50 protein-coding genes and 1 pseudogene (1 of these 51 cut by a window edge) are annotated in these 57671 nt (G+C 49.2%); 8 read left to right on the top strand and 43 right to left on the bottom strand.

Annotated elements, in window-relative coordinates; genetic code table 11:
* The 11 genes from ACX1C1_RS09835 to ACX1C1_RS09785 form a co-directional block, all read right to left on the bottom strand.
* Positions 1–504, bottom strand: partial view of a DEAD/DEAH box helicase gene (locus ACX1C1_RS09835; protein ID WP_458956901.1) — the 5' portion only. 993 nt of this gene lie to the left of the window's left edge; 504 of the gene's 1497 nt are visible here — the first part of the coding sequence; its start codon is at positions 502–504; its stop codon lies beyond the left edge, outside the window.
* A complete protein-coding gene (locus ACX1C1_RS09830; RefSeq protein WP_458956900.1) occupies positions 501–1448 on the bottom strand; it encodes a DEAD/DEAH box helicase family protein in 948 nt (315 codons plus the stop codon). The genes ACX1C1_RS09835 and ACX1C1_RS09830 overlap by 4 nt, the downstream gene beginning before the upstream one ends.
* Positions 1435–1758 (bottom strand): nucleoside triphosphate pyrophosphohydrolase, encoded by a 324-nt coding sequence (locus ACX1C1_RS09825; RefSeq protein WP_458956899.1) that lies wholly within the window; start codon positions 1756–1758, stop codon positions 1435–1437. Before ACX1C1_RS09825 ends, ACX1C1_RS09830 begins: the two co-directional genes overlap by 14 nt.
* A gap of 263 nt (positions 1759–2021) precedes the next feature.
* The gene (locus ACX1C1_RS09820; RefSeq protein ID WP_458956898.1) at positions 2022–2432 is read right to left on the bottom strand and encodes a hypothetical protein; all 411 of its coding nucleotides are present in this window, start codon (positions 2430–2432) and stop codon (positions 2022–2024) included.
* A gap of 50 nt (positions 2433–2482) precedes the next feature.
* The gene (locus ACX1C1_RS09815) at positions 2483–3214 is read right to left on the bottom strand and encodes a Fic family protein (protein WP_458956897.1); all 732 of its coding nucleotides are present in this window, start codon (positions 3212–3214) and stop codon (positions 2483–2485) included.
* 107 nt (positions 3215–3321) lie between these two features.
* Positions 3322–9459 (bottom strand): DUF3320 domain-containing protein, encoded by a 6138-nt coding sequence (locus ACX1C1_RS09810; protein ID WP_458956896.1) that lies wholly within the window; start codon positions 9457–9459, stop codon positions 3322–3324.
* 174 nt (positions 9460–9633) lie between these two features.
* On the bottom strand, positions 9634–10536 hold the full coding sequence (locus ACX1C1_RS09805) for a helix-turn-helix transcriptional regulator (RefSeq protein WP_458956895.1): 903 nt from the start codon (positions 10534–10536) through the stop codon (positions 9634–9636).
* Positions 10537–10607: 71 nt separating this feature from the next.
* A complete protein-coding gene (locus ACX1C1_RS09800; protein ID WP_458956894.1) occupies positions 10608–11759 on the bottom strand; it encodes an epoxide hydrolase family protein in 1152 nt (383 codons plus the stop codon).
* A 162-nt stretch (positions 11760–11921) separates the two neighbouring features.
* Positions 11922–12164, bottom strand: coding sequence for a cold-shock protein (locus ACX1C1_RS09795; protein WP_458956893.1), 243 nt, complete (start codon positions 12162–12164; stop codon positions 11922–11924).
* A 95-nt stretch (positions 12165–12259) separates the two neighbouring features.
* The gene (locus tag ACX1C1_RS09790) at positions 12260–12460 is read right to left on the bottom strand and encodes a cold-shock protein (protein WP_458956892.1); all 201 of its coding nucleotides are present in this window, start codon (positions 12458–12460) and stop codon (positions 12260–12262) included.
* A gap of 230 nt (positions 12461–12690) precedes the next feature.
* A complete protein-coding gene (locus ACX1C1_RS09785) occupies positions 12691–13983 on the bottom strand; it encodes a mechanosensitive ion channel family protein (protein WP_458956891.1) in 1293 nt (430 codons plus the stop codon).
* Between the two features lie 221 nt (positions 13984–14204).
* Between ACX1C1_RS09785 and ACX1C1_RS09780 the strand changes: the two genes are divergently transcribed.
* From ACX1C1_RS09780 to ACX1C1_RS09770, 3 genes are all read left to right on the top strand, one after another.
* A complete protein-coding gene (locus ACX1C1_RS09780; protein ID WP_458956890.1) occupies positions 14205–14408 on the top strand; it encodes a helix-turn-helix transcriptional regulator in 204 nt (67 codons plus the stop codon).
* A 2-nt stretch (positions 14409–14410) separates the two neighbouring features.
* A complete protein-coding gene (locus ACX1C1_RS09775; RefSeq protein WP_458956889.1) occupies positions 14411–14851 on the top strand; it encodes a hypothetical protein in 441 nt (146 codons plus the stop codon).
* Positions 14852–14936: 85 nt separating this feature from the next.
* A complete protein-coding gene (locus ACX1C1_RS09770; RefSeq protein ID WP_458956888.1) occupies positions 14937–16295 on the top strand; it encodes an SEC-C metal-binding domain-containing protein in 1359 nt (452 codons plus the stop codon).
* Positions 16296–16360: 65 nt separating this feature from the next.
* On the opposite strand, the gene ACX1C1_RS09765 is transcribed toward ACX1C1_RS09770, so the two are convergent.
* From ACX1C1_RS09765 to ACX1C1_RS09740, 6 genes are all read right to left on the bottom strand, one after another.
* Positions 16361–16723 carry a DUF423 domain-containing protein gene (locus ACX1C1_RS09765; RefSeq protein ID WP_458956887.1) on the bottom strand — a complete coding sequence of 121 codons (363 nt, stop codon included), beginning with the start codon at positions 16721–16723 and terminating at the stop codon, positions 16361–16363.
* A 239-nt stretch (positions 16724–16962) separates the two neighbouring features.
* Positions 16963–18531 carry an ABC transporter substrate-binding protein gene (locus ACX1C1_RS09760; RefSeq protein WP_458956886.1) on the bottom strand — a complete coding sequence of 523 codons (1569 nt, stop codon included), beginning with the start codon at positions 18529–18531 and terminating at the stop codon, positions 16963–16965.
* 63 nt (positions 18532–18594) lie between these two features.
* Positions 18595–19467, bottom strand: a complete 873-nt coding sequence (locus ACX1C1_RS09755; protein WP_458957646.1) for a carbohydrate ABC transporter permease — start codon at positions 19465–19467, stop codon at positions 18595–18597.
* 74 nt (positions 19468–19541) lie between these two features.
* Complete coding sequence (locus ACX1C1_RS09750) at positions 19542–20462, bottom strand: ABC transporter permease (RefSeq protein ID WP_458956885.1); 921 nt, start codon at positions 20460–20462, stop codon at positions 19542–19544.
* Positions 20463–20725: 263 nt separating this feature from the next.
* Positions 20726–22294: a response regulator gene (locus ACX1C1_RS09745; protein WP_458956884.1), complete on the bottom strand. Its 1569-nt coding sequence runs from the start codon at positions 22292–22294 to the stop codon at positions 20726–20728.
* The gene (locus ACX1C1_RS09740; protein ID WP_458956883.1) at positions 22287–24035 is read right to left on the bottom strand and encodes a sensor histidine kinase; all 1749 of its coding nucleotides are present in this window, start codon (positions 24033–24035) and stop codon (positions 22287–22289) included. Before ACX1C1_RS09740 ends, ACX1C1_RS09745 begins: the two co-directional genes overlap by 8 nt.
* A 403-nt stretch (positions 24036–24438) precedes the next feature.
* On the opposite strand from ACX1C1_RS09740, the gene ACX1C1_RS09735 reads away from it, so the two are divergent.
* Genes ACX1C1_RS09735 through cysK form a run of 4 tightly spaced genes read left to right on the top strand, consistent with a single transcriptional unit; the run spans position 24439 to position 27981 of the window.
* Positions 24439–25281, top strand: a complete 843-nt coding sequence (locus ACX1C1_RS09735; protein ID WP_458956882.1) for an ABC transporter ATP-binding protein — start codon at positions 24439–24441, stop codon at positions 25279–25281.
* Positions 25214–25981 (top strand): ABC transporter permease, encoded by a 768-nt coding sequence (locus tag ACX1C1_RS09730; RefSeq protein WP_458956881.1) that lies wholly within the window; start codon positions 25214–25216, stop codon positions 25979–25981. Before ACX1C1_RS09735 ends, ACX1C1_RS09730 begins: the two co-directional genes overlap by 68 nt.
* 26 nt (positions 25982–26007) lie before the next feature.
* The gene (locus ACX1C1_RS09725; protein ID WP_458956880.1) at positions 26008–27042 is read left to right on the top strand and encodes an ABC transporter substrate-binding protein; all 1035 of its coding nucleotides are present in this window, start codon (positions 26008–26010) and stop codon (positions 27040–27042) included.
* Positions 27043–27057: 15 nt separating this feature from the next.
* Positions 27058–27981: a cysteine synthase A gene (gene cysK / locus ACX1C1_RS09720; protein WP_458956879.1), complete on the top strand. Its 924-nt coding sequence runs from the start codon at positions 27058–27060 to the stop codon at positions 27979–27981.
* Between the two features lie 112 nt (positions 27982–28093).
* Here the strand turns inward: cysK and rbsK are convergent, their stop codons facing one another.
* From rbsK to ACX1C1_RS09600, 24 genes are all read right to left on the bottom strand, one after another.
* Positions 28094–29020: a ribokinase gene (gene rbsK / locus ACX1C1_RS09715; protein ID WP_458956878.1), complete on the bottom strand. Its 927-nt coding sequence runs from the start codon at positions 29018–29020 to the stop codon at positions 28094–28096.
* A 30-nt stretch (positions 29021–29050) separates the two neighbouring features.
* Positions 29051–31156 carry an ADP-ribosylglycohydrolase family protein gene (locus ACX1C1_RS09710; RefSeq protein ID WP_458956877.1) on the bottom strand — a complete coding sequence of 702 codons (2106 nt, stop codon included), beginning with the start codon at positions 31154–31156 and terminating at the stop codon, positions 29051–29053.
* Positions 31157–31184: 28 nt separating this feature from the next.
* Positions 31185–32336: an ADP-ribosylglycohydrolase family protein gene (locus tag ACX1C1_RS09705; protein WP_458956876.1), complete on the bottom strand. Its 1152-nt coding sequence runs from the start codon at positions 32334–32336 to the stop codon at positions 31185–31187.
* 22 nt (positions 32337–32358) lie between these two features.
* Entirely contained in the window at positions 32359–33852 is a 1494-nt protein-coding gene (locus ACX1C1_RS09700) for an extracellular solute-binding protein (protein ID WP_458956875.1), read from the bottom strand.
* Between the two features lie 48 nt (positions 33853–33900).
* Positions 33901–34776, bottom strand: a complete 876-nt coding sequence (locus ACX1C1_RS09695; RefSeq protein WP_458956874.1) for a carbohydrate ABC transporter permease — start codon at positions 34774–34776, stop codon at positions 33901–33903.
* A gap of 15 nt (positions 34777–34791) precedes the next feature.
* The gene (locus ACX1C1_RS09690) at positions 34792–35685 is read right to left on the bottom strand and encodes an ABC transporter permease (RefSeq protein WP_458956873.1); all 894 of its coding nucleotides are present in this window, start codon (positions 35683–35685) and stop codon (positions 34792–34794) included.
* A 1-nt stretch (position 35686) separates the two neighbouring features.
* Complete coding sequence (locus ACX1C1_RS09685; protein ID WP_458956872.1) at positions 35687–36013, bottom strand: DUF4387 domain-containing protein; 327 nt, start codon at positions 36011–36013, stop codon at positions 35687–35689.
* A 35-nt stretch (positions 36014–36048) separates the two neighbouring features.
* On the bottom strand, positions 36049–37398 hold the full coding sequence (locus tag ACX1C1_RS09680; RefSeq protein WP_458956871.1) for an acyclic terpene utilization AtuA family protein: 1350 nt from the start codon (positions 37396–37398) through the stop codon (positions 36049–36051).
* A gap of 91 nt (positions 37399–37489) precedes the next feature.
* Positions 37490–38188, bottom strand: coding sequence for a FadR/GntR family transcriptional regulator (locus tag ACX1C1_RS09675; protein WP_458956870.1), 699 nt, complete (start codon positions 38186–38188; stop codon positions 37490–37492).
* 344 nt (positions 38189–38532) lie between these two features.
* A complete protein-coding gene (locus ACX1C1_RS09670; protein ID WP_458956869.1) occupies positions 38533–39960 on the bottom strand; it encodes a sulfatase-like hydrolase/transferase in 1428 nt (475 codons plus the stop codon).
* 58 nt (positions 39961–40018) lie between these two features.
* Complete coding sequence (locus tag ACX1C1_RS09665; protein WP_458957645.1) at positions 40019–42589, bottom strand: glycoside hydrolase family 2 protein; 2571 nt, start codon at positions 42587–42589, stop codon at positions 40019–40021.
* Between the two features lie 69 nt (positions 42590–42658).
* Positions 42659–44920: a helix-turn-helix domain-containing protein gene (locus tag ACX1C1_RS09660; RefSeq protein WP_458956868.1), complete on the bottom strand. Its 2262-nt coding sequence runs from the start codon at positions 44918–44920 to the stop codon at positions 42659–42661.
* A 227-nt stretch (positions 44921–45147) separates the two neighbouring features.
* Positions 45148–46656, bottom strand: coding sequence for an extracellular solute-binding protein (locus ACX1C1_RS09655; RefSeq protein WP_458956867.1), 1509 nt, complete (start codon positions 46654–46656; stop codon positions 45148–45150).
* 27 nt (positions 46657–46683) lie between these two features.
* Complete coding sequence (locus tag ACX1C1_RS09650; RefSeq protein ID WP_458956866.1) at positions 46684–47559, bottom strand: carbohydrate ABC transporter permease; 876 nt, start codon at positions 47557–47559, stop codon at positions 46684–46686.
* Between the two features lie 21 nt (positions 47560–47580).
* Positions 47581–48273: an ABC transporter permease gene (locus ACX1C1_RS09645; RefSeq protein ID WP_458956865.1), complete on the bottom strand. Its 693-nt coding sequence runs from the start codon at positions 48271–48273 to the stop codon at positions 47581–47583.
* Positions 48274–49187: 914 nt separating this feature from the next.
* Positions 49188–49643 (bottom strand): IS1096 element passenger TnpR family protein, encoded by a 456-nt coding sequence (locus ACX1C1_RS09640; RefSeq protein ID WP_458956864.1) that lies wholly within the window; start codon positions 49641–49643, stop codon positions 49188–49190.
* 6 nt (positions 49644–49649) lie between these two features.
* On the bottom strand, positions 49650–49769 hold the full coding sequence (locus ACX1C1_RS09635; protein ID WP_458956863.1) for an SEC-C metal-binding domain-containing protein: 120 nt from the start codon (positions 49767–49769) through the stop codon (positions 49650–49652).
* A gap of 125 nt (positions 49770–49894) precedes the next feature.
* Complete coding sequence (locus ACX1C1_RS09630; RefSeq protein WP_458956862.1) at positions 49895–50245, bottom strand: hypothetical protein; 351 nt, start codon at positions 50243–50245, stop codon at positions 49895–49897.
* Between the two features lie 25 nt (positions 50246–50270).
* Entirely contained in the window at positions 50271–51656 is a 1386-nt protein-coding gene (locus ACX1C1_RS09625; protein WP_458956861.1) for a YecA family protein, read from the bottom strand.
* Between the two features lie 61 nt (positions 51657–51717).
* Complete coding sequence (locus tag ACX1C1_RS09620) at positions 51718–52476, bottom strand: RQC-minor-1 family DNA-binding protein (protein WP_458956860.1); 759 nt, start codon at positions 52474–52476, stop codon at positions 51718–51720.
* 36 nt (positions 52477–52512) lie between these two features.
* On the bottom strand, positions 52513–52785 hold the full coding sequence (locus ACX1C1_RS09615) for a hypothetical protein (protein ID WP_458956859.1): 273 nt from the start codon (positions 52783–52785) through the stop codon (positions 52513–52515).
* A gap of 50 nt (positions 52786–52835) precedes the next feature.
* Complete coding sequence (locus ACX1C1_RS09610) at positions 52836–53009, bottom strand: hypothetical protein (RefSeq protein ID WP_458956858.1); 174 nt, start codon at positions 53007–53009, stop codon at positions 52836–52838.
* Between the two features lie 332 nt (positions 53010–53341).
* Positions 53342–53734: a type II toxin-antitoxin system death-on-curing family toxin gene (locus tag ACX1C1_RS09605; protein WP_458956857.1), complete on the bottom strand. Its 393-nt coding sequence runs from the start codon at positions 53732–53734 to the stop codon at positions 53342–53344.
* A 1-nt stretch (position 53735) separates the two neighbouring features.
* On the bottom strand, positions 53736–54029 hold the full coding sequence (locus ACX1C1_RS09600; RefSeq protein WP_458956856.1) for an AbrB/MazE/SpoVT family DNA-binding domain-containing protein: 294 nt from the start codon (positions 54027–54029) through the stop codon (positions 53736–53738).
* Positions 54030–54281: 252 nt separating this feature from the next.
* Between ACX1C1_RS09600 and ACX1C1_RS09595 the strand changes: the two genes are divergently transcribed.
* On the top strand, positions 54282–55196 hold the full coding sequence (locus ACX1C1_RS09595) for a hypothetical protein (RefSeq protein WP_458956855.1): 915 nt from the start codon (positions 54282–54284) through the stop codon (positions 55194–55196).
* 351 nt (positions 55197–55547) lie between these two features.
* Here the strand turns inward: ACX1C1_RS09595 and ACX1C1_RS09590 are convergent.
* Together ACX1C1_RS09590 and ACX1C1_RS09585 are read right to left on the bottom strand one after the other, a co-directional pair.
* Positions 55548–55985: pseudogene (locus tag ACX1C1_RS09590) on the bottom strand (DUF6884 domain-containing protein); the annotation flags it as partial.
* 652 nt (positions 55986–56637) lie between these two features.
* Complete coding sequence (locus ACX1C1_RS09585) at positions 56638–57372, bottom strand: NERD domain-containing protein (RefSeq protein WP_458956854.1); 735 nt, start codon at positions 57370–57372, stop codon at positions 56638–56640.
* Positions 57373–57671 lie beyond the last annotated feature (299 nt).

The raw sequence follows: 57671 nt of genomic DNA, 5'->3' as shown, positions 1-57671 counted from the left end.
CTTAATCCCTACTGTGCCGGAATTTAGACTTACAACCGATACGCCGCGTTCTTCAAAAAAGTCGGCCAGATAGTCGGATTGTCGAATCGACGAACAAAAGGCGATCGTCCGCGTAATCTTGTGTTCCAACCACGCTTCGTATATTCGGGATGCCATGGAATCTCGAAGCTGCGCCGACGCCAATTGCTCTTCGTCATAATGAGTACCCAACCACCGCATCTGCGAGTAGTCTGTCTCGTCATACACGCCGAAGTATCGGAACGGGGAAAGCCAACCTCTCCTGATCGCCTCCAGAAAATGAATACGATACGCTACGTTGCCGTCGCATAACGCATAAACATCCTTGCCATCCATCCGGTCCGGCGTTGCCGTAATGCCTAATAGGAACTTCGGCTGAAAATAATTCATAACGGATTGATAGGAAGCCGCTGCAGCGTGATGAAATTCGTCTACTACTATCAAATCAAACGTGGACTCGGAGAAGCTCTCCCGATGTTTCCTCATGCCAAGCGTATATTTTGAATGGAAGCAAACACACAGTCTGCGTCACCTTCCTTGAACACACCGTTATAAAGCCCTAAACTTCGTTCTGGCATGATACGTGCAAAAGACGCTTTAGCTTGATGGAGAATCTCCTCACGATGAGCTACAAACAAAACACGCTGGAAACGCTGGGCCAAGAAGCCCGCCAAATACGTTTTGCCTAGTCCAGTAGCCATGATGACCATCGCTTTGTCGTATTCTTCTTCGAGCGTCCGATCCAGCGCCTCCAATGCTTCTACCTGCGCAAATCTAGGCGTTATCGCCATTTCAAGTACAGATCTGTCTGGCTCTGGGAAGTCAGATATCTCCTCGGAGCGATAGTCCTCCTCCTCCATCCGCTCTACCAGCCGGGTGAGCTCCGGACTTTCCCGATGACGGAGTCTATACTCCTCTTCATAACTTGAGATGGAGTGTTCATTTAGAGGCATCGTCGACTCGTGATAGAAGTTCTGCATAAATTTATCGAGGGCAATTTGGAAGGTGTACGGCTCTGCTTTGGCGTTCATCGCCAAATTCCATTCCATCCCCATCTTCATTGCCGACATGGAGAAATTGGATGATCCCACAATAAGCAGACCTTCGCCAAGCTCGTAATCAAATAGATACGCCTTGGGGTGGAAGGAAGTACCCATGCTTCTCCATAATCTAGCTTCAAGCCGATCATCGATGCCGCACAACAGTCGTAAGCCTTCAGGCTGCGTGACGAATAGATAGTCACCGGCCAGCACCTTCACTTCAGCTCCTCGTTCGATCGCAGCTTTAAGATGAGGAGCAAGCAACCGGACTCCCGACTGCATAATAAAAGAGGTCATGATGTAGATGCCCGCTGCGTGCTGCATGTTAACAATCAATTCATCGCCTAAGTTTTCCGTAATGAGCCTGACATTAAGTTTAGTCGTCGACATCGATGAGATACACCCGCTCTTGGAAGCCGCCCCGCTTCTGTGCTTTTTGCAGTCGAAGGTCCTCCAGCTCTTCAACGCTTGACCCATGTACCGCTGCCAAAGCATGAATGACTTCTATTAAATCAGCCAACTCTTCTAGCGATTCGATTGCTTCTTTGGCATTCAAGTATTCATTCATTTCTTCTTTCAGCTTCGTATTCAATTCGAATCTATATTCGGCTTCATTTAATATCTTTGTGTTATATTTTTTCCCTGTCGATTCAATGATTTGAGGGATGTAGTCCCTCACTAATTTATTGTATGTTGGCATTAAGCTCCTCCTATATTTCAATCTTGAACCCATCTCATTTAATAGTTCTTTATTACTATATTCGACATTTATGTACATCTGCCCTTTCTTAACAATCAAAAGAAATGATGGGATTAAAGTAAAAAATCCGGCAACGAAAAAACACCCAAGCAGAACGTTCACGACGTCCTGCTTGGGTGTGTTTCACCTCTGTGCTTATATTGATTATAGGATACATGATTTCCAGTTCAATCGGCAATCGATATTCCCGATATTTTTAAGCATCACTCAAGAGACAAACTTTCTGAACCAGTAACCGAGATGGGCTTATCCACGGGTTTCTTCTTCATGTAGTGCGTGGAATAGGCTTTCTCTATAGCTGGCTCACCTGTCTTAGAGAATCTCAGAGGCGAGCTTGGCCCCTTTCCCGATCTCGTATAGCTTCTATAGGATTCTTGAAGTCCCATTTCTTTGGCCGTCTTTCGGTAAATACTCATTATATAACTTAACTGCGACAAATTGCCGCGGACTACTCGCTCCAGATAAGGCACCCTGCCTGCTCGCCATTCCTGCACAAGCTGGGGAGTTATTTTATCCATTCGCAGCAATAGCTCTAGCGGACTTGCCTCTCGCTTCTCATGAATCATCCCATGGACGAGCTGCTTTACCTTGGCTTGCAATTGCACTCTGTTCATAAATACCCTCTTGCATTAGTTATTTCTTATATTGCTTATCAGGACTAGTCCTACACCAGCTTCAAGTACCAATCCAGCGTCCTATCCATAATCCTTGTTGTCATCTCGATAAAAGGCCGGGAATCTCCGCTTGTGTGCGCCAGATCAAGTGTCGCATAATACTCGGCTCGATTTTCTTTTTCTATAACAATAGGAGGGAAGCCGCTTTTCATTAGTTCAAAGTTGAGAAGCAGCCGCGCCGTCCTCCCGTTTCCATCGATGAATGGGTGTATTTTAACAAATTCAATGTGTAGCAAGGATGCACGCTCTATTGCATGTACATTTGGATCTTCTTGCCATGATTCGTATAGGTGAATAAGCCGCTCCATCTCATCCTGCACCCGAACAAAATCTGGCGGGATATGAGTAGCACCGCTAATAATAACGTTTTCTTTTCTATAAACTCCAGCAAACTCGTCTTCAATATGCTTGAGTATCAATCGATGCAAATTTTTGATTTGCCACTCCGACATTTGCTCATTTCGGCTAACGATTTCCTCGACATAAAGAATAGCATCTTTATGATTCGTTGCCTCAAGATGTTCTTTTATCGTCTTTCCGCCAACTGTTATTCCCTCAAGTGCAACTTTCGTTTCCGAAAGCGTCAGCGTATTGCCTTCTATCGCATTGGAATGATAGGTCCAATTAATAATTAAGTGTTCCCGTATACTACGTAATGTGTGTACTGGCAGAGGCCTCTTTTGATCCAGTAGTAATTTTTTTTCATTAATTTCGGAAAACACAGAGACTCACTCCAATCGGGAAGGGGAATTAGCACCATTATACACCAATTGGTTTTACATAGGGAAACTGCTCAAACCCTCAACCCATGTTCTTACCTTATTCATCTTCACTTAGCCCTAAAAGAAACCCTACCCTCTTCCTCCGAAGCCAACCCCCGGCTCACCGCCACCTGAATACCGTTCCGCAGCACCCGATCCAGAGCTGCGCCGGTTCTCGCGTAGCCCAACACCTTCACCGTTTCCCTCACGAGGTCATCGACGGTCAAGCTGCCATGGACGAACAGCACGTCATGGACGGCGACCGCCACTTCTTCGGGCGGCAGCTCTTCGGCATTGCGGCGTTCAGATTCGTTGTCGCTGATCCGATAGACGCCATATTGCGAGGGATCTGCATCCTTCGGCCAATAGTAGACGTTGCTCTCCCACGTCGTGGTCTGGATGGGCAGCGACGTGAGCAAGCTGTCCAGATGGCGTTCGATGCGCGCGCCGGAACGGGTCATGCCCCATGCTTGGATCACGCGGCGAGTGAGCAGCGACCGGCTGATTGGACCCTCACCTTCGATGACCTGCATCAACTGATCTTTCACAAGCTTACTAGAGGAGGCGCTATAAAACTCTTCGGACGGCTTGGACACAGGCACCAGGCTCACCGCTTGATAAGAGGCGCGCCATCTGCTGGCCGGCGTCGAAATCGCGGCCTGCTTCACGGTCTCGACGGAAGACAACGCGACTGTTTCCTCGCTTGAGCTCGAGCCCACGGCATCCGAAGGCAGAGTCCCATCAGCCAAAGCTGAACCCGTCTTTCTAGTCACCTCAGCATTATCCGCATCGACGACGAAGTCCGCTCCACTTCTCTCCGCCACGTCACTCTCCGCAGCGATGACGACGTCCGCCCCATTTCTCTCCGCCGTGGCATTCTTCGCATCAATGACGCCCTCTGCCCCATTACGATCCACCCCGGCATTCTCCTCCGCAGCACTAACGACAACTCCCCCAATTCCCGTCGCGCCATTCTCCGAAGCGGCGTTAACCCCGCCTGCCACCTTCCGCTCCTTAGCCACTTTCACCGACGCAACAATCCGCCCAATCTCCTTCTCCGGATTGTCCAGCCAATCCATCGCCCATACGCGGTGGATGCTCCAGCCCAGCTGGCGCAGCACTTGGCCGCGCAAGACTTCCCTGTCACGTGCCGTTTTCCCCGTCTTATAGCCGCTGCCGTCGCATAATACGGCCAGCAGATACGTATCCGGCTGATCTGGATCGACGATGGCGAGGTCCATCCGGTAGCCGGAGGTGCCCACGTGGAGATCGACCTTGTAGCCTTCCGCCTCCAGCGCCTCCGCGATGGCCCGCTCGATTCCCTCGATACGCGAGCTGACCTCTTCGAGCCCTAAGCCGAGCGCCGAGGTACCCTTTTCCGCATATTCCAGGAATGAACGCAATGCTGCTACGCCCTCCGCCCTCGTACGGGACACGTCTAGATGATCCGCCCGCAGCGTGGAGAATACGTGCATTTCGTGCCGTGCCCGGGAGACGGCGACGTTGAGCCTGCGCCAGCCGCCATCTCGGTTGAGCGGTCCGAAGTTCAGGACGACCTTGCCCGTGGCGTCGGGCCCGTAGCCGATGGAGAACAGGATGACATCCCGCTCGTCGCCCTGCACGTTCTCCAGATTTTTGACGAAAATAGGCTCGTACAACCGCGCGGCCGCCGTCTCCAGCTCGGGATCGCGGCGGAACGCTTCGTCCAGCATATCCTCGATCAGCGTCTGCTGGATGGAGTTGAAGGTCACGACGCCGATGCTCCGTTTGCCCAGCACGGGATCCTTCAGGCGCCGAGCGATCTCTGCCACGACGGCTTCCGCTTCGGCGCGGTTTTGCTTGGTTCGGCCGCGATCATAGAAGCCTCCCACGGGATGCCACTTCACGCTGGATTGTCGTTCCGACGGGGATGGGAAGGTCAGCAGCTTGTTCTCGTAGAAATGGCGGTTGCTGAACGCAATCAGGCTCTCATGCCGGCTGCGATAATGCCAGAGCAGATGGTCCTGCGGCATGCCGAGGGCCAGACAGTCCTCCAGGATGCTCTCCAAATCCTCGGGAACGACCGCGTCGCCCTCCTCTTCGACGCCCGCGCTGGAGAAGAAGCTCGTCGGAGGCAGCTGCTTGGGATCTCCCACGACGATGACATTGCGGCCGCGGGCCATGGCCCCAACGGCTTCGCTTGTCGGCAGCTGCGACGCCTCGTCGAAGACGACCAGATCGAACGGCGCGTACTTCGGATCCAGATACTGCGCGACGGACATCGGGCTCATGAGCACGCACGGGCACAGTCGGTTCAGCAAATTCGGAATTTGCTCGAACAGCTTGCGCAGAGACAACCCCCTGCCCCCGCTTCGAATAGCCCTCAGCAGAATGCCCGCTTCCGAGCTGGATGCGGCCTGATTGCCGATCGACGGAATATTCGCGGCCAATCGCGCCGCGATCTCTTCCCTCGTCAACTGCTCGAAACGTTCCATCGTCTCCTGGAACGACTTGATCTTCTCCTCGAACAAACGCCCCGAGAACGAAGCCAGCTGCGGATCGGTCTCGAGAATATACGCGATCGCGGCTTTGTTCCACGCTTGCTCGAAAGCCGCTTGCAGGTCCCCATGGCTTAAAAGTCCGCCCTCGTAAGCAGACGTTACCGAGGTCAACCCTGCATTCAAGGCACGTTCGCGCACTTGCCTCCACGCGGTCCAATCCCTCAATAAGCCCAGATTCTCTTGCCATGTCTGAGCCAGCCCGGCCCGGAATTCGAACCAAGGCTGCTCTCCGCGCTTACGATCCATAGCCGTCAAGTCCAGCCGCAGCAAGGCCGTCAGCTGTTCTTCCCGTTGCCCGAACTCCCGATAGGCGCTGCTATAATTCGTTAACGACTCCCCGTGTTTCCCATCGAAAATACCCCTGCCAGCCGCATAAGCGTCCGCCAATCGTTCTCTCGCATGTTGCGCCGCGGACAGCTCTTGGTGCAGCTGCAGCAGCTTCTCGCCGAGCGACAACGTCCAGGAATGGGCCGCCTGCACGGCGTCCCAGTCCGCTTCGCCACCGTTCCATATCGTTCCAAGCAAAGGGGCGGCAACGGCCTCCGTTCCTTTGAGCGCCGCGGCTTCCGTCTGGTAGACCACGATCTGCCCCAGCAGCTGCTCCGTCTCGTTTTTCTGAAGCGCCGCTCCGGCGATCGCCTTGCCTTTGAGCAGCTTGAAGATCCGGTTCTGCTTCAGCAGTCTCGGCAAGAACCATTGGAGCTCCGCTTTCTTCCATTCCTGCAAGGCCGTCCCCGCGTCAAAAGCCAATACATCCGCCGTGAATCGCTTCAACAGTTGCCCCTTGGCTTCATCCCTCGCTTTGCCATGGCGAATAGCCCGGAGCACTTCGGCGCCGGCGGCTTCCGGATCGGCAGCGCGAAGCAGGCCTACCGGAACAACCGAAGGCGCAAGCTGAAGCTCGCGAACGACAGCATCCACCCGAGCAAGCTCCGCCGACGAGGGATGTTCGACAGGATACGCTAACAACGTATGGATCGCTCCGTAAGCGGAGCTTAATCCGGCAATCGAAGCTTGATAGGAGGCCAGCAGCTCTTCGGCCTGCGAGCGCATCTGCGGATGATAGGCCGCCACGTTTGCGTCCGACCATACGTGGCCATGGGGATGGCCCGCCGCTTCACCCACGACGGCGAGCTCCCGTACTAGGTCGCTCCACACCGTGTAGGCCTCCTTGTTCATGCCCCCAACAACGCTAGGCTCGAATGCGATCACGGACGGAGCCGACTTCGCCATGCCGTAACGAGTGATGGCTTCATATAACGAAGAGCCGAAGCCGTAAGGCTTATGCAACGCCTCGACGTGGCGATTCAGCTCCTGCCGCGAAGCCGCAAGCCGGTCCGCCGTCCTTCTCCATTCCTCCGGAGATGCCGTGCGGGCGGCTTCCAACGTGCGGCGAAGCTGCTCCAGCACGGCTTTTTTCGTGCTCTTGTTGGAGTGCAGCTCCAAGCAGAACGCGCCGAGTCCGATGCTCTCGAGCCTGCTCTGCACGACGCTGAGCGCCGCCATCTTCTCCGCCACGAACAACACCGTCTTGCCGCTGGCGAGCGCCGACGCGATCATGTTGGTGATCGTCTGCGACTTGCCCGTGCCCGGCGGACCGTGCAGGACGAAGCTCTTGCCGCTGCCCGCCGCGCTGATCGCCGAGATCTGAGAGGAATCCGCGCTGATCGGCAGCAGCAGCTGGTCCGGCGCATACAGCTCGTCGAGCTTCCCCGAATCGGGGAACGTCTCCGGCTGCTCCCATTCCATGCGTCCCGCCATGAGGCTGGCGACGACTTTATTGCGCGCGAGCTCGTCGGACCGGCTCCGAATATCGTTCCACATTACGAAGCGGCTGAACGAGAACAAGCCCAGAATCGCCGTCTCCACGACGTCCCAACGCGGCATCGTCATAATGACATGCCGGATCGTCGTGAAGATGCCGCCCAGATCGATTCCTTTCTCGTCCCTCGGCAGTGGATCCAGTCCACCTATGTGGCTGCCGAAGTCCTGTCTGAGCATCTCCAGCAACGTAATGTTAATCTGCGGCTCCTCGTCCCGCACCCGGAGCACAAAGCCGGCTCTCGAGGATTTGCGGACGAGCTCGACCGGCACAAGCACGATCGGGGCGTATCTCGGCAGCTCGCTTGCGGCGGACTCATACCATTTCAATAAGCCGAGGGCCAAATAGAGCGTATTCGCGCCGTTCTCCTCGATCGACAGCTTGGCGGAGCGGTAGAGATGCACCGTCTTGTCCGCCAGCTCCCGCTCGCTCACGTCTCCGCGAAGACGCTTATTCCGAAATTCCTCATAGATCAACGTGCCGAGCGGATGATCCTTGCCGATGCCGCGGAACAGCTCCGCGCTGCGAAGCGTGTTGTCCCAATCCGACGGCTTGGGCAGCAGCTGGAATTCTTGCCCCTCCGACAACGCGTCTTCGAGCTCGCCCAATCGCGTGTGGAGCAGCGGCAGCGCCGACTTGGTATGGCGGAAGTTGAGCAGCGTATTGCGCAGCGTCAAGTCGAGCAGCTTGCGCTCCCACTGCTTCTGCTTCGTTACCGCGATGGCGGACACCTCGGTCGGCCGTACGCGGATGGCCAAATCCTCCGGCGCTTCTTCGGCAGCCGGGGACTTGCCGCCCGTCTCCTCCGCGATCTCGTAGCCCGTCGCCGTCCGGATGCGGATCGGCAGCGGACGGATCGAGCTGGCGCGCGCTCGTCTGACATCGACGAAGCCGAAGAACGACTCCGGCTTGTCCAGATGCGCAGCCGCCTTCTTTTCGGCTTCCTGGTAGGATGCCTTGCTGCCTTCGCACATCATCGTCGACTCGACCAGGCTAATCTCGTGCACGCCCGCCGCCATCCGTTTCGTCAGCAGCGAGCCGTCGTCCTGCACGCTCTCCGAGAACGACTCTTGAATCAGCCACACGCCCGCGAACGCGTGTCCTTCGGTGAACACCACGAGCGGATGCAGGCCGATCGCTTCCAGACATGCCGCGTACAGCAGAGTCAGATCCAGGCAATTGCCCAGCTTGTTGCCCGTGATGTCATCCGGCAGCCTGACGCGTTGGCCGATCTCCTCGAAGCTGGCAGGCGCCACGCAATAGATGACCTCCATCGCCTGAATCGCCGAATAAACCGCGGCCGCCTGATGGCGGACCCGGTTGGGGTTGTTGGTCTGATAGGCGTCGAACGCGGAGCTTCCCGTCCACTTCTCCAGATACGGGGCGGCTTCCCGGATGATCCTGGCGATAACGGGATGATTGGGCATGATGAACGCCACGGCCATCTCCGGCATGATCGCAAGCCCCGCCCACTGATCGTAGGCCAGCACCGATAGCGGGGACCGATCCCGGTACACGACCTCTTGCCCGCATGCCGCCTCCAACTTCAGAGTACCCTCGAGCCTCTCCGTCAAATTGGCCAAATACACGCCCGACACCTCGATCGGGACGGCGCTAATTTCTATGGTTTGCCCGGGCAGAATGACATCGATCGTCTTGGTCCAGACGGCCGCGAACTCGGGTTCGCTGGTGACCGTCAGCCGAACGTCGTGCAAGCTCCTGTCCGAATGGTTGCCCAGCGTGATCTTCTGCACGATCGGCACGTAATTTTGTTGCATGGCATAATTCACGACGCTGTGGCGCATCCAATCGCATGTCAGCCCTTTATCGACAACGTTCTCCAAGTTGCAGTCCCTGCCTCTCCGAAAAAGCTCTATTGTTGTCATTATAACGCAGATGGGTATTATTTCCCATCCACCGCGGCCAGCCAAGGTGAAACGGCTATCGCCGTCTTTGGCGGCGTAGCGCGTTTCATTCCGAGAATTAAAAAAATCCGCAATCCCTTTCGGGACGCGGATCTATCTCTCATACAGCCGGCGGATTTCCTCCAGCCTCCGAATCAGCGCCGACTTCAGCTCCTCCGGCTCCACTACCACAACCTTTGCCCCGTAGCTCAGCACGACCGACAATGCATAATCCTCATTAAAAAATACCGTCCTCACGTCGATATGCTCGCCCTCGCGGCTGCACTCGCCTCGGAATTGCTCCGATACCCGGGGATCCGCGCTTTTATGAAATCGCAGATGGGCTGGAATGCCGAGCGGCGCCTCTTCAGGATCTTCCGACTCCCCATCAGCAAGCTCGCGCTCCGCGAACGTCTCCTCCGTGACCCGGAGCTCCGACATCCTCGATACGCGGAACATCCGCTTAGCCGAGCGGGTCAAGCAATACCCTTCGACATACCACGAGCCGTGGTCCCAGAACAACCGAGTTGGCTCCAAGCGTCGCGCGGTTTTCTTGCCGGTCGCGCTTATATAGTCGAACGCGATGACTCGCTTCGCCCCGATCGCTCGATACGCCTGCCGAACCAGCTCCCGCTCGAACTCCGCCGTGCTCAGATGGAACAGCAGCTCGTCCGTGCCTTCTCCGTCCGCCAGACCGGGATGCAGACTGCGCAGCTTATCCTTCATCGTCGTGAACCGGTCGCCTACGGCGCCCTCCACGCTTTGGAGCAGCCGATAGATAACGGCGAAGTCGCGCACCGTGAAGTGCTGCTTGGTGAGGAAGAAGCCGTCCATCAGCTCGAACCCGCCGTCCGCTCCCGTATAGGAGACGACCGGGATGCCGGCTTGGTTGATCAGCTCGATCTCCCGATAGATCGTGCGGGTGGATACCTCGAACCGGGATGCCAGGTCGGCGGCTCTCACTCTTTTTTGGGCCATCAGCTCCAGCGTAATCGCAAGCAACCGGTCCAGCTTCATCCTCTCACCCCGCTATCCCAACTTCGTCCTTCTGCCACCAGCCTATCACATCGCGCTATCCCCAGTCGAACTCACCCCAGCGTGCGGAAAAACAACCGAACATCCTCCACGAACCTGCCCGGCTGCTCCATCGCGAAGAAGTGCCCTCCGACCGCGGATTCCGTCCAATGCGTAATGTTATGATCCTTCTCGGCCAGCGGGCGAATCGTGACGTCATGCTTCTGGGAAACCAGCACGCCCGTCGGGACCGTACCTCTCTCCTTGGGCATCCAAGCCATGGGATCGTTCATCGACTCGTAGTAGATCTGCGCTGACGAGCCAGCCGTACCGCCGAACCAGTAGACGCTAATGTTCGTCAGCAGCTTGTCGCGATCGATCGCGCTCTCCGGCAAGCCATCCGGGGTGTCCGTTAGCCGGGCAAACATCTCGACGATCCAAGCCAGCTGCCCAGCGGGCGAATCGTGTAAGCCATAGGCGAGCGTATGCGGGCTTTTGGACTGGATTTGCAAGTAGCCGTCGTTAAAGCTCTCCATCCGCGCCAGCCTCTCCCGCTCCGCCTCGGTCCAGCTCTCTTGCTCTCCCTCTTCGCCCGACGGGAACGTCAGCATCGCGTTCATGTGGATGCCGATCACGCGATCCGGCGCCAGCTGCCCCATCTCCGGCGCGATAAAGGAACCCGTGTCTCCGCCTTGCACGCCAAAACGTTCATAGCCTAGCCGGGTCATCAGCTGCACGAAAACGTCCGCGATGCGGCTGGGCGTCCAGCCTGCTCCGGCCAGCGGAGTCGAATACCCGAAGCCGGGAATCGACGGAATGACCAGATGGAAGGCGTCGGCAGGATCTCCCCCGTGCGCGGCGGGATTGGTCAGCGGCCCAATAGCGTCCATGAATTCCACGAACGAGCTCGGCCAGCCGTGCAGCAGCATTAGAGGTTTGGCATCGGGTTCCGGGGATCGAACGTGAAGGAAATGAATGTTTTGCCCATCGATCTCCGTCATGAAATGCGGCCATTCGTTCAGCCGGCTCTCCTGGCCGCGCCAGTCGTACTCCTGCTGCCAATGGTTCGCCAGCTCCTTCAAATAAGACAGCGGAACACCGCGTTCCCAACCGGTCTCCGGCAGTTCCGGGTAGCGGCTGCGAGCCAGCCTTCCCTTCAGATCGTCGAGCTCCTCCTGCGATACTTCGATGCGGTATGGGCATATGGTTTCTTTAGCGTTCATCATCCTTGATCATTCTCCTCTCGATTGGGTACGCAAGAAGAATAACAAATTAATTATGACAGCATGTTTGTCATAATTAATTTGCAGACAAAAAAAACACCCCAGCAAGGACGCTTCGTCCCGCTTGGATGTGCTTCTGCACATTTCGTCATTCAGATAAATCATTCAGATAAGCTCTTCCGCTCTCTGTTTTTTCCTGTACTGCTTAATCTCTTGATCCCGAGTAATAAGGATAGGCAATAACTTCTCCCCACGTATCATGGATGTCTTGCAGAACGGGCATACCGGCTGCTCCTTGAACGAGAAACTATCCCTGATCCAGCCGTTGCATCCGTCTTGGCTGCAGGTCCATATGGTGGTCATCTCTTCGGGCAAATTCTCTAGCGGTTTATTCCAAGAATATGACATCGAATAATCCCCCTTTGAAGTCATTATCGCAATTTGCAATCGTAGCCCTTAACAAAACAAAAGCCCCAAACGATAAGTTTGGGGCACTGTCTGATCTACAGTTTTACTACGTTTTCGGCTTGTTGGCCGCGGTTGCCTTGAACGATGTTGAACTCAACGCGTTGACCTTCGTCAAGCGATTTGAATCCGTCGCCTGCGATAGCGCTGAAGTGAACGAATACGTCTTCGCCGCCTTCAACCTCGATGAAGCCGAAGCCTTTTTCTGCGTTAAACCATTTTACTGTTCCTGTTTGCATAGTGACACCTCCATTGTTTTACATGATTTCTATTCGGTTAGAAATAAAAATTCACATATTGCACAAGATTATTAATCAAAATAATAACCCTCTGCAATATGTGAATTGAGGTCAAAATTCCAATAAACTCATTGTACCATATGTACAAGTTAATAACAAATTCAAATGCTGGAAGAACGTAGCCGCCTCGTTCTAACACGAAGCGGCCCCACGCCGAATTGATGTTCCTGCTACTCGTTCTCCATAACAACTCGGTCCCTCGGCGACCTGTCTTCTTGCGATTGTGATGTGCTGCGCTCCATGCCTTGGGCAATATCAAACCCCGTCGGATTCTGGAAAGCCCGAAGTCCAAAGGATGGGGCAACCGCGAAGATATGGTCGAAAATATCGGCTTGCACCGACTCATAGATGCCCCAATTGGTATCGTTAGTAAACGCGTAAATTTCTAGCGGCAGCCCGCTGTCCCCAGGGGCCAACTGCCTCACGATCAGCGTCATATTCTGATGGATCCGCGGATGATTCCTTAGATATTGCTGAATATATACCCGAAACACGCCAATGTTAGTTAACTGCCTGCCGTTCACGTTGCTGGACCTGTCAATCGCGTGTTCCTCATTGTATTGCGCAATTTCCAGTTGTCGACTAGCCAGATAATCCTGCAAATAATGGATCTTCGTGTAGTTCGCAATCATGTCCTCCGAGCAGAAACGAATGCTGCTGGTATCGATAAAGATGCTTCGTTTGATCCGCCGACCGCCTGAGGACTGCATACCGCGCCAGTTCTTGAATGAATCCGAAATCAGCGCATAACTGGGAATCATCGTAAACGTATTGTCGAAGTTCCTAATCTTAACGGTATTAAGGGTAATGTCTACAACATCGCCATCCGCGTTATACTTGGGCATCTCGATCCAATCGCCTACACGAACCATATCGTTGGATGACAACTGCACGCCAGCAACCAGTCCGAGGATCGAATCCTTGAAAATCAGCATCAATACAGCCGACAATGCGCCAAGACCGCTCAAAATAATAATCGGATTCTGTCCGATCAGGATCGAGATCGTAATAATACCGCCGATGATAAACAGTACGATTTTGACCACTTGGATATACCCTTTAATCGGCCTAATATTGGACACCGGGAAGGTGCGATAGATCGCATCGCATGCATTAAGCAGCGCGCTGACTACAGCTAGCGCCGCGATGATGATATACGTAGATGCCGCTGCCTCGATGAGCTTCTGATAGCTCGGAAATACCGGAGCTGACATATAAATGATAATCGCAGGGACGATGTGCGACAGCTTCTGAAACACTTGATGCTCAAGAATGACGCTGCCCCATTTCACCCGTTTGTTCGAAATAATATGAACGATAATTCGCAGCACCACTTTTTTGGCGATCCAATTTGCAGCTATGCTCACTGCGGCAATCGCAACAATCATAATCATGTTCGTCAAATATCCGATATACCTTGCACTAACTCCGTACTCCGCCAACTGTGATTGTATAAACTCCATTATGACCTCCCAAGTATGTAGTCCTATTATTCTAACATAATCATTATGCCCGATTGGTTTCATGAGGAAAGTTACATCAAAGTTAGCTCTAAAATGCTCTAAAATGTGCAGATAATAAGCATTTCTGCGCCTTTATCTTTTTTATGCAAAGCCTGCTTTACAATTAATGCAAAGCAGACTATACTAATTATGCAAAGCAAGCATTGCAAAGGAGTGATGAATTGAGGACTCGTATTGCTGAGCTGCGTAAGCAGCATAAGCTGTCTCAGGAAGAGCTGGGACTCGCCGTCGGTGTCACAAGGCAGACGATTACTTCGCTCGAGGTTGGGAAGTACACGGCTTCTCTGGTCCTGGCTTACAAGATTGCCAAACACTTTGGTCTGACAATTGAACAAGTGTTCGATTTCAGCGACATGGAGGAATAATTATGAATGATTACAAGAAGAAGACGCTCATTCGGATCACCCTGGTATCGTCAGCTGCCGTATTAACTGCAATCGCATTTTTGGTGCTGACTTTGTATCGCGATCAGCTTCCCGCGCTGCCTAGCTTTATCAAAGGCTTTCATATCGGAGCCTTCATCGGTCTTGAGGCTTTCTGCCTCATATATTTGGGCAATTGCATAAGAGTGATCAGAAACGAAGAGGCTATGAAAAAGATGATCATTGCAGAAACGGATGAGAGAACCGCTCTAATTGTACGGAATGCAAGTGCACTCGGAATGGGTATGATCCACCTGGGGCTTGGCATCGCTACCATCATTGCAGGCTTTCTGAATAAAACGGTGTTCTTCTCTTTAATGGGCAGTCAATTTTTCATCTTAATCGTGTTCTATGCCTCGTGGGTCTACTATGCCCGCAAGCTTTGAAATTCGGCATTCCTTCCTCCAAATTGGACAAAAAGGGGATTTTAGCTGATTATATTAGGTAGATTAATGTCCATGGAGGTTCTTTATGAAGAAAATAGGCCGGAACGACCCTTGCCATTGCGGGAGCGGCTTGAAGTACAAAAAATGTTGTCTGAGCAAAGATGAAGCTACAAATGTTATCGGGCTAACAGCCACGCAGCCCCTTTCACTCGAAGACAAAATTGATCGTATTCTCGAATGGCCTAGCGAGCTTCATCAGGCTATCGCACATCATTTCATTGACACCACGCGAGGTTTATATAGATCTGATGAAATCGAGCAGCTACTTGGCGCTTGGAACAAGTTCGCGATTGCAAAAGCTCCCGTCACGAAGAAGATAGGCGTATATCCTTCAGCGCTTGAGTATCTGCTTTGCCAGATGTACGACTACAACACGACCCAAGCTGAGATTGCCAAAAAACACGAAGTATCCGCCACGACACTATCCCAAAGAGCGAATCAAATTTACGATTACCTGGTAACGGAAACCGATTGGCTGGAAGAAAAGCCCTCATCTCCGCAGCTGATCACAGGTGGGGCAGGCTCTCATATGAAAGCGGAGCAAACGATGGCTCAGCTTCATGCTCTAATTGCACAGCAAAACTTTAACTCGAAGGATGAAGTTGACGCTTTTCTGAAACAAACCATAAATAAGATGCCTCAGCAAAAAGCAGGATCCAGCAAGGAGGAGCAAGCCGCCGAGCTCCTATACAAGGCGTGGGAAGAGCCGAATAGGCAGCGAAAAATGAAGCTTGCACAAGACGCCCTGCAGCTTGATCCAAGCAATGCCAACGCCTATAATGTCATGGCGGAGTGCGCGACATCGGCTAAGGATATGGCTTATTACTATAAGCAGGGGATGTTATCTGAGGAGAAGCGGCTGGGAGAGGCTTTCTTCGAGGAAAACAAAGGTCACTTCTGGATGTATATGCCTACCCGTCCATACATGAGAGCGAAGAAAGGGTATGCAGAGGCCTGCGCGATGATGGACAACATGGTGGATGCGATTAAACATTATCGCGAGCTGCTGGAGCTGAACCCGAATGACAATCAAGGCGTTCGCGATTTGCTCCTGCCTGCCCTGATCGAGATACAGGATTGGAATGGTGCAGAACAGCTTAGTGAGCAGTTCAAAGATGATGGAACTGCAGCCGCTAATTACTCCCGCGTCCTTGTGGAATATGGACTCCATGGCAATACGCCTAAACTTACCAAGCTGATCAAGGAAGCATACGCTCAGAACCCGTTCGTCCCTCCTTATCTGCTTGGCAAGAAGAAGCTGCCTCACCTCATGCCCGAATATATCGGATTCGGTGATGATCGGGAAGCGATCGTATACGCTCAGATCAACTACAACCTTTGGATGACGAGACCCCAATTGCTGCAGCTGCTTCCTAAAAAATAAGGGGCTCCATGAATGGAGCACAAAAAAAGGCGGTGCGAGGGAAATCCCTTGCATCGCCTTTTTCGCTAGAGAACGCCTATTCCTACCAGCACCCAGCCGATCATAAACGAAAGTCCGCCTAGCGGCGTAATGGGACCAAGAAACCGTGCTTTGGCCACACTTAGTACATACAGACTGCCAGAGAACAAGATAATGCCAGCTATCATAAACCAGCCTCCAGCCACAAGCAACCCAGCCTCAGGGTATACATTCACAAGCAGACCGACCAGTATTAATCCGAGTGCATGCGCAATATGATACTGTACGCCAGTTTCGAATACCTTCAGCTTCTCTTGCGATAACTTGCGCTTCAACGCGTGAGCGCCAAAGGCTCCAAGCGCAACTGCTAATGCCATCAAACAACTGCCAAGCGCGACAAACAGCTCCATCCCGATTTCCCACCTCGTTCGAAAATTTGCTCACGTTACAATACCACATCATACCATAAGCGCAGACTCACGCGTAAGCCACTCACAGCGCTTTGCCCACTTTATCGACTATCCGCAACATCTATGCACTGGAAAAACGCAAGTAAGGCGATGCAGGGATATCCCCTAGCACCGCCTTAGCTCTAATTATGCGCCTTACTTCACATCATCCATTGAATACGACTTGCCGACTCGTTGATCTATTGGTTCGCTAGGAACGTATCGATTTGAGTTTGCAGCTCGGTCTGAATCTTCTCAATGCCCGCTGCTTTCAGCTGCTTGTTCAGATCAGCAATCCCCTTATCAAGGTCTGCAACAAGTCCATACTCCAGCGGAATCGCATAACGCAGCATAACATTGCCTACATTGGCCACTTCCGATTTCACTTTGCTGTTATCGAATACGAAGGTTTCGAGCTTGTAGTGATATACGCCAGCTTCCCAGCTGTTAACCAGATCAGAAGCCTCTTGCGGGAACGCTTCGTTGTCACGGTTAAGCGGCGAGTTGAAGTTCCAGTTCGAGAAGCCCGTGTAATTCTGGTTTTTGTCCGTTGCGGCAAATTTAGTATCGCCAACCGGCGTATAGTGAACGCCATTGATACCGTACATCATCAAGTCGTGAAGCTCTTTGTCATTTTGCATCAGATCGATGAACATGAGCGAACGCTCCACGTTCGACGAAGTTGCATGAATCGATGTACCGTTCTGCGTCGAGATGGCAACAGACTTTTTCTTGCCTTGGTTGATATCCGCCAGCTTAACCTCATATGGCGAGTTTTCTAGACGCATGAGAGCCATAAGCGCTCCAAGCGTACCATTGTTATGCGTAATCGAAGCCGTCTTACCCGCTTTGAAGTCCGCTTGGTGATCATTTTTGCTATTCAGCACGTTTTTGGACCAAGCATCATGATCCGCGAGATCCTTGTAGTAAACAAGCAAATCCTTGAATTCCTGCGTTTCATACACGTTGAATACCTTGCCAGCATCGTCTGTAAGTTTGTAAGCGAACGGCATATCCAGGTCGAACATGTTCCATTCGTTCTGCTGCTTCATCAAGACACGGTCAAGATTGTGATATTTCCAGTCGCCTGTCTCAGGTGTGAATGGTACGACTCCTTTCTCATTCTCGGCAACCGTTTTCAAATATGTTGCAAATGTTTCAGGACTATTGATTTCAGGCAAATTGTATTTGGTGCGCAAATCCTCGCGATACAGGATCAGCTTCTCGACGGACTCTCCTCTGTTCTGAGGAATCATGTATATCTTGCCATTAACCTTGGCTTGATCCCAGCTGACTTGCGACATCTTGGCCCAAGTCTCCGGCGCATACGTGGAGAGCATCTCTTCAGTAAGCTCCAAGAAACCGCCCTTCAGAGCTTGATCGTTGTAGCCTGCCCAGTTGGCAGAATAGATCAAATCGAAGTTTTCGTTAGCCGCCAGCTTCAGCGGATATTTCTGTGCCCAGTCGGACCAGTCGAGGAATTCGCCTTCGATAGTCGCATTAATTTTCTCTTTCAGCTTCTTGTTGATCTCCGTGAACACTGTATCATAATCGACTGGCTTCGGTCCTACAAATACCATTTTCAATTGAACTTCTTTGGATGTATCAATCTTGCCGGACGCATCCGCCGAAGCACTCGGTGATGCTTCTGAAGTCGGCGCCGTGCTTGCGCTTGGCTCCGAGCTTGTATTGTTATTGCTGCAAGCGCCTAATACCATTACCGAAGTCATCGCAACCGCAAGCATACTTAATTTACTTTTCTGTAACATTCGTTCATTCCCCCTATTAAAGTAAATGATTGCTTATATGATTATCCAGGAAAAATCCCGGGATCATCCCTTTACTGCGCCAATCGTCAATCCCTGGACAAAGTAACGCTGAACGAGCGGATAAGCCAGCAGAATCGGTCCGGTCGCGACAACGGTCATCGCCATCTTCAAGCTTTCGGTTGGCACGCTGGTCGTAACGACTGCTCCAGCCCCCATCATCGCCTTGCGCATTCCATCCATGTTGCCTAGCATCTTGTACAAATAATATTGCAGCGGCATCAGCTTTTCGTCCGAGACGAATAATAAAGCATGGTACCAGTCGTTCCAATACGCGAGGGCAAGGAACAATCCGATTGTAGCCAGCGCCGGCTTAGAGAGCGGCAGGATTAACTGGACGTAGATCCGGAAGTCACCGGCACCGTCGATTTTGGCCGACTCCACGATAGCTTCGGGGATGCCGCTCAAAAACGATTTCATCACGATGATGTAGAACACATTAAGCAACAACGGAATAACGAGAGCCAGCAATGTGTCCTTCATCCCCAGGTAATTGACAATGAGCAGGTACCAAGGGACAAGGCCGCCGTTGAACAGCGTCGTGAAGAAGAAAAAGAATGAAAACTTGTTGCGCCATTTGAAGTCTTTGCGTGATAAGGCATATGATGTCATGGAGGTCAGCAGCAGACCGAACAAGGTTCCTACCGCCGTCACACCAATGGTCACAAGGTACGCGTTGATCATTTGATCCGGATACTTGAACAAAATCGTGAAAGCTTCGAGTGAAAATTCCAGCGGTATGAACTGATAGCCGTCTACGATGATTTTTTGCTCGCTGGTCATCGAGGACGATACGACGAGCAAGAACGGCAGCAAGCAGAGCAGCGCCAATATCGTTAATGAGGCATAGCCCATGATTGAGAATAGTTTGCGATCCATGTTTTTGACGCCAGATGACTTTGCAAACGATTGGTCTGCCTGTCGTTCTATTGCACTCATGTACGGGCCCTCCTTTAGAATAATGCGCGGTCTTTGTCGTACCGGCGAACAGCATAGTTGACTGTCATAATGGTGATGAATCCAAGCACGGATTGGAATACACCGGCGGCTGCCGACATCCCCATATCATTGGACAAAATCAATGAACGGAAGACGAAGGTATCGATGACATCTGTTGAGGAGAACAACATCCCATTATTGCCTACCATGTTGTAGAACATTCCGAAATCGCCGCGGAATATATTTCCTACTGCAAGCAGGACCAGGATAATGATCGTCGGGTACAGATTCGGAATCGTCACTTTCATGATGCGCTGGAAGATATTCGCCCCATCAATCTCCGCTGCTTCGTACATCTCGGTATCAATGCTTGTGATCGCGGCCAAGTACATGACTGTGCCATAACCAAGACTCTTCCATGCGGATACCAGTACGAGCAGATATGGCCAGTAGGCTGGTGTGTTATAGATATCGACCGGCTCCATCCCGAGTCCTTGCAGCAGTACATTGACCGTGCCGATGTCATAATTCAACAGGTTATAGGCAATCGCGCCAACGACGACCCACGAGATGAAATACGGAAGAAACAATGCCGATTGAATGATTTTGCGGAACCATTTGCCTCCGACCTCGAACAACAAGATCGCAGCAAACATTTGCAACGCGTTGTTAATGACAATGAAAGCAATATTGTATAACGCCGTATTCCTCGTTACTCGGAATGCATCCCCTGATTCGAAGAAAAATCGGAAGTTATCGAATCCATTCCAAGGACTCCCGAATATGCCCCCAGCATAGTTGAAATGTTTGAATGCAAGCACGATGCCGCCCATCGGAAGATAGGCGAATAGAAGATAGAACAACACGGCAGGCATCAGCATCAACAGCAGAACTTTGTATTGCTTGAGATCTTTCCAGAATGTACGTAAAGTCATCTGTGCTCCCCTCCATGAATCTATTATACTTGCGGCAAAGATACAGGATAATTCAGCGGTTCAACTAAACCTTATACAAAATCAACGATTGGTTAGGTTTATACAAGGTGAAACGGCTGCGCCGTCCTTTGGCGGCGGGACGCGTTTCGTTCCGGGCATTCTAAACACAGATAAGTTGCAAACTTAAAAATGCTTAGAATTAAATAAAAACCGTTCCTCGGGTGCAGGGGGGATGATGCCCCTACCTCCAGAAGGAACGGTTTTCAAATTTTGCGTTTCTTGCGATACTCGCTCGGAGACATGTTTGTGTACTCCTTGAACTGCCTGTTGAAATAGATAATATTCTTATAGCCCACTTGTGCCGCGATTTCATACACTTTTTTGGTAGGGTCCTTGAGCAGATCGCATGCCCGCTCCATCTTCAGCTCATTTAGGAAGTCGCTGAACAACCTGTTTGTTTCAAGCTTGAACAACTGCCCGAGATAATTCGGCGTAAAACCAAAGTGGGCGGCAACCTCGCTCAGGGTGACCTTCTGGTCCAGCCTCTCCGTAATATAAGCTGTAATCTCTTCAATCAGCTTTCGTTTCTGTTTTTGCCGCTTCATGTAGAGCAGCTCCGACAATTCGAAGAAGCGTCGTCTTAGCCACGAAATGATATCCTCGACCGTCTCGAACTGGAACAGCACGAAGGGCTGATGAGCGTCCCAATTAAGCATGTCGTACAAATGTTCATTCATTTGCTGCAGATCGGCATGCAGCTTGGAGGTGATCCGAATAATGAGATCGTACATCTCGTTCTTCTGCGTATCCCTAACAAGCAGTTCCATGAGACAGTCGTCAATAACCGTCAGATTGTATTCGAGCATGGCTTGCAGCATCCGATCAACAATTTCTTCGAGATTAGATGCCATCTTCTCTTTGGGCTGCCATTCCTTCGCATCATGAATCAATCTGTTCTTCCCGATAATCCACTTGATGCTTAGTGCGGCCTGCGCCTGCCTGTAGGAGTCGTGCAGCTTGTCGAACGTATGAATATAGCCGCCTCTGCCTATCGTAATCGAGAACGAAAACGTCTTGTAGAACGCTTGAATCAGATCCGAGAGTACCGTAGAGAAATAGGCATCCTTAACGGCGGCAAGGACGATAAAATGATGATCATGCGTCACCATCACCGTGCCGGCACGATGCTCCTCCATGTATTGACGGATGAATTGCCCTGCTTGGTTGATCCATTTGCGTCTCTCTTCTTCTGTGGTATGTTTGATCTTCCATTCGATATCATCGATCTCGATCATCGCAACCGCCGTCCCGCATGACAGCATAGGCTCCATAAATCCGCGTATATGAATTTCGGCTTCCTCCGGCGCGCCTTCATTGAACCATCGAAGCAGCAGCTCCTGATTCACCAACGACATGGTTGCTGCGAACGAAATTTGCCGTTTTCGATGCTGTTCGATCTTTTCGCATACGCCTTGCAGAATCGCTTCAAGCTCTTGATCCTCAACGGGCTTCAGCAGATAGCCATATGCGTTCAATTGTATCGCCTTCTTGGCATATCCAAAGTCCTCATGACCGCTGATAAATATAAAATGAACATCCTTGTTGATCTCTTTGGCCTTCTGAGCAAATTCCATCCCGGACATAATGGGCATATTGATGTCCGAGAGAATAATATCAATCGGATGCTGCTCCATCAGCTTCAATGCCGCAAATCCACTGGAGGCCGTGCGCACACTGGCGAATGAGGCATAATCGGTCACTCGCCGTCTCAGCCATTCCAGATCCACCGCTTCATCATCCACCAGCAGCACGTTAATATCGCTGTTAAACATCTCGCCCTCCCCCTTCACCTTCCCGGACATGTACAGGATCCACTGGCAGAATAAGCTGAATAGTCGTACCACAGCCATAATAGCTGCCGATCCGAATGCCAAAGTCATTGCCGTAGATTAATTTAATCCGTTCTTCCACGTTCTTCAGGCCGTAGCCGCCGCTCGACTCCGAATTCGAACGCATCCCCCGGAGCGTGTCTTGCCGCATCCCGATGCCGTTATCAATAACGTTTAATTCGATGCGATCGCCAGCTCGTTTGCCGCTAATCCGAATGGAGATGGTATCTCCGAACCATGCATGCTTAAAGATATTTTCCACAAATGGCTGCAAAATTAATTTGATGACCGTCACGCCCAAAATTTGAGGGTCAATGTCATAATAAACCCGGAAGGCGTCCGCATATTTAACTCTTTGAATGTCCAGATAGGTCTTGATTTGCTCCAATTCCTGCTCGATCGAAATATAGATGCGTCCATCGTTTAACGTTAGTCTATAAAATCTGGATAAGCCATGCACCATCTGGGTAACCTTCTTCGCTTCGCCCATATTAGCCAAGCTGCCGATGGTCGACAGCGTATTATAAAGAAAATGCGGATTGATCTGCGCTTGAAGCACATCCAGCTCTGCTTGTTTCTTCTGGATACCTTGCTCGTACACATCCCGAATCAGCACCTGAATGCTCCCGGCCATCTGGTTGAAGGCATCGGCGATATAAACAAATTCATCATTGCCGCTAAAGCCGATTCGTTTGTAGAAATTGCCGTCCTCAAGCGACTGGACCATCGTAATGATCTTCTTCATTCTTTTGCCAGAAATACGTGCAACCAATAATCCGATCAACGCCATGACCAAGAAGCTAATGAGGCAGACCGCACCAATGGCTTGCTGCATGCTCCGCGCATCCTTATTCAAGTAGCTGCGCGGCACCCATGTTTCGATGAGATAGTTGGAGCCCGTAATATAATCGCTAATAATCAAATAGGAATCTTCGCCAGCAACTTCGTTCACCGTGCCTCTTTCGTAAAGCTTCTCCCCAGTCGAATCGTCCATTAAACGCAGGGCAACCCCTTGATCGAGCGGGAAAGCATCGAAGCTTCCGAGCAGCTCGTCGAACCTGGCTGTGATTCGGACATAACCAATCAGCGATTGGTCGCCGTTCGAGGCATACAGCTTACGGACATAGGAGATGTTGCCAAGCTCACGGTCCGTATCCAGCTGCAGCCATATTTTGTCCTGATTAAGGGAATTAATCGACCTGAACCACTGTGTATGCTCGACGTTCCGATAAGATAACACGTAATAATCACTTCTATTGATCGGTGCTGACATATCGTCGCCCTCGATTTCAAGCATCTCGTCGTTCATCACATAAAGCACGAGTCGCAGCTTGTTCCCTAGCAGCTGCAAAGGAGCTTTCATGTATGGCACGATATCATCCTTCAAATTAAGCATGTTTTCCCGCAAATCTCCATGAAATTGAAGGGCGTTCTGGAAGGTCGTATTCAGGAACAACGAATCCGTAAGCCGTCTGATTTCTTCCATCTGGTACTCCAGATTGCTCTGCGTCTGCTCCAGCGCGGTTCGAATGTTCGTCTCCGCCATCTCGGTTCTGGATTGTACGAGCATTGTATAAGCGATATAACCAATCAGCAGATCCGTTAGCAATACAAGAACGAGATAAGGAATCATCGTTTTATACGTAAACGGGATATACTTCTTTTTTGTCAGGAATCTATCCATCTGTATGGTCCCCTTACGATCAGGTTCATGCTACATGTCCTATTGTATAACGCTGCGTAAGCGGTTACTAGTTTGTGCACAATAGCACCGTCCTGGTTCCTTCCTTCTTTCATTATAGGATCGGAGGCTGACGTGCAATATGGAGTGGATCAACGAAACCTAATACTAATTCAATGATTTCTATGATTTCATTGGTTTATTCCATCGAAATGATCCCATCGAGACCTATCCCATTCGTTGAATAACCGCAGATTATACCGATTCTTGACCGCTTTTGTAAATTTACGTTGACAAGATGTGTAATTGAGATAAAATTATGTTTATGTTTAATTCCGATAAAACATATGGGAGTTCGTATATTTTCATTTTACACATTTTATATTGAGCAGCAGGAGGTACCAAGTTGATCGAAATCCGGAACGTCACGAAACAATTCCAATCCCGTGGCCATAGCGCTCCGTTCACGGCTCTGGACGATGTCTCCTTATCCATCGGCAAAGGCGAGTTCGTTTCTTTGCTCGGCCCATCGGGATGCGGCAAGTCCACCTTAATGAATCTCGTTGCAGGACTTGAACAAGCGGAGAAGGGCTCCGTCGAGGTTGCCGGCAAGGGGATAACAGGACCAGGACCTGATCGGGTTGTCGTCTTTCAAGAGCATGCGCTGTTCCCTTGGCTGACCGTCCTGGAGAACGTCGCTTTCGGCCTTAAGCAGAAGGGCATCGGCAAGAAGGAACGGACGGAGCTTGCGATCGAACAGATTCGATCCGTACATCTTAGCAAGTTTGCCGATCGTTATCCGCATGAGCTGTCTGGCGGCATGAAGCAACGGGCTGCCATTGCGCGCGCACTCGCGATGGATCCGGACATTCTGCTGATGGACGAGCCGTTCGCTGCACTCGACGAGCAGACTCGTCTCATTCTGCATCGCGAGCTTGAGGACATCTGGCTGCGCACCAAGAAGACGATCCTGTTCGTTACACATAACATTCGCGAAGCAGTTATGCTTTCGGATCGCGTCGTCGTCATGTCAACGCGCCCGGGAACGATCAAGAAAGAATTTCATGTACAGGCCGCAAGGCCTCGCCATAAGGCGGACTCCCTGCTCCATCACGTAGAGAATAACATCATGGAATGTCTGCGGGACGAGCTTGAAAAAGTTATTAAGGAGGAAATGGGCGATGAATACAGCCTTAAGAAGGACGCTGTTTCTAGCGATTCTTATTCTGGCATGGGAAGCGGCATATAGACTGATCGGCTGGCCTTCCTGGAAGTTTCCTTCAGCGCTTCAGACCTTTGAGACGCTATACGATGGATTCGTTAACGGTAACCTGATCGAAGCGACCTACAGCAGTATGAAACGGCTCATTGTCGCATTCGTTATCTCCATTACCGTCGGAACAGTACTCGGCTTCTTATTTGCCCGCTATCGGTGGCTGGACGAAACACTTGGATTCTTGGTTGTCGCTTTACAGACAGTACCGAGTATCGCTTGGCTCCCGTTCGCAATCATCTGGTTCGGCCTTAGCGACACTTCGGTTATCTTCATCACCGCGTTAGGCGCGACCTGGACGATGGCGATGTCAAGCCGAACGGGCATTATCAATATACCGCCTTTGTATACCAAAGCAGCTCAAACGCTCGGAACCGGAACTGGTCTACGTATGTTCTTTCAAGTTATGGTTCCCGCTTCATTCCCTCACCTGATTACCGGATTACGGGTCGCTTGGGCGTTCGCATGGCGCGCGCTTGTTGCGGGTGAGCTTATTGCAAGAGGGGTTGGCCTTGGCCAGAACCTGCAGGCTGGGCGCGACCTCGGCGATACAGCACTTATTCTTTCTGTCGTTATTATCATTGGTATTCTGGGGACGATCTCCGATCACTTCTGCTTCAAGAAGCTGGAGGAGAAAATCCTTGTGCGTTACGGCTTAGCCGGCGCTAAAAAATAAATCACATGAACGAAAGAGGTAAGAAAATGAAGAAGATATTCAGCTCTGTTACAGCTATTATCCTAGCGGCGACCATGTTGACCGCTTGTGGCGGCAACAATGATGGCACTAGTTCGTCCACAGATGAAATCACTGTCCGTCTTGGCGTGTTCAAGAACGTTACGCACGCACCAAGTTATGTAGCGATTGATCAGGGGTTATTCCAGAAAGAGTTTGGCGACAACGTGAAGATCGAAGTCCTTTCGTTCGACAACGGCTCTGAGTTTTCCACCGCACTTGCAACTGGAGAAATTGATCTTGGTACGGTCGGTCCCGGTCCATCCACGAACCAATACTTGAAATCCAAGAACTTCCGCGTTGTCTCCGGTTCCACTAACGGAGGTGCAGTACTCGTTGTTGGTAAGGATTCCGGTATTACCGATGTAAAGGATCTGGTTGGCAAAACAGTTGCGATCCCGACCAAAGGCAGCACAAACGAAATTTCCCTTCGCCTTCTTCTAGAGGAAGCTGGACTTAAAGTAACAGATGATAAGAGCGGCGTACAAATTATTGCTCGCGCACCAGCCGACACACTTGTTGCATTGCGCCAGAAAGAAATCGACGCAACTCTAATTCCAGAGCCATGGGGTACGCAAATTGAGAACGAGGGCATCGGTTCCATCCTGGTTGATTGGGATAAAATCCCTCCAAACAATGGCGATTATCCACTTAGCATTATGGTAGCAAGCGACAAATTCATCAAGGATCATCGTGATCTGGTCAAAGCTGCTATCAAAGCAAACAGTCAAGCGATCGACTTCATCAAGAACTCGCCTGACAAGGCATATGTATCCATTAACAACCAGTTGAAGGCATTGACGACTAAAGAAATGGATGTTGAGCTGATTAAGGCTGCACTTTCCCGTTTCAACATCACTTCCGAGATTAGTCTAGAAGCAATTGAAGAAATGGCGAAAGTATCTATTAACGCTGGATATATTAAAGATATTACGCTTGATACACTGGATCTGAGCGAATTCGTCGACTTGTCCATGCTTGAAGAAGTGAAGAAAGAGTCGTAAGGAGTACCTGACATCATGAGCAAAAAAATCGTAAACAGCGTAATTGAACTAATCGGCGACACCCCTGCGGTACGAATTAATCGCCTGGTCGGTCCGGACGACGCCGAGGTATACGTCAAGCTTGAGATGTTCAATCCGAGCGGCAGCGTGAAGGACCGTGCCGCTTATAACTTGATCGCGCAGGCTGAGTTGGACGGACGGCTTCAGCCCGGCGCGACAATCATCGAGCCTACGAGCGGCAACACCGGCATCGGTCTCGCCATGAATGCGGCAGCCAAAGGCTACAAAGCGATTCTTGTTATGCCTGATAACATGACCAAGGAGCGCATTAATCTGCTGAAGGCTTACGGTGCGGAAGTTGTGCTGACGCCGGCTGCAGAACGTATGCCTGGAGCGATCCGCAAGGCGGAGGAGTTGCACGCGCAAATTGCTAACAGCTTCATCCCTCAGCAGTTCGAGAATTCAGCCAACCCGGACATCCATCGCACAACAACAGCTGTTGAGATCATGGAGCAGATGGACGGCCGACTTGACGCCTTTATCGCTTCCTCCGGAACAGGTGGAACGATTACAGGCACAGGTGAAGTACTCAAGGAGAAGCTGCCGGGCATCCGTATTCTCGTAGTAGAGCCACAGGGCTCTCCCGTTCTCTCCGGCGGCCAACCCGGCCCGCATAAGCTTGTCGGCACAAGCCCCGGCTTTGTACCTGCCATTCTTAACACGAGTGTCTACAACGAGATCATCCAGGTCGCAGACGACGATGCGGTGCAGACAGCTCGCGACCTCGCTTCTCGCGAAGGCATCCTCGTTGGTCCGTCCGCAGGCGCCACCGTCTGGGCAGCGCTACAAGAAGCGCGTCGTCTGGGCCCCGGCAAGCGAGTGCTATGTGTCGCGCCAGACACGGGCGAACGTTACTTGAGCATGGGGATCTTCTTCTAATCAAATGGATAACAAACACCGCGGTCCCAGATTGGGCCGCGGTGTTTGTTGTGAGGTGAACAGTTTCGGTAGCAGAACATACAAATCCATAATTTCAACTAATCACTCGCAGCTATTTCACGAATCGCTTATCATTCATAAATTCCTCAATCTCCACCTTATGAGGGATGGACGATTGAGCACCTGCCTTTGTAACTGCAAGGGCAGCAGCAGCAGCAGCAAAGGTCAGCGCCTTCTCCGTTCCAAGACCGTTCACGCAAGCCGCCGCATAAGCTCCTATAAACGTGTCTCCTGCCGCAGTTGTATCAACTGGCTTGACTGAGAAAGCAGGCACCGTCATACGAACTCCTTCCGCCTCTGCAAAGAAGCAGCCTTGCTCTCCCAGCGTTACGATGACCGAGGAGGCGCCTTTGTCCAGCGCCCATTCCGCAGCAGTCTGTGCCGACGCGACATCCTTCACGTGTATGCCCGTTACTACCGCCGCTTCCGTTTCGTTCACGACAAGCGTATCCAGCAGCGGGAACACATCATCCGGCAGCTCTCTTGCCGGGGCCGGGTTGAGCAGCGTACGTACGCCATGCGAACGAGCGCTGTGAAGTGCCGCGACTGTGGATGCCCAAGGGATCTCGTTCTGCAGCAGGACTGCGCTCGCGCCTTCCCATTGTACGGATACCGAAGCGTCCGCCTCCGACACCAATCCGTTGGCTCCAGCCGATAGGATGATGTTGTTCTCGCCATCTTCATTCACCGTAATCAACGCAATACCCGAAGTACCCTCCTTGCGGCCGACCGCCTTCGCATCCACGCCCCGCTCCTCGAGCGAAGCAACCAGCGTATCGCCGAACGGATCGTTGCCGACCGCTCCGATCATAACGCAATTCGCGCCCGCTTGAGCGGCTGCCACCGCCTGATTCGCTCCCTTGCCGCCCGGCACAAATGCCGTGCCGTTGCTGTGGATCGTCTCCCCTGGCTGCGGAAACTCTCGAACCGTGCTTACGACGTCCATATTGACGCTTCCAATAACGAGCAGCTTACTCATTGTTGCAGCGCTCCCTTCCCATGCCATACATTATTCCGTTACGACACGAACATCTCGTATGATGTTCTCCGCCTGACCTAAGCTGCCGAAGCCGAACATTCCGCTTGCGAATCTTGTGTCCTTATACGTCAGTATGGATTTGCCGTTCACATACAATACGAATGTATCGCCTTCCGCGACAAGCTTCAAACGGTAAGACTCGCCGTGCTTCCAATCAAAGTTTGCACTAGCCAGACGTTCTATGCCGAAGTCTTGACGAACAAACGATACCTTGCCCTCGCCATCGAAGCCCGCCCAATAATGACGTTTAATGCCTTCCGCTCTCGTAATAATTCCGTGAGTATCACCAGTCACAGGACTCAACGTCGCTTCCACAACAATTCTGCGCGCATAATAATTGCCGGAATAAGCGGAGCAGTCCGTCTCACTTGTATAATGCAGTGCTCCGTCCATCAGCTCCCATTGTCCGCGATGTTGGGAGAATGGCGTAATAGAACCGAACTCCTTGTACTGCTTAGCAAAATCTATGCTATACTCTGCAGCGCCCGTAATGTGGAAACGTCCGAGGTACAGACTGCCAATTGCCCGGCCGACAAGCGGCGAATCGCTTTCGATCACCCAGCCCAGCTCGTCGATCAGAGCACCGTCCGTATCCGGAATCGTGAACACCGTTTCCGTCCAACCGCCATTGACAGGCGTAACAGCTTCCAGAGTAATCTCTTCCTTTGTATGCGTATTGCGTACATACGGCGTCAATCGAAGCGGCTGTCCTTCCCATTGATCCAGATAGAACTTCGCTCTCACCTGCTGTCCTGCTGCTGCCAGCAGTGCGAATGATGGCTTATACTTCTCATCGTTGAACTCCTCGCGGCGAAGGAACGGCTTCATGAACAGCTTGCTGCTGTCGCCTGCCACCAGGCGGTCGAATACGACCTCGAGCGCACCTCTGCTGCCCGACGTATGGTTCGCAGAATGGCGCATAACCGGCGTCTTGAACGTATTGCTCGTACGGAAGCCATGTGTAGAGCCTGGCAGATCGAAGTCGAAGTATACTTCGCCTTGCTTTACCCGGGATACGAGATCATCAGGGGCCTTCTCACCGTTCACACGATAACCAAGCAATGCGAGCTCCTTCGCAAATGTTGGGAAGTCCACATGGTTCAAGTAACCCGACACGCTGGAAGCCACGATGAAGTCATTGACCGGCTTGCGGTAATGCGCAGATATCCCGTCGAGACCGACCATCACGCCAAGAATCGTGCCTACGTTACCTGCGTTGCAATCAGTATCCCAGCCGCACATAGAGGCAATCTCTACCGTGCGCGCGAAGTCGCCTGCGCCGTACAGCATCGATAGCACGCACACGCCTGCATTCGGAATGATGTGGCAGACGCCCGTATACTTGTCATAGCCCCAGTTCTCATCGAGGTAATACCAGCATGCACGGAAGTCATCCGGGTTCTCGCGATGGAAATCGACAACGGCATGTACTACCTTTGCGTACGTGCAATCCTGAGGAATGACGGATAGTCCAGCAGCGATCACTTCGTCGACCGATTGTGTTTCGAACGCTTTGGCAATACAAGCTGCCATGAACCGCGCGCCGTACAACCCATTGCCGTCATGAGATACGCTTGCCGCTTTCTCCGCATAGTCGGCTGCTCTCTCCATATTGCCCGGAAACAGAAGCCCCCATGAATCAATGAAAATCTGACCACCGATCTGCTCGGCCATTATCAGTCCGTTCACTTCAATCGAACCGGAGCGAGGAGCCGGAATGCCTCTCTGCAGATTTAGATATGCTGTGTGCTCGGTGCTGACATTCTCGCCGCCCCACCAGAACATGCCCATGCCTTCTCGTGCGTAATTCAGCCATGCCTTGCCGACATCATCTGGAGTAAGTTCTCTGTTAACCGCATCATCATAGAGCGCACGGACAAAAAAGATCGGACCGTTAGCATCGTCGTCTGCGGAAAACGTCTTATAATCCTTCACATACGTCCGGATATCGCCATACACTTCACGAATTCGGTCATGACTCCAAACCTCAGGTTCGATCGGCGCTCCGAGACGGATGCCGATGTTCATCCCCAGGAAACCAGCATATATCGTTTCTACATATTTTTCAGGTATCATTTCTCTACACTCCCGTTCCTCTTGATGCTTAGCCCAGCAGGCTTCTTCTCACCTCGTGCGCCCGAAGATCCTCTCGAATGATCTCCTCCGCTACGTCGCTGAACGAATCAGCAATCGCGAACAAGTCCAGTCGGTTCACTTTATTCAGCTGTTCAATATCCACTTGCTCGATTGGCTCGCAGCCATACATCGCACCCATAATAACGCCCGCCATAACGCCGATGGAATCGGTATCCCGGCCCGAGTTAACTCCGTCTTGAATGGTGCGGTAATATTCCCCGTCATTCAACACCATGAAAGCTAGCGCCATCGGCAGCTCTTCAATCGACCATAAGCGGCTTGGCGTATAATGGTTGCTCGGCACGCCGACCTTGTCGATATGACGATTGACGTCATCACCCATTGGCGAATATTTCAGCATAATCTCCTGGAATACCTCAATTACCTTGTCCATGTTGTCTCGCTCGCCGCGAAGCTCTCTCGCCGCTGCTGTCATATCTGCAATCGCAGCTTTCGTACCATCCTTTGCGAGTGCAATTGCCGTATCGACAATATCGTCCACAGTTACGCCTGGCTGGAAGGCCTTCGCTACGCAAGCGGCGAGCACGCCCGCCGCCTCCAATCCGTAGCTGCATTGATGGCCCATAGCGAACAGAATCGCTTCATCATAAGCCGCTTTGGGATGACCAGCATTGACAATCCCGATCGGAGCGATGTACATCGCCGCTCCGCAGTTTACCATATTGCCGATGCCGCCCTCGCGAGGTTCGCAGTTGGCGAGCACATGGCGCATGAAGATATATTTTTCCGGGTAGAACAGTCTGTCCATGATGAAGGTCTCTTGATCAAGCTCCGGCACGAAAGTCTTGCGGAACGCAATTTCCTTCACGAATTCGTTGCCCATGTCGTAAGCGTCCAGATGTCGGCGCTCCTTCTGATACACTTGGATGAGCGCAACTGTCATGAGCGTATCGTCGGTAATAATACCGTCGCCCCTAACTCGTCCCAATCTGGCATCTGCCGGCCAGTCCATCTTGTGCCAGCGAGTCATAATCGACTCTACCCGCCCGTATTGGGACTTGATTGCTTCATACGTCAGCTTTTCAATCGGCGCTCCCATTGCGTCGCCCAGCGCGGTCGATGCGACCACGCCTCTTACTCGATCACGAAACGAAATCATGGCTTATTTCCCCTTACCTCACTTATTTGATGTTCTCGTTAGCGTATTTCGTCACTTCAGTGCCGCCTGCCGCATTCCACTCTTGTACGAACTTATCGAATTCGGACAGCGGTTTTTTGCCAGTGATGAAGTCAGTTGCATATTCCTTGTACAGGTTGTTCATTGCATCCCAGTTTGCTACGAATTGCTCTGGAATAATGAAGTTGTTATCTTCAGTGTAGAATTCGGATGCCAGCTCAAGCGATTTCGCTCCGGACTCTCCAAGAAGCGGAGTTTTGAGCGGCGTTTCGGAATTCATGTCAATCGGCTCCCAGAAACGAGCGTACCATTCGCTGTAATACTTATCGTTCAGCTCGATTTGACCATCAACCACGGTGTAATGCTCGTTCTCGATCCCCAATCTGTCCAGCATTTGACCTTTCGGGCTAGCCATATAATCGAATACTTTGAACGCTACGTCCTTGTTCGCCGACTGGGAAGAGATCGCAAGACCACGGGATTCCTTCGTTACATCCGTTGCGCCGAAGCCTTGTGCTGCACCTTTCGCTGGCGGCAATACGACCAGTCCTGCGCCTTCGCCGTTCAGCTCTTCCATTCTGCCGTCGTACAGGTCGATAATTTTGCCTGCTGTGCCTGTGATGACTGCAGCCTCGCCTTTGTAGAAGGCATCTTCCTTCGTATCCCACTGCTTCGTAATGAATTGCGGGTCAAGCAGGCCCTCGCTGTAGAGCTTGTTGTAGAATGTAAGCTTTTCTTTCTCGTTCTGCGATACTTTGGCATATTCGTATGTGCCGTCATCCTTCTTCAGCCAAGTCGTATCTAGACCGAATGCGGAGTTGAAGATAAAGTTGATTTCTGCCAAATCGCCTGCTGCTGTCAGTGCGTAGCTAGGCTTGTCGCCGCCTGGCTTCTTCTCAACCAGCTCTTTGAAGAAAGCATAGTAGTTGTCGATCGTTGGATCAGCCGTTAGCGCCTTGGAGCTCTCCATCGTGTTGAACCAGTCCGCACGCATCACAGGTGTTTTGGACGCCACAGGTTTGATCCATAGCAGGTATGGGTAGCTCGCCATTCTCGTTGCATTATGCGGCTCTATGATGTCCTTAACATAATTCGAATTCTCGATATACGGCGTCAGATCCTCAAGCAGGCCTTGCTCGGCAATCTGTTGGTCACCGCCTTGGAAGTAAATAATGTCCGGAATCGTGCCGCCAAGCAGCAACAGGTTCAGGTTCTCGGCATAGCTGCCTTGAGCCAGATCAACAAGCTCGAAATTCACATTCAGACCTTCGTCTTTCAGAAGTGCTTGCTCCAGCGTGTCGAAAAACTTCACCGATACCGGATTAGCTGTGCCTTCATCCTTGTACACGATCTTCAGCGTTACAGGTTCGCCGCTTGTATTCGTTCCACCGTTGCCTTCATTCGTATTCGTATTCGTATTCGTATTGGAATTGGAGCCACAAGCAGCTAACATGCTAACCATTGTTGCAGTAATGAGTACCAAGCTGATTTTTTTCATCGTTCTCTCTCCTTAGAGGTTGAATTGGTGTCCTTCCAGACAAAATCTCTAATCCTTGACCCCGCCCTCAAGCGCGCCTTTTGCATAGAATTTCAGAATAAACGGATATAGAATCAGCAGCGGCACAATCGCAATGATAATCGTGCCTGCTTGCAGGGAAGCGAAATCAAAGTTGACGGAGCTATCGAACAAGCCGTTCTGGTTGCCGATAATCGACGTATTGTCCTTCCGTACGACGAACTGACGAAGCACGACCTGAAGCGGCCACTTGGACGGCTCCGAGATGTAGATCGTTGCTCGAAAATATTCATTCCAACGGAACACGCCGTAGAACAGACCAAGCGTTGCAAGTCCCGCTTTCGAGAGCGGCATCACGATGCTTGAATACATGCGGAAATGTCCTGCGCCATCAATCCGAGCCGCCTCCATAATCTCTTCCGGAATGTCTTGGAAGAAGCGCATCAATATGAACAGATAATACACGTTGACAGCCTTGTACAAAATCAGGGCGGTCAGCTTGTTCATCAGGTCCAGATCCTTCACCAGCAGGTATTCAGGGATGAGACCCGGCTCAAATACCATGATGGCGATCAAGAACAGCAGCACGATTTTCTTCCCGACAAAATCTGTCCGAGCAAGAACGTAAGCCGCCATCGACGTCAGAATCAGGTTAAGCAGCGTACCGACAACCGTAATCCAGACCGAGTTCAGAATACTTCCCGTAATTAACGGGTTCGAGAAGAGCAACTGGTAGTTCATCAGTGAGAAGCCTTCCGGAATAATATCCAGACCGCTCATCAAATGAGCATTGCCAGGTGCAGTCAAGGACAGCGCCAACAGATTCAAGATTGGAATCAGCACTGTAAGCGTGGCCAGAAAGAGTACAAAATAGATGATAATCTTTGAAATTTCCAGTCGTTTCATTGCTCGATTCCTCCTTTACCAGACGCCTTTGCCCGAGATGCGCTTAGAGATAAAATGTGTGCCAAGAATGAGCACGATGCCGATTGCGCCTTTGAACAAGCTTGCTGCTGTTGCAAATGCGAATTGTCCGTTGCCGATACCAATTCGGTACACATACGTATCCAGAATATCCACGACACTGATGACAGAATCATTCATGAAGTTGAATACTTGGTCGAAGCCCGCATTCATGAAGAAACCAAGGTTCAGGATGAATACGGTTACAATCGTGCCATATAAATGCGGAAGTGTAATTGAGATCATCTGCTGAACACGCGATGCTCCATCGATCTTAGCCGCTTCATATAACCCAGGGCTGATCTTCATAATTGCCGCCAAATAGATAATGGAATCCCATCCTGCGCTGCGCCAAATTTCCGAAACAACGAACACCCATCGGATATACGTTTTGCTCGTCATGTAATCCACCGACGGTATACCGAACCATTGAGCGATCAAATTCACAGCTCCGTCAAGCGGATTCAGCAAGCTGATCCAAATACCTGCGATAACGACCCATGACAGGAAGTGAGGCAGATATACAACCGATTGCACATATTTCCGATATTTCGATCCGCGCACCTCGTTGATCAGAAGCGACAGGAAGATCGGAATCGGGAATACAAAGATCATCTTCATCAAGCTAATGATGATGGTGTTCTGCATCACCGACGCAAAGGCCGGGGAGCTGAACAGCACATTGAAGTGCTTCCAGCCGACCCAGACGTTATCCCCGAGAATCCGGTAATCCTGGAACGCCAGCTTCATACCATACAGAGGGATGAGATGAAAGATGAAGAAGTACAGCATTGGCAAGGCCAGCATCGCATACAGCACCCAGTCATGCCCCATTCGTTTCAATACTTTCATGTTAACCCTCCTTCGCGCAGTCGATCTCAAGATGCATGAGCGGAGCATGCTGCTGCGCGCCGTATACGTCGCGATCTCCAACTGTGCCGGAGGAAATATCGCGTGCGATCGTAATTTTGAACCCTAGCGCTTGGTCAAAAAACACAAGGTGGTGAATGTGATGCTCCGAAATACCGTACATCTCGCAAATCGTCTCTTTTGTAATTCGCCCGGATGCCTTAACCTTGCGGTAGTTGTCTTCGGAATCGAACAATACGTCTAATGTAAGCTCGAAGGGGCCGGAGTTCTTGCTCCTGAGCACCTTCGCCAGCTGGCCGAGTTGTGTCACGTTCTATCCTCCTAAACCCTTTCGCGGGAAATGATTCATACCTGCTCGATGCGGAAGCGGTCGTCTGTCATCTTCATGAGATGGTACACGGAAAATTCATATACAGGACCGAATTCAATGTCGCTTGGCGCGAACGGAAAGGCGAGATTGCCTGCCGTCGATTTGCGTCCCTCATAACCGTAATGCAGGAATGTCGATCTCACGGTTGCACAGATGCTGTTCGCGAGCTCCTGCGTCTTCGCTACAACCTCGAACATAACGCCAACCTCATGACCGTGGAACCGTTCCGGCTCCTTATCACCTAGCACACCGTTCTTACCGTAGTTATAGAATTGAATGCTGTAGTCGGACTGTGGAATATCGTCAAAATAATCCTGAGCCCCCTGCTTAACCAGCGCCTCCACTTCCTCCAGCTTCCCGATCAGAATCGGGTCGCGAATTCCAGCGAGGACGAAGGTCCGATAAGCAACAAGTCGCGCCCCTTCCAGCTTGATATAATACTCCTCTGCCGGAATGTAGCGGCTGCCCTTCACTTGCACAACGCCTTCTTGGACCTCTATGAAGCTGCAATGCTCCAGATCAAGCGTGAAGCCAGGTCCATGCAGGATGAATGGATGCTCCTTCTCGTAGAAGGTATGTGCTGCCACGCTTGTCGGGCTGCACTTCCGCGCCGGATTCATCGATTGCACGAGGAACGAATCATCCGTAATTGTGCCTAGAATGCTGTCCTTGGTCGTACCTGGTTCGGCGCATAACGCTCCACATTCCAATATCTTGCCCAAATGATAAGACAAGCCAGCATCTTTCCCGTGATAAATCCCAATCGCTGCGAATGGCGATGGATCATAAGCGCGGCCGCAGATAATAATATCAGCACCGCCGCGAAGAGCTTCGACGATCGGCTCATGGCCCATCTGGGCTACGATGCTGTTCGTTTCTCTAACCGCAGTGTCGTCCAGCTGCGGAATATTAGGACTCAGCGGCTTAATGCGACCTTCCGCCTTGGCTTGCAGCACTTCCTCTTGCGTAAAGTCTGCCCAAATAATCGAAATCTTCGCCTCTAATCCTCTATCCGCCAATATTTCCTGAATGATCTCGAGCGTCCAATTCACATGCTTCTGTGCACCGGATCCACCAGCCGAACCGATAATAATCGGAACACCGCGCGGAACACCGTGTCGGATCATGAGATCCAGATCCTTCTTGGCAGCGCGCTTGCTGACGATCGATACGCCAGCGCCGAGCTTATGCGGACCTGCATCAGTAGATCCTGCATCAACCACGATGCCATGCAGCTCATACTCCATTCCTCTTACGAAGGATTGCTCCGGAAATCCGTATCCAAGCATACCGCAGGGTGATAAAATCCGAATGTCTGTGTTCATATGAGATACCCCGTTTGAATTCAAATTTACCAATTTGGATAATTGGGTGGTCCAATTAAGACGGAAGAGGGAATTAACCTCTGTCCGAATCCTATATTTGCACGTAATTTCTTTGGATATTCTCCTTGACCTTGCCTAGGTGATACAGCAGCGCAAGCTTCGCTTTCACGGGATCATGCTCCTTGATTGCTTGTACGATAAGAGAATGCTCCTCGTAAACCTCGCTCTTACGACCCGGAATCTTACCGGTCTTGTTAAGCGTCCGCTGCAGCATATCCATATGCAGCTCGATCATATTGATCAATACCACGTTATGCGTCGCTTTCGCGATGGATAGGTGAAAGGCTTGATCCGGCTTGGAGCGGTCTTCGCTCTCCTGATCGATCTCTCCCCACCTCTCGAATGCCGCTTCGATCTCCGCGATATCCTCGTCGGTGGCCCGCCTCGCCGCCAGCTCCACGATCCCTGTCTCGAACAGCTCCCTGGCCTCCAGCAGCTCCATGATGGTAGCTCGCTCGATATTGTCCAGAATGCGGTTCTTGTCCTCTGCGACGTCGAGCGCTTTGCTCAGATAACGTCCTCCGCCTGGCTTCGCATCGATCAAGCCTTCGCGCTCCAGAATGCGGAATGCCTCCCTAAGCGTACCTCTGCTGATGCCGAACGCCTGAGACAATTCCCGCTCCGTTGGCAACACATCGCCAGGCGCCAAGTTCCCTTCGAGGATCAGCGATTTGATCTGATCGATCACGTCTTCGTATACTCTGTGATATTTAATCCGCTTGATGGTCATTGGAGTACCCTTTCATTATTTATCATTTGCTAGCATTCCATGCATAGCCATTCCATTATTATATACGATCTGACGGTAATCCATCATCGTTCTTTCGTTCTTCATAAATTGGGTCATCCAATTAACCACTTCCTAAGAATACACACTTCACCTTGGCTATGTCAACCCCGAAATATCGCTTTCATTTCCTGCCACTTCCTGCCCAGATCGATTCTTTCATACAAGTGTCCGCCACTATTACCGAGTTAAATACGCCTGTTATATAGTCAAACTCGCCATCGAACGAATGTCAAAAAAGGCATCCACTCCCCCAAAAATAGGGTTGGATGCCTTTTTTTCTTTGCCTAATTCACCGAAGTAGAAAAATAATCGTCATAGACCTCGGCCAAACGAACAAACAAACGTTCGTGCATACATGTTTGCAGATCGGTATAAGCGCCTCCAAAATCATCATCGAGGAGGTTTTCCGTTTCATACGGGTCGTTTTGGGTATGAATCAGGCGGTGGGCCTTGATGACAGAATTCCTTTTCTCGACCGCGTAGAAATAAGTACCGTCAAACAAAGCTCGCCAGTTGCCGACGCCAAGCAAAACATCCTGTTGGCAAACGCCTTCCCCGCTAGTCATCCAGGAAGCCTGCGATACGCCCGGCAAATTCGTTTCAGGCTTTATTCCTGCCAGTTCAAGCAACGTGGGCATCATGTCCACCGAATTGATAAGCGCGTCCGTCCCCTTTCCCGAAGGAACCCCTGCCTCCGGCCCCCACGCGATGAATGGCGTACGGTAAGCATTCTGGTACGGCAAGCTCTTTTCGCGCAGAAAGTTGTTACTCAACATGTCGCCATGGTCAGATGTAAAGATGACAATCGTATTTCGGGATTGTCCCGTCCGCTCTAGACAAGCCATTACGCGCCCGATCTGCTCGTCAAGGCAAGTGATCATCGCGTAGCATTCCTTCAGAAATATGCTGGTAAGCTTGCGGAAGCGTTCAGGCACATTCGGATCCAGCATCAACTTTGATTCGTCATACCTATCCAAATACCGCTGCGGGAGCAATTGGGTCAGCAGCGACTGAGGAAATGTGCCACAAAATCTGAGCGGGTTGGCGACATTCAGCATCTCTTCTGTCAATCCAAGTTCCAGACTCTTGTTCAACTCGCGTATATATTCTCGCGTTGCCGGCAGCCCGTACAAGGCCGGCATCGTGGCAATGTGCGGCTCGCTGTAATTCAATTGCATAAGCCAAGGCTTGCTTCGATGATGATGCTGCTCGATAAAGTCCATTGCGATTTCGCTGCGCACTTCGGCTCCGTATCGACCGTAATATTTCGTGTCCAGCATGCCCAGGTCGTCATATATCGGCGTATCCCAGTGATGGTCTCCACCCGTTCCGTACCAGTGTTTCCAGCCGACTCGATGCTCCGGCCTTACCCATCCGTCCTTGTCCTCGATCTCGTCCAGGCCGAAATGGGATTTGCCGACAAAACAGGTTTCATACCCTGCTTCGGCAAAATACTCCGCCACGCCTTTGAAACTAGGCTTGAATAAATCCGAATTGCTCCTAACCCCATGCTGGTGTGGATATAGACCGCTTTGCAAAGTGGCCCTATAAGGGGCGCAGACGGGCGACGCAGATACGCTGTTGGTAAAGGTTACGCCTTCCCGCGACAATCTGTCGATGACCGGTGTTTGTACATCCCGGTTTCCGTAGGCGCCAACCGCTGTTTTACGCAGTTGATCGGCCACAATAAGCAGTATATTCGGTTGACTCAACGGTTCTCTCTCCTTGTCCCGGAATCTCAGAATTCGATCGGCGCGCATAGGCAAATGATCATTCCATGGCCGAGCGCTTTTGGAAGCCTTTAATCTCGATGACAGGTTGGGTCAATAAGTCTGTCTTAACTGATTGAGCTTCAAAAAGCAGCCCTTTTTTCTCCACGCAAGTGACCGTCATCGCCATTGATTCACCAGGGAACAAGCTTTCGTACGCACCATCAGCGATCAGCCAGAACCGGTCACTTCTTTCTTCCGGATAGAGATGCAAGGCAACCTTAGCACCTGAATTTGTAATCCGGCAACGATAGTTGTACTCTGTCCCATCAGAACTCTCGTGCGTCCATTGTTCAACCCATTCTATATCAAGTCTGGAGTCCTCTAGTTCCAGCGCAGGCGCATAAACGGTCTCATCGCGAATGGAGAATATATACAAGTTGCGGTGTCCGTTAGGGGCAGCATCTTCTAACGTCAATCGTACAAAGAACAGCTCCTCTCTCGTTTGCGGCACTTCGAACACAAGCTCGCCGATCTCAAGTGCCTTGTCCGCTTCGGAGACTCCCTGGAATTGCTGCTCGTAAAGCAGCTCCCCTTGCGCATTCAGCACTTGGGCAGTCACTGCGGATTGCTCCGAGCCTCCCGTGCGATGAACATAGACGCCTCCCTGGAAGATTTCTCCGGGCTTGTAATGCAAGCGGCGGTAATCAAGCGATACATGATTGGGCGAGAATGCTTTTTTGGCGGAATAATAGGCCATTTTCCCCTCACCGTAATAATCGACCAGGTTGGTGCAGGATACGTTTGGCCAAGGTTCGTTTAATTGCCAAATAATGCTGCCGCTATTCCGGAACTTCCGCCTGCGGTTAGCCTCCAATATAAAACGCAGTCCTTCCGACTGGATCCATTGACTGCATGCGACGAACGTCTCAAGGTCAGGCACGGCCCCGAACATGTTCAGCTCACGGCTGTAGGTATCCCACCATTCGCCATGATGGCGCCACACGCTGTTATTTTCCATAGTCGCAGGAGCAAGATGCGCTTCGCTCAAAAATTTCCGAATGCTCTTCGCCGCGTTTAATCCATCGACTCCGAACTCGCTATGGAATAGATTATCCGACTCTCCATACAGCTCGTAATGATTGGGATTCCCTTCATACTTCCACCATCCGTGTATATCGTGGCTTACGCCCTTCTCACGGGTAATATGTTCGACAGGACCGGAGGCTGAGGTAGGCAGGAACAACCGCTGCGAGTCGTAGGTTTCGACCAGAGCCTTCAGCATCGCGAGATTCTCATCTTCATAAGTAGACGGTACCCGGGATTCGCTCATCAGCTCGTTGCCGCCGCTCCAGACGCTCAAGCTTGTATGATTCCGACGATCCTTAAGCGCCGCGATAGCAGATTGCTCCAACAACGCAAGAAACTCCGGCTGCTTGGAAGGAATATTATCGATGCCTGAGCTGGATTGAATAAATTCCTGCCAGACCATAATGCCATGCCGATCGCATAAGTCGAAGAATTCCTTCTTCTCGACAATTCCCCCTCCCCATACGCGAATCATATTGATGTTGGCATGTTTAGCCAAACGAATGATCCATTCATATCTAGATAGACTGACATTGCCGTACAAATGATCTAGCGGCGTCATATTGACGCCTTTGATATATACTTTTCTTCCGTTAATGACGACGGTATAAGGGAGCGCACCCTTGGGGCTGTCCACGTTGCTGACGTATTTCAGGCTTCGAATACCGACCTTGTATATTTTCTCGTCGAGCAGTGATTCTCCATGGCTTAGTCGAATACGCACCTCATATAAAGGCTGAGCGCCGTAACCGCTCGGATACCACAATTCGGGAGCATGGACACGAAGCTCTGTTGAGTGAGAGCTGTCGTTCGCAGGTATGACCGTCGTCTGCTCTCCTGCCCGATTGCCCGCCGGATCCGACAGAGTCACGCTGATTGTCAACGGTCCCGACACTCCGCTACAAGAGCGAATATCCGTCGATACCGCTATAATGCCTTCCCCTTCGGCATCCACATCTGTTCTCACATAAACATTGTCCATGGAATGAGATTGATGAACCCTGAAGACGACGTCTTCCCAAATCCCTATGTTGACCAGCCGTGTCGAGAAATCCCATTTATAGTTGAATCGGCTTTTCTGGGTAAAGGTCTGCGACGTTTTCCCGATTTGCGCCATCTCATCCGGCACATGCTTCATAATAATCATGAGCTGAACCGTATCTTTTTGCTTAAGCAACTCCGTTACATCCATAACGGCAGGGTGGAACATACCCTTGTGCTCGCCAAGCAACTGTCCGTTCATATAGATAATCGCTTCGTAATCCAAGCCTTTGAAGACAAGCTCGACTTTCTCGCCTTTCATGTCTGGCCGTGAAAATTCCGTTTTATACACCCACCAGCGATGCTCCACCCATTCGCACAGAAGGCTGTTATTATCTTTGTACGGATTATCGATCAGCCCCGCCCGGAATAGGTCGTAATGTACGCCCCCCGGAACGGTAGCCGGCATCCAATCCGTTACTCCCATAAGTTCCATACCGGTTTCCGCGCTGTTTCGCAGCATCGGCACCCAAGGCCAGAACCCTTTTACCTGCCACTCCATGGCTGACAAAGAAATTTCCACCTTCGCTTCTCACCTCTTCTATTTGTATTCCTTGCGTGATGTTAGGTCCTATGAACGCAAGCTCTTCCGATATTCATTCGGCGACATCCCCGTCTGGCTCTTGAACACTCTCCGGAAGGTCTGCTCCGTATATCCAACCTTCTCCGCAATACTGTAGATCGGGTCATCCGTCTGTTCGAGCTGCTTCTTCGCTTCATCTGCCTTGATAGACGACACATATTGCAAGAAATTCTGTCCCGTCTCCTTCCGGAATAATCGGCTGAAGTAAGAAGGATTCAAGTTCACCTGCTCTGCAACGAGATTTAAGGAATGATCCTGGTCAAGCGTCATCGCGATATATTGTTTGGCCGACTCTATGATTTGCTTTCCTTTACTTTCATTTTCCCGCTCGATGAGCAGGAAGCAGGAGATAATCCAGTCTTGCTTGAACCACTGTTCAATCTCCGTGAATGACTGTGCATGGAGAATTTTTTCATATCCGTTTTTGTTGAGCAGCTCGTTAACCGCTTCATAAGAGAAATAGTTCAGCCCTTGAATCATAGCATCGTACAGCATCAAGAAGATTTGTCGGTAGGTCTGATCCGAATAGGTTTTCAGACGAATCGCATCCACGAACTCGTTAAAGCTGTTTTCAACCTCACGCCGATTCGCGCTGCGAAGCTCCTTCACGATTTTTTTGCTTATATCAAAAGGATATTCGAACCGATCCCTCACTTTTATCACATCATTTATATCTATAATTTGATCTTTCTCCCGGATAATGCGATACTGCAAGGCTTCTATTGCTTCCAAATACGAATCCCTGAGCTCGAGCACGGATTGTCTTATTTTTCCTAAACCCAAGGTGGCCGGGAATTTAAGATACGTTTTGATCGACATAATTAATGCCTGCGTAATCTGCTTGGTCATTTGCTGGGCTTGGGCATCGCTCGCATCTCGAGGATAATACAAGATGAAAATCGATTGATTGACCTCGAATCTCTTGAACGAATCGCCTTCCAGATGATAAGGGCGAATTAATTCCTCAAAGATATTAGAGATCGCCGCATGAACCAATGCCTCGTCTTCCTCTTTGAAGCTTTTGTACGTCAGATATTCTCCGGCATCGACAATAAAGACAACACACTTTTGATTATGGGTAATTTGGCGCCTATTCAACAAATCAGGCAGATCTTTTTTCGATTCGGAATAATAACCGCCCAGCAATGCGGACAAAAACGATTTTCTCAGCACCGGTTCGTTTTTCTGTAAATCCTCTTTGAGCAATTGCCATCTAGAACGCAGCCAGGTCCATTCATCCCTGTTCTCGATCTGGCCCTCCTGCGTATAATTTTCGGCTTTCAACCATTGATAAATAGGGGCATACAGCCTCTTCGAGTTGACGTAAAGAATGACTCCGCCCGTCACAATAGCCAGCAGACTGATCAAGATAGTTATCCATATAATGTCGGCTACAAATCCGCCCTGGGTATTCAACGGAAGCAATAAAGCTGTATAATAACTGGTCTTATCTGATTGGATATATAGCGCGGTCAGATTAGAAGGCTTATCCTTCCAACTATCGAATGGCCGATCATTGCCCTCAATCCATTCCATGCCCTTCTCTGCTTGACTCTCGGAGATGTCCCCCTGTTTACTGCTTAATATAGGCTGGAGCTCAGCATCCAAAAAGTACAAATCGCCCCATTCAATAAAATCAATGTCCCTTAAAATATCAGCAAACGCACTGTGATTGATATGCACAGTCAAATAAGCCCGAGGCGTCTTGGAGAAGGCTGGCAGCGCGATCGTATAGGAAACCACTCGGTAATTGGAGCCCATCTGGTACTGCCATTCGCCAACTTGTACGTGCTTGGGATAATCCGTAATCCATTCCTGATTAAGCTTGGTAATATATCGGTCTTGGAACAACACCGCGTTGCTGTCGACGAAAAAAACCGACACGCCAAAACTGCCGTCAATGGATTGATTGAGCAAAGCAAGCTTTTCTTGTGCGTCAATCAATTGCTGGGAGCTTAACGATCTACCGCTCGCTTGAGCTGCCCTGGCAATATCCGCATCAAACAATAGTGAATACAACGCTTTCCTTGCTGACTCCAATCGTTCGTCCACACGCGATTGCAGTTGGCCTAACATATTCATTCGGGCTTGATAATTTTGTTTCTCCATGTTGCTGATCGTTATATTGTAGCTAATGGAGGATATCAAAATAATGGGCACCACCACCGATACAAGCCCATATCCAATCAGTCTATAGAAATATTGCTTGGAACGTCTTTTTTTCAGCAGATGCTGTAATAAGCTAATCATCTTCCCCCACCTTTCCGTCGTCCGGCAGACGTATAACCCTTGCAGGACGAGGTGAAGGTTAAGAACCGCCTCATATAGCAAGCTCGTTGTATGTGTCGTTATGAGAAAATCCCTACTATCGGAGCACTTCGAGGATGTGCGACCACGTTTAAGCGGGCTTTTATCGCCAATCCGAAAGATCATCAGAGAAAGCCCGGGAGAATCCCCCAGGCCCTATGTGACGCTAACTAGCCATTCATAAGCTCGTATTGCTCTTTAAACTCTTTCATCATTTGCTGTACCGTTGGATTAGCCTTCATTTGTTTTACGTATTGATCCCATTCTTCCATGCTGGCTTCGCCAGTCGTGACTTTCACGATTGTTGTCTCCAAATCCTTGAATACATCCGCATAACGGGCCGAATACGTTTCGGATATCAGCGTGTCGAACAGGTTCGCGGAAGTCAGTTTGATGTGCTCATCAATACTTTTAATTAACTCTTCTTCAAGGCCGTCAATCGTGAAGCCGTTTTTCGTAACGTCATTGTATGGTCTGTATTTGTTAAGGAACACGATCGTGCCTTGTCCCGCCTCTTCGTCACGCAGCTTGACCTGAGCTTCCGTATCCTCTACGATCTGGCCTTCTATGCTGTCGTAATGAACGCCTTCGATTCCATAAGTCATAAGGTTATTTATTTCCTCGGAAGCAGTTTTGTCCAGGTAAGCCAGAATATCCGGAACCTTCTCCTTTTCCACGCTGGAAGGAATGAGCCACATGCCGTAATAGCCCAGCTTTTGTTGACCCGTGTAGCCGCCCGGACCTTTGATCGGACTCAGGTTCATGAAGCTAGCGTCAGGAATCTTCTTCTGAATATCTACCGTATATTCGCCAGCAGAATGCAGAGGGGTGCTGTACATGCCGCCAAGTCCTTGGACAAGCATATTCTTCATGTCGCTGTTCTTCATCAGGAAGTATTCTTTCGGCATAACATCGCTCTCATACAGATCATTCACATACGTCAAGTATTCTTTATAGTTATCCGTCATCCAGTTCAATAACATCATATCGCCTTCGAATTGCGGCTCATGAACGCCGAACGCACCTTGCAAGGATAGACCTTTGCCGACTAATCCATACGTATCTTTTTGCCCGTTACCGTCTGGATCGTTCTCGCGGAAAGCAATCAATACTTCTCTTAATTCCTCTAACGTTGTCGGTGCTTGCAGATCCAGCTTTTCCAGCCAGTCTTTTCTCACCATAAAGCCGTCGGCATTTAATCCTACGGGATTCGGAATGCCATATATCTTACCGTTAATCTTCGAATTGTTCCAGATTGCTTCAGGAATTTCTGATATATTAGGGTAAGCGCTCAAGTCAAACTCGCTCAGATCATGGAAAGCCCCTTGATTGATGGCTTTGACCAGCGTAGCATCCTTGCTGCTGAATGCATGCACGAGATTCGGAAGTCCATTCGCCGCCATAACCAAATTGAGATTCTGATCATAGTTAGAAACCGGTACCACCTGAATATCCAATTTCGTGTTTGTTTCTTCTTGCAGCTTTTTGAATATGGTGCTGCTCGAAATATCCGCCGGAGGCTGGCCCCATACTCCTGCTAACATACTTATAGAAGTGGGTTCATTATTTCCCGACGCATTAGCTCCATCTGTTCCGTTGTTCGAATTATTTCCTCCGCAAGCTGTTAAGAACACAAGCATAGCCGATATCAAAATCGCCGATTTTTTTCTTCCGTTCATGGACATGACTCCCTATTCTATAATTATTTATCCCTTAACCGAACCGAGCAATACGCCCTTTGCAAAATGTTTCTGTAAGAATGGGTATACAGCCAATATAGGCAGCATAACTAACACAAGAGAAGCCATCTTGATCGTCTCGGATGGAGGCGGAACCCGGTTAAACTCCTCGAAATTAATCGACGAACCCATGCTGGTATTCGACTCGATAATCATCTGTGATAGAAATACCTGCAGCGGCCATTTCGACGGATCTTGGATGAAGAAAATACCCGAAAGATAAGTATTCCATAAGCCGACTGCAAAAAACAATGAAAAGGCTGCCATTATTGGCTTTGATAGCGGCAATATGACTTTCTGAAAGATCTGCAGGTCGTTAGCGCCATCGATATAAGCCGCTTCTTCAAGGCTTCCGGGAATGCTCTTATAGAACGACCGCACTACAAACAGAGCCCATGGATTCGTTAATCCCGGCAAGATCAAGGCCCACAAAGAATTCATTAAGCCAAGCTCTTTGACTAACAGATAGCTTGGAATTAAGCCTGCGTTAAAAAACAGAATGAGCAGCACCATGTAAGTGAAGAACTTCCACCCCGGCATGTCCTTTTTGGTCAGCACATAGGCAAAGGTCATCGTAAAGAAAAGATTTAATATCGTACCGACCACGGTAATAAACACCGTTGATTGGAGCGAATTCCACAGTTGGCCCGTACCTAGTACAAACTTATAAGCATCCAGAGAAAAGTCTTTCGGTATTAATATAAATTCTCCCTGAACATAGGTATCCGGATCCGTTAATGAAACCGAGAACACGTAGAAAAACGGGAATAACATGATTAATGAAATCAGAGTCAATGCGATATAGTTAACAACATCTCCAAGTTGGAGTTTTCCGTGCTTCATCGCTCCTTCCTCCTTTGATGATTAATACAATCCTTCTTCGCCGGCTTTTTTGGCAAGATAGTTGCCTCCTACCACAAGAATGAGTCCGGCCACCGACTTGAACAGTCCGACCGCAATACTATAGCTGAAGTTTCCGCTAAGAATACCTTGCTGATACACATAGGTGTCGAACACTTCCCCGACATTCTGCACCATAGGGTTCAGCATTAACAAAATTTGCTCAAATCCGACGTCCAGCAGATCGCCCAATTTCAGAATCATAAGAATAACAATCGTGGAGCGGATGGCCGGCAGGGTCACATGCCATATCTTGCGTATTCTTCCGGCGCCGTCAACCGTTGCGGCCTCGTACAATTGTTGATCTACTCCCGCAATCGCCGCTAGAAAAATGATCGTTCCCCAACCGACTTCCTTCCAAATGCTTTGCCCGATCAACAATCCGTAGAAGTATTGCGGCTCCGACAGAATGGATATTTCCTCAAACCCCATAACATTTAATGCCTTATTCAAAATCCCGATATCGAAGGAGAAGAATAAGAAGGTAAAGCTCACCACGATAACCCACGATAAGAAATGCGGCAAATAAATAATGGTCTGCGTAACTTTCTTGAACGCTTCCGCCCGCACCTCATTCAGCATTAAGGCCAGCACGATTGGTGCCGGGAAAAAGAAAATGAGATTCAAAACACTGATGGTCAACGTATTTCGAAGCAATGGCCAAAAGTCTCCATAGGTAAAAAATATCCTAAAATTTTCTAAGCCTACCCATTCGCTTTCCCAAAAACCTTTGAACGGATTGTAGTCTTGGAATGACAAGAGAATTCCCCACATCGGCAAATACTTCATAATAATGAAATACAAAAGACCAGGCAAAGCCATGAGGTACATCCACCGGTAACGAATGATTCGTTTCCATAGGACAGATGATCGTTTGGGTCTCTGGCTTGTTGATACATGGTGATCTAACGCCTCTAAGCTTGCGATTTGTCTCCCCCCCTTTCTAAGCTGCTCAGCAGCGGGTAAGACTAAATATATCAGAACAAAATCCGCCTTAAAGATTCAATATTCGATACATCCCGCAGAGAGGGAGAATCCTTTGCCAACAAGGTTTCGGGGCATCCATACGATCATTTCTTTACACTCGAATACACGCTTAAGTAAAGAAATGATTGCTCTCACGATCTTATCTGGAGGCCAGAAACGCAAAGAAGCTGCGCATGCTCGCAGCTTCTAAACAAACGTTCGTGCCTCGCGGCCGTATGATTTCCATAGCAAATTGTAGATGGCCCCTTTGCCAATCTCGCCCGTACCTTTTGATACCGCTGAACGTAATACTTCTCCATCTGGTAAAGTGTTCTGGTAAATTGATCTCTACCCGTTTGCCTTATCATAACCCAACCATCGCGTCTTAAAAAACTCTCCAGATCACTCCAACTAGGTATGAAACATCCTAGCGACAGCTTCAACATCATCTTCCAACAAGACGGAAATATTCTCTATTCACACCCAAAAGACACTTAACACGGCGTCTTCTCTGATGGTATTGGTGGAGGCGAACCGTGACTATACAAAACCAAAATTCGCCATTTCTACTGTTTAGATGGTCCGAAGTGGCATAACAATCCCAGTTAAGGTTCGTATTCGTCATCCTCGTCGACAACGCCGCCGTATTGATCAGGTGCCTTCCCTTTTGAATCCAAGAGAACAGGGAGTTTCATCCCTCTCAGTTCTCCATCTTCCAAATATTGAACGATGAACCTCCACTCATCACCATAGTCGAATAATAGCAACATCTTTTGCTTGGGTGTATGGAACACCGTGCTAACTTTAGCCTTCTTCACACCTGGGAAGTTCATCTTGTCACCCATATCGGCAAACAGCTCGTATCCTTCCTCCGACCGAGTCCAGTTTTTCAGATTATCATAAAATCCGAACGCATGATCCCTATCAAAATCAAACGCAGATAACGCAGCAGCCGCTAGATCATACAAACTCGCATTCTCTTGAACGGCGATTTTGCGATACGGTTTTCCACGAACCGCTCCATTCCAATCCGTCAAAGTAATCTTGTGAATTTTCGCCATATTTACTCAACCTCCTGCCGATCCGCAGCACTTTTTGTACTTCTTGCCACTACCGCATGAACATGGATCATTACGACCCGGAAGCGATGCTGGTCTCGCCGCAATAGACTGCTTTTTCTCTGCCATCGCCCGGCGTTTACCCTCACGCTTCATGTCATCATAATGTTTCGAAACGGTACGCCGTACCGCGGGAAAAGCAATCTCAAACGCCGCGACAAGCTCCTCCAGCTCCTTTTTCGTTATATAATTTTCTATACCCCGAACACTTCGACATACCCCATTGTTAGAGTCTTATCCAAATCTATTGAAGACTTGGACACAGAATCATATGACCGTAAAGGTAATGCGGAAGTCGTAAGCAGCGACTCTGTTCTCTTCTGCAAGGAATCAGCCGGAAGCCTTGCTTTTATTAGTTCTCTCACATGATTGCGATGCTTCAGGATATAAGGCTTCCACTCCTCCGGTATACCTTGCTTAAACTCTTTATTCAGTTTTGACTGATAGGCAGCCTTATGTTTCGCTTTAATCTCCTCAACCTTGAAATCGGGAATATTGAGTGAGATATCGCCGATTTTAATCGAATAGTAAGGATACATACTCACGAGATTACAACTCCAGTTCGTTTATTCAATTGGGTTTGCCGCTATAATAAGGATTATTAGATAATCCTAGCGCTACTCGCAAAAGATTCAGATCCGCCATTTCCGGGTTAGCACGATATTGCTCATACTCTCTACTCCTCACAAGCATTTCGGGATTCTCCTCAGGGTGCTTCTCCTCTCTAGCTAGGAACCATTGCAAAAGTTCGGGAAGGTGGCCATAGGCAGAAACCTCTTGTTTGGAGAGCTCCTTGTCTGTAATAATGTTGCAACCTTTAAAAACGAGATTCTTGGGCAATTGATGTGACTCTCTTTGTTCGTCGATTATAGTCAGACCGACAGCGCAGGCCATCTCCGAATCTAAGAGGTCCAGCATGGATTCCATCTCATCATTCCACCAACCGACGACAGTCACGATTTGTTGCTCGATCTCAATACGGCCCAGATCATAGGAAATCTGGATCTCATCCAGCCCAAGCCGCTTCCACCGGTCCGCCGGAATCATGTCGAATATCGCGTCCAACTTTTCTGCCCGACTGATCACGAATTTCTCCTGAACAGGATTCGCTCCAGGTACGAGAATAAATTGATCCTCCTTGTCCAACAGCATATCCGCTAAAAGCTTGAAATTCTCACAGGCATACTTACGCGTCACATAAACCTGCTCACTAGTATCATTTATACGTTCATTACGCCCTCCATACTCCTTCTCAACTCTGTGGCACATGTTTATCATGTCCGAATAGTTGCCAGCGATGATATCGGATGGCGGCAGCGTGCGGCCGGATGTCCGTATCGCTTCTTCTTGCAGCTCCCGCACCCTGTCTAATACCCTCGTTTTGACATTGGGATGTCCCCACATCATAGCCCCATGGATGCACCAATCATCAAAGAATGGCTCAATCATGCCGGCAGCTACCGACCAAGGTGGAAGCTTTACCATTGTTTCGCAATAAGGCATGTGATACCGTTCGCCGGACCAGATATCCTCGATTACCGTTCCGTGCTCATACAGATCGACCATCTGAAAACACGAAATCTTCATCGATCTCCACCTTTCAAGCATTTCCCTCTCTTCACCGGAATACCTCTTACCCCGTTCTTCCAGAAAGCAGTCGATTCCACGCATACCGTTATCATACTCACGAAAGAAAAACTCTCGCATGTTGCCAAACCCTTCTTTCAGATTACCCATAGAAGAGTCGAAGAGGTTATATTTCTGATGATCGAACGTCCACTCTCCGCCATTTTTCTGAGCCAAGAAGGAATAGAAGTCTCTTGTCAATTTATACTTCCGATCAAAAAACTGCCGTTCCTTCACCTGTCTCGACTGATCTTCCGATTGTTTCACCAGACAGCATTGCTTATACTTCTTCCCGCTTCCGCAAGGACAAGGGTCGTTTCTGCCCGCCATGTTCTACACTCCTCAATAATTTTATAGTTAGCCTGGATTCCCGGAGAAGCATGAATCTCCTCTACCTCTCGTCAGTGTCACCGCCATAACAATCGATACATTCGGTTGGCAGGTTTAGGCCCGAGTTCATATAATAGTCTGGATTCGTGTCGTCGAACAGGAAGACCCTCTCGCATGATTGACATATCAAGAATATGGGTTCACGCGAGCTGACGAGCAATGATTGAGCCCGCTCCGTTACGAGCTGTCTCCATTCCGAATCCGTCATTACATCGTTTTGCTTCAGCGCCTGGATTACGCGTCGAATTTCCTCTTTCACTTTTTTATAATCAATACTCTCCCACATCTTTAAAAACGGTATATACTTCTTATCCCCGGTACATAAAATCTTGTACAGAAACAAGAACATCATTCCTCGGTTGCGATCCTTGAAGTCATCCATACTGATCGGAGTGATATTGTTCTCCAGCCAATGATTCCACTCTTGTACAAATTCCTCAGCTCGTCTTTCCTTTTCAAGGGCCCAGCCAAGCGGAGTAAACACGATCATGGGAAGCTTGCCTATACGTTCCGTTTCCAGATATCCCGTCAGAATCATATGATCCACTTTGTCCATAATCTGTTCTAATGTAAGCTCCTTAAAATAACTATACGATGGGTTTCGATCCAATCCGAGCTCCAGCAGCTTACGAATCTTCGAGCCCTTCAAGATTTGCGCGAGCAGTGTCCTTCCTCCACTAGCAATGATATCATCGGCCGCGCGGAGAATGGTTTTGAGTTCGGCTTCAGGCAACGATTTCAAATATTTGTTCTTGGGCAATCTGCCATTCTCCTTCCAACGTGTATGATGTAATTGCTATTTTATAGTGGCATAGTACCGCATAAATTCTTCAAAATTAAACGGCAACTCATTTACATCCTGTTTATCAAAAAGGGACAACTCATCCACGAAACTTGTTTGCTCCCAGCCCTGCTGAGACAGAATGGAAGCATTCAGGCTGACCTCATCGGCATCTCTCTCCAATTCGTCCCATGTCAATCCGTATGCAAATCCCCAGCCCGTGCAGCCTTCAATATATGCGAAGCTCTCGTCAGACCAAATCTCTTGTTGCTCCTGTACGCGCCGCAATCTCCGCTCTTTGCCAGCTTGTCTACCATTAGCTGAAGCATTCTCGTTTTCTATAGCCGCCTGACGGCACGATCAGATAGCGGCACCCCTAGCATGCGCAGCTCCGTAATGGCCGTCCCCGTGTGAACGCCAAAATGCTTGCGATATCCGCGGATGTGACAGCTCCCATTATAGGTCTTGAGCCAGCTGTCCGCTGCTGATTGCAGCCGGCTCTTCCTATTCATTCATTCGTTTGACTCGCGGCGTATTGGATTGTTTTTTCGACCTTTTCCCCAACTGCGTCACTTCCTGTTAACCATTCATCTCGATTACCTGACTGCCGCCCCGACTTGCCAGCGCAACCGGCAAAGCATCTACATTACAATCGTCCTAGCGGCCAGCAATTGTCTTCCACTGCCCTTCGCCTCGGTTATAGAGCCTTTGTTCAACGTACGATGTAATGATGTGAAGCCAGAGACACTTACATTATACATCGTCTTTCAGCTGGTTTCGACTGTGACCGTCTACGTCCAGGATCAGGATGCTTTGATGTCACCCGAGCAAACGCCCCTACGAATCAACTGTCGACAGAATGTTCGTTTAATATGCTTGCTGTAGTGCCCAACGAATGAATTCCTTTTGCAATATCCACGATAAATTCCACTGCGTATTTACGTTCCATGCTTAGATATTTTCCATTCAACATGAGGAATGATTTTGTAACCAGATAGGCTGTCCGTTTATTGCCATTGTGGAAGCAATGATTCTTCACCAGAGAATCCAGTAGGGCAGCGGCTTTGTCAAATAAATTTGGGTAAGCATCTTCCCCAAAAACACTTTGCTGAGGTCTATGTACCGCAGATTCCAGCAGGCCGTGATCCTTTACACCCGCTTGGTCTGCGTCGTTCATTTTCTTCATCAAGAAGTAGTGGGCAGAAATAACCTCTTCTTTGGTTAGGAATGTTGTCATTTCATCTATCCCTTAAATCCTCAAGGATACCTTCATCTTCTTCAAACACGTCAAAAAACGCTTCAAGAACTTCTGGTCTTACATTATCGGGGAGTTGAACTTGCCGAACCTTTTTCAATACCACTTCACCACGATCATTTTCAATAAATTCAACCTCATCGCCTTGTGAGACATTCAACTTTTCAGTCAATCTTTTTGGCAAGCTTACTCCCAAGCTATTGCCCATTCTTCCGATTTTACGAGAATATCGCTTCACATTCTGCCTGTCATTTGTCACTTTGATCACACCATTCATATTTATTCTCCTTCCTATATTATGATCGACCTTCGAACAGTTATACCTTATAAATGTAACAACTTTATAACGTATATACATTTTATCAAAATTTTCAACACTTATAAAGCAAAAACCCGACCTCACGAGGTCGGGTTTTTCATATTGGTGGAGGCGAGGGGATTTGATCCCCTGTCCGAAGATCGCACCACATGACCCTCTTACTCCTACATAGCGATAGGGTTCTCTTTCCACTATTTCAGGACATGGTATATGGAAGAAACAGTTTTCGCGTTGAGACTCATGATGCAGCTCACTATACATCAAGTTAATATAATATTAGAAAATGTCGATAAAAAAGAAGTTGATGTATATTCAATTGGAGGCTCTCAAATGGATTATAGACGTGCAAGTCTAATTATTTTATTTGTTGGATTAGTAATATGGTTTGCATCCTATATATTTTCTCAAAACGTCTTCTCAGGTCTAATGTTAATAGTAGGTTTTTCACTTTTTTCCATTATGCCGTGGTTCGGCTTGCCTTTATCTATCATTATGTTTTTTATGACTAGAAAATGGTTGTCTATTGAAAGACTTTTATCCCTACTATTACTAATCCCGTTCCTGCTTACTGTGGCTATTCCAACCGTCAACCAAAGAATTGAATTATATAAAGAACCTACTGATTCAATCATACGATCGTATTATCAAACCTTTGAACTTTCACAACCTAAAGTCTTAGATCTATCAAACCCCTTTATTGAGTACACCGATCATAATAAAACAATGTTACTAAATATAAAGTTAGTACCAGAACTTGTAGCAAAGAAAATGGATATTTATTTAGAAGGTAATGCGGATGCTCCTGTCGATGGATATGCAAAACACTTTATGAATGTACTATCATTACAATTTATTACTCGTTCAAAGAGAATTAATGAAATTAATCTGCGGCCAAATCATTTAATCGTACACGGTTATTGGGGCACCGAATTACTGCTTGTCGTTCATTATAAAAAAGTTAAGAATGAATACATTATAACTGAACCGTTTCCAACTCTAAAATTAATCGAAGAAAATACCCAAGGTTATCTAGAGTATCAGAGCGATGGCATAGTTAAGAAACTCAAAGTATATGACAGGGAGGGGGAAGCATTACCTATCGAGCTAGAATTATCGGATTATTGATTTTTATGAAACAGCTTTTTTGTTGCCGCTCACATAAATCACGGCGATTTTCTCACTATACACTCAACTTTCGCAGGTCTAGGCTTATATTGTCAAATGTAATGACGTTTAAGCGCCAATACAAAAACTTAATTCATGATCACTGGATAATGAATAGTTTTCTCCAAAAAAACTTTTCATAGTAAACCTCGTAGCATTTAATAACGGACTCAAGCCAGTCAAGCATCACAAGCGCGATGCTTGGCTAAAAATGAAATGGTACAATGACGCATATTTACCTATCGCCATTTCTGAATCATTTGCTTTATCTATTACGTTTTTCTTCTCATTTGTTGAAATTGTAACATTACTGCCAAGCGCATTCGTAAGCTTTTGCAGCATGAATCCCAATCCCTTACAATCGCTAAGAGGAAATGTTAATGAGCTTTCCTTCTCAAACACCCTCGCGGCACGATCTATATAATGCTTTCCACTCAAAACCGTTATTTCCTTGAATTCAAGGAGTCCCTTTGTTCTAGCCTGCTCTTTTAATTGATCTAGACCTATTACTCCACTAGATGGCTTCACAAATGATACATTATAGCTTTCCCCAATAATTTCTTCAGGAAATAGAAATCCATGCTTCGCGGACAAAATAACCCAGTGGTCAAAAAATGCCTCAGCATATCTTCGACATGTCCCTGCGAATACCCCTGTATATACATCCTTAGCTTTCTGAGGCCCCGCAGTTGGTTGCTTATCCCATATTTTTGCTGAACCACAAGGGATGATACACAAACGTTTATCCATTATGTAATCTCCACCAACCTTTTAAAATTTTCCACTGACAAACCTGACTTATAGAGTTCGTTAACTTGCCAAAGCCCACTCTCTCTAATCTTAGTTTTTGGAGACGACAATCCTAGCCATGATTGGGAGCATGAGCACTCCTTACATGAAGACACAGTAGAAACAATTCTAGATTCAAAATAAAGCCGATCTTCCTTGTACGGAACTTCTAGCACTGTGAAAGAGAAACTCTCCCGCATATAGCTGCTAACCTGCTGCTCAATTGCTTTCTGATAGTCTGGCAAAATGAGGTGGCTATGATTACGTTTATTTATTGAGGAGGTGGCATCGAGCTCCCATACATCAAGATAAGGGTCATTCGCTCGGTGCAAGAGGCATCTTCCGATATTTTTGCGAAAAATACTCCTGTCTTTCTTCTCATTCGTGAAATGCTGCATGAGCCGTGAACGAAGTTGATTCACACCAGTATGTGTCCCAATTCGAACAATGCGATCACCACCATGACCTTGCTCTCCTTTTTCGAATAGGAGGTAGATTCCGTTTTGAGGAATTAGCTTTTTATCGAAAGTGAAATTGTACCTGGGTAATTGCCAAGCTAAATGATGAAGCCCGCTGCATAAGCTGTCCATAAAACCCCTCACAATCAAAATGTTTATGCCTTGCTGGTGAATCTGCATCTCGGATAGCTATTGCACCCCAAAAAAGAACCATTTTTTCCATTCCGTTTCATAAGTCGATTCCCACACCTTGGACAAATACCACTGTCAGTCATAGCCCTGTCTGTACGAAGCTTCCCTTTAATGTCCTTAACATGCTGTTTTCTCTCTTTGTTGCCCTTAATCAGCTTGGAAGATAGAACTTTTAATATGTTTCTCTTGTGTTCATCTGCAAGCAGTTCAACCTTGTACTTGTTAATCGTGGATACCAGTTGGGTCGAATAAACAACTTCCGTACTCATCTGTTCAAGCTTCAAATTCGCTCGCGTACTGAAAGCGATGATTGAAATGAAGGGAATCGAATCGTCCTCCAGCACATTTTCCAAAGCCTTGATGTGGCCATAATTTTGTCTAATCGGGTTATACAACTTCTCTTTACGCTTGTAAATAACTTGCGTCCAATACTCCGATTTCTCGTTCCCCACAATCCAGCCAGTATAATTTTTAGTTTCTATTACAAAGACTCCATATCTAGAAACAACTAGATGATCAATCTGTGCCGTCTTACCGTCAGATTGCTTGATCATGATATCATGTAACACCGTATATTCATTGGGATTAAGCCGTTTCAGCTTTGCTCGAATAGAAAATTCGCCAATCATACCTTTCAATTTTGGCGACTTGGAAATAATGAATAGGATTAAGAACAAGCCTGCAAGCAAATAAACCATCCGAGCACCTCTGCTTATTCAATCTGGTATTTATATTCGTTCAGTAGTTCGCTTTGAAATTTGGAGGCCCAACGCCGCCCAGACACTTCTGGCATAAACATATATTATAACTGGGTTGTCGATTACCAGCCAATCGCCCCAAATTGACATTTAAATCTCCTGCATTTCTGTTCGTAAACCAATTCTCTTGGGATATGCGAGTTCCAAATGTTTGTCGCTCTGCTTTACCTATGTATAATAAGACACTTGAACCGTATACAGGTTGTCCGTATATTTGATAAATTCCGTAATCTCTCGTA

This window comes from Paenibacillus sp. strain BS8-2 (genome assembly GCF_054483835.1).
The sequence above is the reverse complement of the archived record's forward strand: the minus strand, read 5'-3'. Positions and strand labels throughout refer to the sequence as shown.

Excerpts from the sequence above, each read along its gene's own strand:
- ACX1C1_RS09830 (WP_458956900.1), bottom strand. The coding sequence starts at position 1,448 with ATGTCGACGACTAAACTTAATGTCAGGCTCATTACGGAAAACTTAGGC.
- ACX1C1_RS09825 (WP_458956899.1), bottom strand. The coding sequence starts at position 1,758 with ATGCCAACATACAATAAATTAGTGAGGGACTACATCCCTCAAATCATT.
- ACX1C1_RS09820 (WP_458956898.1), bottom strand. The coding sequence starts at position 2,432 with ATGAACAGAGTGCAATTGCAAGCCAAGGTAAAGCAGCTCGTCCATGGG.
- ACX1C1_RS09805 (WP_458956895.1), bottom strand. The coding sequence starts at position 10,536 with ATGAAGCTGGACCGGTTGCTTGCGATTACGCTGGAGCTGATGGCCCAA.
- ACX1C1_RS09800 (WP_458956894.1), bottom strand. The coding sequence starts at position 11,759 with ATGATGAACGCTAAAGAAACCATATGCCCATACCGCATCGAAGTATCG.
- ACX1C1_RS09795 (WP_458956893.1), bottom strand. The coding sequence starts at position 12,164 with ATGTCATATTCTTGGAATAAACCGCTAGAGAATTTGCCCGAAGAGATG.
- ACX1C1_RS09790 (WP_458956892.1), bottom strand. The coding sequence starts at position 12,460 with ATGCAAACAGGAACAGTAAAATGGTTTAACGCAGAAAAAGGCTTCGGC.
- ACX1C1_RS09785 (WP_458956891.1), bottom strand. The coding sequence starts at position 13,983 with ATGGAGTTTATACAATCACAGTTGGCGGAGTACGGAGTTAGTGCAAGG.
- ACX1C1_RS09775 (WP_458956889.1), top strand. The coding sequence starts at position 14,411 with ATGAATGATTACAAGAAGAAGACGCTCATTCGGATCACCCTGGTATCG.
- ACX1C1_RS09770 (WP_458956888.1), top strand. The coding sequence starts at position 14,937 with ATGAAGAAAATAGGCCGGAACGACCCTTGCCATTGCGGGAGCGGCTTG.
- ACX1C1_RS09765 (WP_458956887.1), bottom strand. The coding sequence starts at position 16,723 with ATGGAGCTGTTTGTCGCGCTTGGCAGTTGTTTGATGGCATTAGCAGTT.
- ACX1C1_RS09760 (WP_458956886.1), bottom strand. The coding sequence starts at position 18,531 with ATGTTACAGAAAAGTAAATTAAGTATGCTTGCGGTTGCGATGACTTCG.
- ACX1C1_RS09755 (WP_458957646.1), bottom strand. The coding sequence starts at position 19,467 with ATGGATCGCAAACTATTCTCAATCATGGGCTATGCCTCATTAACGATA.
- ACX1C1_RS09750 (WP_458956885.1), bottom strand. The coding sequence starts at position 20,462 with ATGACTTTACGTACATTCTGGAAAGATCTCAAGCAATACAAAGTTCTG.
- ACX1C1_RS09745 (WP_458956884.1), bottom strand. The coding sequence starts at position 22,294 with ATGTTTAACAGCGATATTAACGTGCTGCTGGTGGATGATGAAGCGGTG.
- ACX1C1_RS09740 (WP_458956883.1), bottom strand. The coding sequence starts at position 24,035 with ATGGATAGATTCCTGACAAAAAAGAAGTATATCCCGTTTACGTATAAA.
- ACX1C1_RS09730 (WP_458956881.1), top strand. The coding sequence starts at position 25,214 with ATGAATACAGCCTTAAGAAGGACGCTGTTTCTAGCGATTCTTATTCTG.
- ACX1C1_RS09725 (WP_458956880.1), top strand. The coding sequence starts at position 26,008 with ATGAAGAAGATATTCAGCTCTGTTACAGCTATTATCCTAGCGGCGACC.
- cysK (WP_458956879.1), top strand. The coding sequence starts at position 27,058 with ATGAGCAAAAAAATCGTAAACAGCGTAATTGAACTAATCGGCGACACC.
- rbsK (WP_458956878.1), bottom strand. The coding sequence starts at position 29,020 with ATGAGTAAGCTGCTCGTTATTGGAAGCGTCAATATGGACGTCGTAAGC.
- ACX1C1_RS09710 (WP_458956877.1), bottom strand. The coding sequence starts at position 31,156 with ATGATACCTGAAAAATATGTAGAAACGATATATGCTGGTTTCCTGGGG.
- ACX1C1_RS09705 (WP_458956876.1), bottom strand. The coding sequence starts at position 32,336 with ATGATTTCGTTTCGTGATCGAGTAAGAGGCGTGGTCGCATCGACCGCG.
- ACX1C1_RS09700 (WP_458956875.1), bottom strand. The coding sequence starts at position 33,852 with ATGAAAAAAATCAGCTTGGTACTCATTACTGCAACAATGGTTAGCATG.
- ACX1C1_RS09695 (WP_458956874.1), bottom strand. The coding sequence starts at position 34,776 with ATGAAACGACTGGAAATTTCAAAGATTATCATCTATTTTGTACTCTTT.
- ACX1C1_RS09690 (WP_458956873.1), bottom strand. The coding sequence starts at position 35,685 with ATGAAAGTATTGAAACGAATGGGGCATGACTGGGTGCTGTATGCGATG.
- ACX1C1_RS09680 (WP_458956871.1), bottom strand. The coding sequence starts at position 37,398 with ATGAACACAGACATTCGGATTTTATCACCCTGCGGTATGCTTGGATAC.
- ACX1C1_RS09675 (WP_458956870.1), bottom strand. The coding sequence starts at position 38,188 with ATGACCATCAAGCGGATTAAATATCACAGAGTATACGAAGACGTGATC.
- ACX1C1_RS09665 (WP_458957645.1), bottom strand. The coding sequence starts at position 42,589 with ATGGAGTGGCAGGTAAAAGGGTTCTGGCCTTGGGTGCCGATGCTGCGA.
- ACX1C1_RS09660 (WP_458956868.1), bottom strand. The coding sequence starts at position 44,920 with ATGATTAGCTTATTACAGCATCTGCTGAAAAAAAGACGTTCCAAGCAA.
- ACX1C1_RS09655 (WP_458956867.1), bottom strand. The coding sequence starts at position 46,656 with ATGAACGGAAGAAAAAAATCGGCGATTTTGATATCGGCTATGCTTGTG.
- ACX1C1_RS09650 (WP_458956866.1), bottom strand. The coding sequence starts at position 47,559 with ATGAAGCACGGAAAACTCCAACTTGGAGATGTTGTTAACTATATCGCA.
- ACX1C1_RS09640 (WP_458956864.1), bottom strand. The coding sequence starts at position 49,643 with ATGGCGAAAATTCACAAGATTACTTTGACGGATTGGAATGGAGCGGTT.
- ACX1C1_RS09635 (WP_458956863.1), bottom strand. The coding sequence starts at position 49,769 with ATGGCAGAGAAAAAGCAGTCTATTGCGGCGAGACCAGCATCGCTTCCG.
- ACX1C1_RS09625 (WP_458956861.1), bottom strand. The coding sequence starts at position 51,656 with ATGGCGGGCAGAAACGACCCTTGTCCTTGCGGAAGCGGGAAGAAGTAT.
- ACX1C1_RS09610 (WP_458956858.1), bottom strand. The coding sequence starts at position 53,009 with ATGAATAGGAAGAGCCGGCTGCAATCAGCAGCGGACAGCTGGCTCAAG.
- ACX1C1_RS09605 (WP_458956857.1), bottom strand. The coding sequence starts at position 53,734 with ATGACAACATTCCTAACCAAAGAAGAGGTTATTTCTGCCCACTACTTC.
- ACX1C1_RS09600 (WP_458956856.1), bottom strand. The coding sequence starts at position 54,029 with ATGAATGGTGTGATCAAAGTGACAAATGACAGGCAGAATGTGAAGCGA.
- ACX1C1_RS09595 (WP_458956855.1), top strand. The coding sequence starts at position 54,282 with ATGGAAGAAACAGTTTTCGCGTTGAGACTCATGATGCAGCTCACTATA.
- ACX1C1_RS09585 (WP_458956854.1), bottom strand. The coding sequence starts at position 57,372 with ATGGTTTATTTGCTTGCAGGCTTGTTCTTAATCCTATTCATTATTTCC.